This is a genomic window from Streptococcus sp. A25 (assembly GCF_043674095.1).
Taxonomy (GTDB): domain Bacteria; phylum Bacillota; class Bacilli; order Lactobacillales; family Streptococcaceae; genus Streptococcus; species Streptococcus suis_V.
This window is the reverse complement of record NZ_JBIMJO010000008.1, coordinates 1-57,671: the sequence shown is the minus strand read 5'-3', so window position 1 is coordinate 57,671 and position 57,671 is coordinate 1. Positions and strand designations below refer to the sequence as shown.

The 57,671-nt window shown below is 43.9% G+C and carries 54 protein-coding genes and 1 pseudogene (1 of these 55 running past the window's edge); 8 read left to right on the top strand and 47 right to left on the bottom strand.

Annotated features, from left to right (window positions below; all coding sequences use genetic code 11):
- From glpK to ACHBID_RS04790, 11 genes are all read right to left on the bottom strand, one after another.
- Positions 1 to 1,105, bottom strand: partial view of a glycerol kinase GlpK gene (gene glpK, locus ACHBID_RS04840; protein ID WP_105160961.1) — the 5' portion only. Its footprint begins 407 nt before the window's first position; only the first 1,105 of its 1,512 coding nucleotides appear in the window; the start codon lies at positions 1,103 to 1,105; its stop codon lies off the left edge, out of view.
- 180 nt (positions 1,106 to 1,285) lie between these two features.
- Positions 1,286 to 2,755 carry a helix-turn-helix domain-containing protein gene (locus ACHBID_RS04835; protein ID WP_105160962.1) on the bottom strand — a complete coding sequence of 490 codons (1,470 nt, stop codon included), beginning with the start codon at positions 2,753 to 2,755 and terminating at the stop codon, positions 1,286 to 1,288.
- An 11-nt stretch (positions 2,756 to 2,766) separates the two neighbouring features.
- The gene (locus tag ACHBID_RS04830; RefSeq protein WP_394731930.1) at positions 2,767 to 4,095 is read right to left on the bottom strand and encodes an FAD-dependent oxidoreductase; all 1,329 of its coding nucleotides are present in this window, start codon (positions 4,093 to 4,095) and stop codon (positions 2,767 to 2,769) included.
- A gap of 428 nt (positions 4,096 to 4,523) precedes the next feature.
- Positions 4,524 to 5,459: a 4-hydroxy-tetrahydrodipicolinate synthase gene (dapA, locus tag ACHBID_RS04825; RefSeq protein WP_394731931.1), complete on the bottom strand. Its 936-nt coding sequence runs from the start codon at positions 5,457 to 5,459 to the stop codon at positions 4,524 to 4,526.
- 8 nt (positions 5,460 to 5,467) lie between these two features.
- A complete protein-coding gene (locus tag ACHBID_RS04820) occupies positions 5,468 to 5,836 on the bottom strand; it encodes an ACT domain-containing protein (RefSeq protein WP_172009149.1) in 369 nt (122 codons plus the stop codon).
- An 86-nt stretch (positions 5,837 to 5,922) separates the two neighbouring features.
- Positions 5,923 to 6,999: an aspartate-semialdehyde dehydrogenase gene (locus ACHBID_RS04815; RefSeq protein WP_105112003.1), complete on the bottom strand. Its 1,077-nt coding sequence runs from the start codon at positions 6,997 to 6,999 to the stop codon at positions 5,923 to 5,925.
- A gap of 217 nt (positions 7,000 to 7,216) precedes the next feature.
- A complete protein-coding gene (locus tag ACHBID_RS04810; RefSeq protein WP_394731940.1) occupies positions 7,217 to 7,549 on the bottom strand; it encodes a DUF1722 domain-containing protein in 333 nt (110 codons plus the stop codon).
- An 82-nt stretch (positions 7,550 to 7,631) separates the two neighbouring features.
- Positions 7,632 to 7,793 (bottom strand): hypothetical protein, encoded by a 162-nt coding sequence (locus tag ACHBID_RS04805; RefSeq protein ID WP_394731941.1) that lies wholly within the window; start codon positions 7,791 to 7,793, stop codon positions 7,632 to 7,634.
- Positions 7,794 to 8,198: 405 nt separating this feature from the next.
- On the bottom strand, positions 8,199 to 10,475 hold the full coding sequence (gene pcrA, locus ACHBID_RS04800) for a DNA helicase PcrA (protein WP_394731932.1): 2,277 nt from the start codon (positions 10,473 to 10,475) through the stop codon (positions 8,199 to 8,201).
- A 121-nt stretch (positions 10,476 to 10,596) separates the two neighbouring features.
- Positions 10,597 to 11,964, bottom strand: coding sequence for a H2O-forming NADH oxidase (gene nox, locus ACHBID_RS04795; RefSeq protein WP_394731933.1), 1,368 nt, complete (start codon positions 11,962 to 11,964; stop codon positions 10,597 to 10,599).
- 100 nt (positions 11,965 to 12,064) lie between these two features.
- Positions 12,065 to 12,457 carry a PaaI family thioesterase gene (locus ACHBID_RS04790; RefSeq protein ID WP_105112007.1) on the bottom strand — a complete coding sequence of 131 codons (393 nt, stop codon included), beginning with the start codon at positions 12,455 to 12,457 and terminating at the stop codon, positions 12,065 to 12,067.
- Between the two features lie 135 nt (positions 12,458 to 12,592).
- Between ACHBID_RS04790 and ACHBID_RS04785 the strand changes: the two genes are divergently transcribed.
- Positions 12,593 to 12,895, top strand: a complete 303-nt coding sequence (locus ACHBID_RS04785) for a hypothetical protein (RefSeq protein ID WP_257104449.1) — start codon at positions 12,593 to 12,595, stop codon at positions 12,893 to 12,895.
- A 20-nt stretch (positions 12,896 to 12,915) separates the two neighbouring features.
- Here ACHBID_RS04785 and ACHBID_RS04780 read toward each other — a convergent pair whose 3' ends face one another.
- From ACHBID_RS04780 to ACHBID_RS04690, 19 genes are all read right to left on the bottom strand, one after another.
- Positions 12,916 to 13,182, bottom strand: coding sequence for a DUF2087 domain-containing protein (locus tag ACHBID_RS04780; RefSeq protein ID WP_105122210.1), 267 nt, complete (start codon positions 13,180 to 13,182; stop codon positions 12,916 to 12,918).
- Positions 13,183 to 13,236: 54 nt separating this feature from the next.
- The gene (pheT, locus tag ACHBID_RS04775) at positions 13,237 to 15,636 is read right to left on the bottom strand and encodes a phenylalanine--tRNA ligase subunit beta (protein ID WP_394731934.1); all 2,400 of its coding nucleotides are present in this window, start codon (positions 15,634 to 15,636) and stop codon (positions 13,237 to 13,239) included.
- Between the two features lies 1 nt (position 15,637).
- Positions 15,638 to 16,159 carry a GNAT family N-acetyltransferase gene (locus ACHBID_RS04770; RefSeq protein WP_105206552.1) on the bottom strand — a complete coding sequence of 174 codons (522 nt, stop codon included), beginning with the start codon at positions 16,157 to 16,159 and terminating at the stop codon, positions 15,638 to 15,640.
- A gap of 436 nt (positions 16,160 to 16,595) precedes the next feature.
- A complete protein-coding gene (gene pheS, locus ACHBID_RS04765; RefSeq protein WP_105160971.1) occupies positions 16,596 to 17,639 on the bottom strand; it encodes a phenylalanine--tRNA ligase subunit alpha in 1,044 nt (347 codons plus the stop codon).
- Positions 17,640 to 17,932: 293 nt separating this feature from the next.
- Positions 17,933 to 19,657 carry a glycoside hydrolase family 3 protein gene (locus ACHBID_RS04760; RefSeq protein ID WP_105160972.1) on the bottom strand — a complete coding sequence of 575 codons (1,725 nt, stop codon included), beginning with the start codon at positions 19,655 to 19,657 and terminating at the stop codon, positions 17,933 to 17,935.
- Between the two features lie 10 nt (positions 19,658 to 19,667).
- Positions 19,668 to 21,458, bottom strand: a complete 1,791-nt coding sequence (locus tag ACHBID_RS04755) for a glycoside hydrolase family 3 protein (RefSeq protein ID WP_105160973.1) — start codon at positions 21,456 to 21,458, stop codon at positions 19,668 to 19,670.
- Between the two features lie 46 nt (positions 21,459 to 21,504).
- Positions 21,505 to 22,305, bottom strand: coding sequence for an HAD family hydrolase (locus ACHBID_RS04750; protein WP_105160974.1), 801 nt, complete (start codon positions 22,303 to 22,305; stop codon positions 21,505 to 21,507).
- The gene (locus ACHBID_RS04745) at positions 22,305 to 23,144 is read right to left on the bottom strand and encodes an SDR family oxidoreductase (RefSeq protein WP_105160975.1); all 840 of its coding nucleotides are present in this window, start codon (positions 23,142 to 23,144) and stop codon (positions 22,305 to 22,307) included. The genes ACHBID_RS04750 and ACHBID_RS04745 overlap by 1 nt, the downstream gene beginning before the upstream one ends.
- A 1-nt stretch (position 23,145) precedes the next feature.
- On the bottom strand, positions 23,146 to 24,246 hold the full coding sequence (locus ACHBID_RS04740) for a mannonate dehydratase (protein WP_105160976.1): 1,101 nt from the start codon (positions 24,244 to 24,246) through the stop codon (positions 23,146 to 23,148).
- A 13-nt stretch (positions 24,247 to 24,259) separates the two neighbouring features.
- Positions 24,260 to 25,660, bottom strand: a complete 1,401-nt coding sequence (uxaC, locus tag ACHBID_RS04735; protein WP_105160977.1) for a glucuronate isomerase — start codon at positions 25,658 to 25,660, stop codon at positions 24,260 to 24,262.
- Position 25,661: 1 nt separating this feature from the next.
- Positions 25,662 to 26,282, bottom strand: a complete 621-nt coding sequence (locus ACHBID_RS04730; RefSeq protein WP_394731935.1) for a bifunctional 4-hydroxy-2-oxoglutarate aldolase/2-dehydro-3-deoxy-phosphogluconate aldolase — start codon at positions 26,280 to 26,282, stop codon at positions 25,662 to 25,664.
- Positions 26,283 to 26,403: 121 nt separating this feature from the next.
- Positions 26,404 to 27,120 carry a FadR/GntR family transcriptional regulator gene (locus ACHBID_RS04725; RefSeq protein WP_394731936.1) on the bottom strand — a complete coding sequence of 239 codons (717 nt, stop codon included), beginning with the start codon at positions 27,118 to 27,120 and terminating at the stop codon, positions 26,404 to 26,406.
- Between the two features lie 44 nt (positions 27,121 to 27,164).
- Positions 27,165 to 28,964 carry a beta-glucuronidase gene (uidA, locus tag ACHBID_RS04720; protein WP_394731937.1) on the bottom strand — a complete coding sequence of 600 codons (1,800 nt, stop codon included), beginning with the start codon at positions 28,962 to 28,964 and terminating at the stop codon, positions 27,165 to 27,167.
- 15 nt (positions 28,965 to 28,979) lie between these two features.
- Positions 28,980 to 30,008, bottom strand: a complete 1,029-nt coding sequence (locus tag ACHBID_RS04715; protein WP_105160981.1) for a sugar kinase — start codon at positions 30,006 to 30,008, stop codon at positions 28,980 to 28,982.
- A 55-nt stretch (positions 30,009 to 30,063) separates the two neighbouring features.
- On the bottom strand, positions 30,064 to 31,617 hold the full coding sequence (locus tag ACHBID_RS04710; protein WP_394731938.1) for an MFS transporter: 1,554 nt from the start codon (positions 31,615 to 31,617) through the stop codon (positions 30,064 to 30,066).
- A 192-nt stretch (positions 31,618 to 31,809) separates the two neighbouring features.
- Entirely contained in the window at positions 31,810 to 32,640 is an 831-nt protein-coding gene (locus ACHBID_RS04705) for a DNA/RNA non-specific endonuclease (protein WP_105160983.1), read from the bottom strand.
- A gap of 28 nt (positions 32,641 to 32,668) precedes the next feature.
- Entirely contained in the window at positions 32,669 to 32,860 is a 192-nt protein-coding gene (locus tag ACHBID_RS04700) for a DNA-directed RNA polymerase subunit beta (RefSeq protein ID WP_105111683.1), read from the bottom strand.
- The gene (gene murA / locus ACHBID_RS04695; RefSeq protein ID WP_105160984.1) at positions 32,853 to 34,136 is read right to left on the bottom strand and encodes a UDP-N-acetylglucosamine 1-carboxyvinyltransferase; all 1,284 of its coding nucleotides are present in this window, start codon (positions 34,134 to 34,136) and stop codon (positions 32,853 to 32,855) included. The genes ACHBID_RS04700 and murA overlap by 8 nt, the downstream gene beginning before the upstream one ends.
- A gap of 14 nt (positions 34,137 to 34,150) precedes the next feature.
- A complete protein-coding gene (locus ACHBID_RS04690) occupies positions 34,151 to 34,381 on the bottom strand; it encodes a DUF1146 family protein (protein ID WP_105111681.1) in 231 nt (76 codons plus the stop codon).
- A 167-nt stretch (positions 34,382 to 34,548) separates the two neighbouring features.
- Here ACHBID_RS04690 and ACHBID_RS04685 point away from each other — a divergent pair, with 167 nt between their 5' ends.
- Positions 34,549 to 35,805, top strand: a complete 1,257-nt coding sequence (locus tag ACHBID_RS04685) for an ISL3 family transposase (protein WP_394734389.1) — start codon at positions 34,549 to 34,551, stop codon at positions 35,803 to 35,805.
- Positions 35,806 to 35,865: 60 nt separating this feature from the next.
- Here the strand turns inward: ACHBID_RS04685 and ACHBID_RS04680 are convergent, their stop codons facing one another.
- The 11 genes and pseudogenes from ACHBID_RS04680 to ACHBID_RS04630 all read right to left on the bottom strand — a co-directional run.
- On the bottom strand, positions 35,866 to 36,282 hold the full coding sequence (locus ACHBID_RS04680; RefSeq protein WP_105111680.1) for a F0F1 ATP synthase subunit epsilon: 417 nt from the start codon (positions 36,280 to 36,282) through the stop codon (positions 35,866 to 35,868).
- Positions 36,283 to 36,291: 9 nt separating this feature from the next.
- Positions 36,292 to 37,698, bottom strand: coding sequence for a F0F1 ATP synthase subunit beta (atpD, locus tag ACHBID_RS04675; protein WP_105111679.1), 1,407 nt, complete (start codon positions 37,696 to 37,698; stop codon positions 36,292 to 36,294).
- A 99-nt stretch (positions 37,699 to 37,797) separates the two neighbouring features.
- A complete protein-coding gene (locus ACHBID_RS04670) occupies positions 37,798 to 38,673 on the bottom strand; it encodes a F0F1 ATP synthase subunit gamma (RefSeq protein WP_105111678.1) in 876 nt (291 codons plus the stop codon).
- 11 nt (positions 38,674 to 38,684) lie between these two features.
- Positions 38,685 to 40,190 carry a F0F1 ATP synthase subunit alpha gene (atpA, locus tag ACHBID_RS04665; RefSeq protein ID WP_105111677.1) on the bottom strand — a complete coding sequence of 502 codons (1,506 nt, stop codon included), beginning with the start codon at positions 40,188 to 40,190 and terminating at the stop codon, positions 38,685 to 38,687.
- 21 nt (positions 40,191 to 40,211) lie between these two features.
- Positions 40,212 to 40,745 carry a F0F1 ATP synthase subunit delta gene (locus ACHBID_RS04660; protein ID WP_394732301.1) on the bottom strand — a complete coding sequence of 178 codons (534 nt, stop codon included), beginning with the start codon at positions 40,743 to 40,745 and terminating at the stop codon, positions 40,212 to 40,214.
- Positions 40,746 to 41,252 carry a F0F1 ATP synthase subunit B gene (atpF, locus tag ACHBID_RS04655; RefSeq protein WP_172021336.1) on the bottom strand — a complete coding sequence of 169 codons (507 nt, stop codon included), beginning with the start codon at positions 41,250 to 41,252 and terminating at the stop codon, positions 40,746 to 40,748.
- 18 nt (positions 41,253 to 41,270) lie between these two features.
- The gene (gene atpB / locus ACHBID_RS04650; protein WP_125265502.1) at positions 41,271 to 41,987 is read right to left on the bottom strand and encodes a F0F1 ATP synthase subunit A; all 717 of its coding nucleotides are present in this window, start codon (positions 41,985 to 41,987) and stop codon (positions 41,271 to 41,273) included.
- A 36-nt stretch (positions 41,988 to 42,023) separates the two neighbouring features.
- Positions 42,024 to 42,224 carry a F0F1 ATP synthase subunit C gene (locus ACHBID_RS04645; protein WP_105109681.1) on the bottom strand — a complete coding sequence of 67 codons (201 nt, stop codon included), beginning with the start codon at positions 42,222 to 42,224 and terminating at the stop codon, positions 42,024 to 42,026.
- A gap of 137 nt (positions 42,225 to 42,361) precedes the next feature.
- A complete protein-coding gene (locus tag ACHBID_RS04640) occupies positions 42,362 to 43,405 on the bottom strand; it encodes a diacylglycerol kinase family lipid kinase (protein ID WP_105111673.1) in 1,044 nt (347 codons plus the stop codon).
- Positions 43,406 to 43,412: 7 nt separating this feature from the next.
- A complete protein-coding gene (ligA, locus tag ACHBID_RS04635; protein ID WP_394732303.1) occupies positions 43,413 to 45,371 on the bottom strand; it encodes an NAD-dependent DNA ligase LigA in 1,959 nt (652 codons plus the stop codon).
- A gap of 73 nt (positions 45,372 to 45,444) precedes the next feature.
- Positions 45,445 to 45,681: pseudogene (locus tag ACHBID_RS04630) on the bottom strand (aldo/keto reductase); the annotation flags it as partial.
- Between the two features lie 29 nt (positions 45,682 to 45,710).
- Here ACHBID_RS04630 and ACHBID_RS04625 point away from each other — a divergent pair.
- From ACHBID_RS04625 to ACHBID_RS04605, 5 genes are all read left to right on the top strand, one after another.
- The gene (locus tag ACHBID_RS04625; protein ID WP_153048336.1) at positions 45,711 to 46,103 is read left to right on the top strand and encodes a hypothetical protein; all 393 of its coding nucleotides are present in this window, start codon (positions 45,711 to 45,713) and stop codon (positions 46,101 to 46,103) included.
- A gap of 193 nt (positions 46,104 to 46,296) precedes the next feature.
- Positions 46,297 to 46,431: an SPJ_0845 family protein gene (locus ACHBID_RS04620; protein ID WP_269088489.1), complete on the top strand. Its 135-nt coding sequence runs from the start codon at positions 46,297 to 46,299 to the stop codon at positions 46,429 to 46,431.
- Positions 46,432 to 46,488: 57 nt separating this feature from the next.
- Positions 46,489 to 47,973, top strand: coding sequence for a glucose-6-phosphate dehydrogenase (gene zwf / locus ACHBID_RS04615; RefSeq protein WP_105122202.1), 1,485 nt, complete (start codon positions 46,489 to 46,491; stop codon positions 47,971 to 47,973).
- A 42-nt stretch (positions 47,974 to 48,015) separates the two neighbouring features.
- Positions 48,016 to 48,693 carry a DNA alkylation repair protein gene (locus tag ACHBID_RS04610; protein ID WP_105160066.1) on the top strand — a complete coding sequence of 226 codons (678 nt, stop codon included), beginning with the start codon at positions 48,016 to 48,018 and terminating at the stop codon, positions 48,691 to 48,693.
- Between the two features lies 1 nt (position 48,694).
- Positions 48,695 to 49,252, top strand: coding sequence for a GNAT family N-acetyltransferase (locus tag ACHBID_RS04605; RefSeq protein ID WP_105160065.1), 558 nt, complete (start codon positions 48,695 to 48,697; stop codon positions 49,250 to 49,252).
- A 28-nt stretch (positions 49,253 to 49,280) separates the two neighbouring features.
- Here the strand turns inward: ACHBID_RS04605 and ftsY are convergent, their stop codons facing one another.
- The 5 genes from ftsY to rnc are packed head-to-tail and all read right to left on the bottom strand — an operon-like array spanning position 49,281 to position 56,516.
- Positions 49,281 to 50,684 (bottom strand): signal recognition particle-docking protein FtsY, encoded by a 1,404-nt coding sequence (gene ftsY / locus ACHBID_RS04600; protein WP_394732304.1) that lies wholly within the window; start codon positions 50,682 to 50,684, stop codon positions 49,281 to 49,283.
- A 1-nt stretch (position 50,685) separates the two neighbouring features.
- Complete coding sequence (locus ACHBID_RS04595) at positions 50,686 to 51,498, bottom strand: Cof-type HAD-IIB family hydrolase (RefSeq protein WP_394732305.1); 813 nt, start codon at positions 51,496 to 51,498, stop codon at positions 50,686 to 50,688.
- Entirely contained in the window at positions 51,488 to 52,297 is an 810-nt protein-coding gene (locus ACHBID_RS04590; RefSeq protein ID WP_394732306.1) for a Cof-type HAD-IIB family hydrolase, read from the bottom strand. The genes ACHBID_RS04595 and ACHBID_RS04590 overlap by 11 nt, the downstream gene beginning before the upstream one ends.
- Positions 52,294 to 55,827: a chromosome segregation protein SMC gene (gene smc / locus ACHBID_RS04585; protein WP_394732307.1), complete on the bottom strand. Its 3,534-nt coding sequence runs from the start codon at positions 55,825 to 55,827 to the stop codon at positions 52,294 to 52,296. The genes ACHBID_RS04590 and smc overlap by 4 nt, the downstream gene beginning before the upstream one ends.
- A 2-nt stretch (positions 55,828 to 55,829) precedes the next feature.
- Entirely contained in the window at positions 55,830 to 56,516 is a 687-nt protein-coding gene (rnc, locus tag ACHBID_RS04580; protein ID WP_394732308.1) for a ribonuclease III, read from the bottom strand.
- 270 nt (positions 56,517 to 56,786) lie between these two features.
- On the opposite strand from rnc, the gene ACHBID_RS04575 reads away from it, so the two are divergent.
- On the top strand, positions 56,787 to 57,584 hold the full coding sequence (locus tag ACHBID_RS04575) for an IS982 family transposase (protein WP_330831748.1): 798 nt from the start codon (positions 56,787 to 56,789) through the stop codon (positions 57,582 to 57,584).
- A gap of 22 nt (positions 57,585 to 57,606) precedes the next feature.
- Here the strand turns inward: ACHBID_RS04575 and ACHBID_RS04570 are convergent.
- On the bottom strand, positions 57,607 to 57,671 hold a 65-nt coding region (locus ACHBID_RS04570; protein ID WP_394732309.1), incomplete at its 5' end, for an IS3 family transposase.

Genomic DNA, 57,671 nt, shown 5'->3' with positions numbered 1-57,671 from the left:
TTAAGCCAAAGACAGATCCACGCGCATCTGAATTCCAATATGGAGCTCCTAGTCCCGTAAAGGCTGGTACAACATAGACCTCATCGTTGCTAGTAGACTTACGAGCAAGTTCTTCAGACTCAGGCGATGTTTCCACCATTCGCATACTATCACGCAGCCATTGAACTGCAGAACCAGCGATAAAGATTGAACCTTCTAGTGCATAGTAAACTTTTCCGTTAATGCCATAACCGATAGTGGTGAGAAGACTATTCTCAGATAGCTGCATTTCCTCACCAGTGTTCATAACGATGAAGGAACCTGTTCCATAGGTATTTTTCACCATACCTGGCTCAAATGCCAATTGTCCAAATAGGGCTGCTTGTTGGTCACCTGCCATACCAGAAATAGGAACTTCTGCACCGTAGAAGTGGAATGGCGCTGTTGTTCCGTAGATTTCTGAATTGGAACGAACTTCTGGCAACATAGCTTTTGGAATATTGAGGAGCTCAAGGATTTCATCATCCCACTTGAGTTCCTTGATATTGTAAAGCATGGTGCGGGCAGCGTTTGAGTAATCTGTTACATGGCACTTACCATTGGTCAATTTCCAAACCAACCAAGTATCGATAGTTCCAAAGAGAATTTCACCTTTTTCAGCACGTTCTTGTGCACCTGGAACTTGGTCCAAAATCCACCGAACTTTTGTTGCTGAGAAATAGGCATCTACTACAAGACCAGTCTTTTTATGAATCAAATCCGCATGTCCATCCACTTTTAACTGATCAGCAATATGTGATGTTTGACGAGATTGCCAGACAATGGCATTGTAGATTGGAAGTCCTGTTTCTTTGTCCCAAACAACTGTCGTTTCACGTTGGTTAGTGATACCAATCCCTTCAATCTGGTCTGGACGAACGCCACTTTCAATAAAGGATCCCGCAATGACAGACTGGACGGAATTCCAAATTTCATTGGCATTGTGTTCTACCCAACCTGGTTTAGGGAAAATTTGCGTGAATTCTTTTTGGTAACTACCCACTTTTTCGCCTTTTTTGTTAAAGATGATGGCGCGTGAGCTTGTTGTACCTTGGTCGATGGCCATAATGTATTTTTCTGCAGACATTTCCTGTCCTCCTTGTAGGTTTATCTTATTTTTGAAAGCGTTTCCGACTTCCTTGTGATTTTATTGTAATCCATTTTTCGAAAATAATCTTATCAATTTTTTTACTATTTCAAAAAAAACTGATAAAGTTATCGTCTTTTAGGAGCAAAAGAAAAACTTCCTAGATAACTAGAAAGCTTTTCACCGCCGTTCAATCCGAAACTGCTTTCGTTCGACCAAGCGTTTTGACTGCTCTAACTTGCGCTGATGAATTATCTGAATAAGGCCCTTTACATCCTTCAACTCCTGAGTAGTTGGTAGACCATAGATATGATAAGATGGGTCTTGCTGCCAAGGATAATCATGGCAAATAACCAGATCATAGGATTGGTCTGATTGGATAGGTTCGATTTGAATGGACCGATTACGTTCTAAGGACTGACGAAGGACTTGTAAAATGGGAGAACTAATGACAGACGGATAACTGGATGCCCACCCAATTTTTACCATGGTTGGCTCCACCTGCATAAAATAAGAAAATAATTGTGTCAAGGATAGCAAATGGCAGGTAGCCAGCCCTTTCCTTCTTCCAAAAATCTCCTCAGATACATGATGCAAGATACTAGAAGCAGCCTCTTGCATGAAGGGAGCATAGCTATCCAACTCATCAAAGCCACTATCGATGCAGGAAGTGAAAAAATAGAGCTGACTAAAAACCTGATTGAGATGATATAGTTCACCTTCTTCCACTGTCAAATCTGTCTGCAAGAGAATTTTTACACGTTGAAAGGCCCAACTAGTTGCTTCCATAATGGGTCCACCGAATCCCAAGACCTGTTCTAATTGATGGGCTGCCACTATCCCTTGACTAAACAAGAATGCAAAAACCGACATGGTATCACCCTCTTGAAAGGAGGCCGATGCTTGCTGGCGTAAGGTTAAAAAGAGCTGACGTAGGTGACGGTAAAATTTATGTTGCTCATAGGGGGCCATTAACTGATAGACCGCCTGAAAATCCAAATCCTTCAATCGCATTCTTTTCTGGACAATCATCAACCAGAGAGCCAACTGATGGGCCTGTCGAGGATTAAACTGGGATTGATAAAAGCGTTCAAAAATCGGCAGATGAGCAAGTTGCTCCCTAAAGACCCGATCTTGTTCTAATTCCTTGAAAGGCCTGGTCAGCCAGAATAATTGATAATAAAAATAGCGAATTTGCAACTCACTACCCCGCAAACGACCGTTCCGTATGCTCACCTGAAACTCTTTCAGGACTTTGTTTAATGTCGAAAGGTGTCTGTTCAAAGTAGCTTCACTCAGCAATAAATCTTGAGCTAGCATGGGGATGGAGCATTCATTTTTATCAAAAAAATAAAGTAAAATCTGGTACTTGATACTAGTTCTAAAGAGATAGGCAAACAGGTCTTGTCTGGATAAATTAGCTCCGCGTTGTAAGACAATTTCTTCTTCTCTAATTTGAAAAACTAGACCAAACTGGCCCTCTTCAACCTCTTCAGAGAAACTTTCTATATAGCGTAACAAGGTAGATTTAGACAGATGGAGCTCCTGGGCAACTTCCTTTATTCCAATAGGTGTAACGGACTTGCGCAAGAGAAGAAAGAGCTGGTAAATAGCGCGCTCACGTTTTTCTAATAAATCTAGAATATGCACACAATCACCACCTATTCTTGGTCAGTTTTTTGCCACAAATACTGATTGGCTGCTTCCATAATGAATGGTTGCAGATCGGTTCTACCAGGCAAACAAAGCCAGGATTCTTGTAACAAGTCCTCAACTGTCATATTTTTTGAAATAGCTAGTGCCAATACATTCATCTGTGCCATGTGGTCAGAGGAAGATACCAATTGACCACCAAGAATACGTCCATCCCCTCGACTGACCACCATTTTGAAGTCTATTTCATGTTTATCCCATTGACTGAATGGATGACGGATGCGAACAGTGTCTGTGTCTAACCACAGGTTTGCTTCCCTTTCTGTCAGTCCTACGCTAGTCAGATTATAGCCAAACACATGGGTGGAGACAATGCGTTGAACAGGCTTTAAGCTCTTCTGCTTAACCAGTAGATTTTCAGCAACCAGACGCCCTGTCAACATAGCGTGGTTGATCATGGGCAGGTAGGCCTGCCCAAACATGGTAACAGGCATCCGAATTAAATCCCCTACCGCAAAAATTCCAGCTTGGCTGGTTTCAAGATACTCATCCACCAGAATACTACCATCTGTATGCAGGTCCACTAGTCCTTCCACCAAATCTGTATGGGGTCTAAAGTTGGTACCCAAAAGCACCAAGTCCGAATGATATGTTCCCTGCAAACTGCGTAACTGGACTTGACCTATCTCATCCAAGTTAACTTCATTAACTGTTTCCGAAAAATGATAGTCGAGTCCAATTCGGTCAAACTCTCCCCAGATAAAATCGACCATTTCTTGATCGAAATATTTGGCTAAGGGCCATTCTTGTGATTCAATCAACCTGATCTTAATGGATGAACGACTGAGAGCCTCCAAACTTTCAAGACCAATTTGACCAGCTCCTATGACTGTTACCCTTCCGGCCCCTTCAATCTTTTCGAAACTCTTTTTAGCTTCTCCAATAGATTTACTTGTCAAAATCTTTTCCGATAGATCAACCGACTGGTGTCCCCAAACTTGTTGAGCACCCATAGCTAAAATGAGATAGTCGTAGGATAATTCCCGTATGCTTTCTTCTTTTTTTAGTCTTATTTTTTTAGATACAGCTTCTATAGAAATGCATTCCCATCCAAGTAAGAAATGAACGGCCGACTGCTCTAGCCCTTCAAAATAGCCAACCCTCGCTTCTTCCCAGCTTGAAATTTCCCCTTTTACTTTCCAATTGAGTGCATTGGGAAAGTAGCCTGTACTTTCTTCCTTGTCAATCACATAAATAATCGCTTGTGGATAGCGTTTCTGGCATTCCATTGCAGCTGTCAAACCAGCGAATGAAGCACCAATGATCAAAATATTCATCCCGCTTCCTCCCTTCTCCTCCATTATAGCATTGACAAGGCAAATTCTTATTGAAAAGGTTTACACATCCAAACAAAAAAGCACACCTATTTTATGATGTGCTTGAATAAATTTAAATAAAAGGTCGAAAATAGCAGTTAACGCCTTGGTCGACCTCTCTCTCGAATTTCTAGGCTCGGGTTTGCTTTGGACACTTTCGTATTTCTTGATGACCAGCTGAAACAGTTCCCCGAACTGTTTCACTCCACTGGACTATTCGTATACCCCGAACAAGCCTCGCTTTCGTATTTTCAGGCTCGCGTTAAAACAGTCTATCCGTAGACTGTCCTCGCTTTCCAGTTTCTAGGCTCGGGTTAAAAATGTCCCCCGGACATTGTTCGCTCTCTTATTTCAAAGCTCACGTTAAAATAGTCACTCCCCTGACTATTTTAATAATCCGGTCTAACAACTCCTGTCACTATGGCTTTGGTTGCTTCGTAGTCGCCGTCAACGACGACTTTGATAATGCGTTTGGCGTCTTCTTCTGGACAAGGTACCAATGGTAAGCGGAGTGGTCCAACTTCAAATCCCATGTAATTGAGAACTGCCTTGACTGGTGCAGGACTAGGATAAGAGAATAGAGCATTAACTTTGGGAATAAACTTGCGTTGAATGGCTGCGGCTGTTCGGATATCTTGCTGCTCAATGGCAGTAAACATCTCAAACATTTCATCACCATTGGTATGGGAAGCGACTGAGATAACACCGTCTGCTCCCAAGTTCATAGCATGGAAGGCATCGCCATCTTCACCAGTATAAACCAAAAAATCCTCTGGCTTATTCTCAATCAAGTAAGCCATGTTGGCAAGGCTTGTACACTCTTTAACACCAATGATATTTGGATGCTCTGCCAAACGCAACATGGTTTCAGGCGTCATTTCAACGACAACACGACCTGGAATATTGTAGATAATGATTGGCAAATCAGAAGCATCCGCAATGGCCTTGAAGTGCTGGTACATACCTTCTTGAGAAGGCTTGTTGTAATAAGGTACGATGGCAAGACCTGCCGCAAAGCCACCAAAGGCCGCAACTTCCTTGGCAAACTCGATGGAGTCACGGGTATCATTGGTACCGATACCTGCAATCAATGGCACGCGTCCATCGACAATCTTTTGTACTGCCGCAAATAATTCTAACTCCTCAGCGTGTGTTAGAGTTGGACTTTCGGCAGTTGTTCCTGCCAACAAAATCCCTTCCGTATGATGAGCCAACAAATGTTCGACCAATTCTGGCAATACATCATAGTTAATGGCACCATCTTCTTTAAAGGGCGTAATCATAGCCGTAATGATTTTTACATCTCGTAAATCTTGAATAGACATAGAACCTCCTAATCAATAAATTCGTATCCAGCTTTCTGAAGAACTTCAATAGCTGCTGGGAAATTATTAGCTTTAGTAAGTATGTAATCAGTATTGAAAGTAGATACTGCAAAGATACTGATTTTTGCTTCTGCTAATATTTGACTAATCTGTGAAAGGATACCTACTAATGAGAAATCAAGTACCCCTACAACACGAAAAGCTATCCAATCTTTGTCCTCTTCTATAACATTATCAGGAACTTCTTGACTCAGACAAACCAGTGAGTTTTCTTCATCCGTTTTACCGATAAAAATATAAGAACTAGTCAAGTTAATCTTTGTATAATCTTCGAGTTTACAAACTGAAAAATTACCTTTAATAATTTTAAGTTTCAATTGTTTATATCTACTTTCTAAAATAGCAAGAATCCGGCTGTTTCATTTGACAAACTTGTAAGTTGGATAAGACGTAATAGATGATTTTATTTCAATTCAAATTTCAATTCTGCTGTTGGACGAACGAGACCGCGCTCATGAAGAGTTTCAGCGATTTGAACAGAGTTCCATGCAGCACCTTTGAGCAAGTTGTCAGAAACAACCCACATGTGAATACCGTTTTCTTTGTCCAAATCTTTACGGATACGACCAACAAAGGTATCACGGCTACCAACAGCATTAATCGCTTGCGGATAAATTTGATTAGCCACATCGTCTTCTAAAACAGCACCTGGAAAGGCTGCGATGGCTGCTTTCACTTCATCAATCGGTGCAATTTCTTTGGTTTCAATGTAAACAGATTCAGAGTGGGCAGACAAGACTGGGATACGGACACAGGTTGCAGAAACGGCAATGCTGTCATCTTCCATGATTTTCTTGGTTTCTTTGGTCATCTTCATCTCTTCATAAGTGTAATCATTTTCAGTGAAGAGGTCAATTTGTGGAATCGCATTGAAACCGATTGGATAGTGCTTCTTATCGCCACCTGAAGGAAGAATATTTGCTTCTACCGCTTTTGGTTCTACTCCATCATTCAAAAACGCACGCAATTGAGCCTGAGTTTCCAAGATAGCTCCCATACCAGCACCAGAAACTGCCTGATAAGTCGATACGATGATCCGCTCTAAGCCCCATTTCTGACGAATAGGCTCCAAAGCAACCATCATCTGAATAGTTGAACAGTTAGGGCAAGCAATGATACCATTGTGGGCATCAAGCGCGTGAGCATTTACCTCAGGAACAACCAAGGGAACATCTGGATTTTGACGGAAATACGAAGTATTGTCCACGACAACAGCTCCTGCTTTTACCGCATAAGGAGCGAACTTGGCAGATGTAGAGCCTCCAGCTGAGAAGAGGGCAATATCCACTCCTTCAAAGGCTGTTTCTGTTGTTTCTTCAATGACAATGTCCTGTCCCTTAAACTGCAAGGTCTTGCCTGCTGAACGGGCAGAAGCAAGGAAACGCACTTTCTCGATTGGAAGTGTTGACTCTTCCAACATTTTTATCATTTGGGCACCAACTGCACCAGTTGCACCAACAACAGCTACTACATAAGCCATAGAAATCTCCTTTAGGTTAATTCTTCAAAATTTTCAAAAAATTTGTTATTTCATAATTATACCATAAATTTCCTGAATGAAAAGCTGGAATGTGCTAAATTTACAATCAATCTGCCGAAAATTCCACACTAGACTGAGTAAATTGTCATACGATTTCGACTTGTGCTTATCACCATTCAAAAAAGACAGAAATGACCCAAAACAAGTCATAACTGCCTTATTGTATTTTGTCCACTTGCATTATCCGACTCTGGAGCAGGTAGGGCGGCCGGTACTTGTCAGTCTTACACTTCAAAAACTTGTGCATTTCCTGGGCTTGGCTCTCCAGAAACAGGTCCAATTCCTTGAAGCGTTCCCTTTCTTCATCACTTGCACACTTTTTAAAATAACCCCAAATATGCTGATAGGCAGTGCGCAAGGTCTTTATACTAGGATTGTGAGCTAAAGCCTCCGCTAGCAAACGTTCAAATTCAAGTTCTTTGTCAACTGACCAAACATTTCCCTTAAAAAGCTGACGCAAGGCATTATAATGATGCTGAGAATGAGCCATGACCAGATATTTCTCTCTTACCCATCTCTTCTGAAAGTACTTGAGATTTGTCACCCTTGTCACCTCCTCCTATTTGTCAAACCTAGACCATCGCCAGCCACAGAACCAAACAGACCACCATATATAAACAATGCAATCCTATCAGCAAATACACTAAACTTTTGGACAAAATCGTAATATGTCGATGGACGGAGGCCTGCTTTGGCTTAAGTGGATTGTAGTAAACATCGACGCTAGAACCAATGGAAAAAGGTCCAGCAAAGAACTGGACGTTAGACTGAACAGACTATTCTTATTTCGATAAATAATTAAAGAATCTTGTAAATGTTTTCTATCTAGCAAATTATCATGCTGTCCCGTTCCGTTACCAAGCATGATAAGGGTGTTAAAACCGTGACGTATCGACAGGATTGGAAATGTGGACCAACAGCCCAATAATAGCTTTGTCTCACCCAGTAGCCCACGACAGGCAGGCCAAGGCCATTGTAGGACATGAATGAGTAGTCTTCAACACAGCCTGTCACCTTTGCAGTACAGAGTTCACTTTTCCGCTTGCTAAGGTAGTAAAACACATAGATGAGAATGGGGGATAGACTTAATAAAACTATGGTAACAGCTAGTACAATCCAAACAAATAGTTGGCTCCACACTAGTCCTCCTTGCTAATCGGAGCTAGGCTGGCCAAAACTTTTTTCAGACCCATTTCTGGAAAATTGATTTTGAGTTCTTGGTTGCTGCCCGATCCTGAAACTTCAAGTACAGTACCGCGACCCCATTTTCGATGGACAGCAATGTCGCCAACGGACCATGTTGTGGCTGAACTAGATGGATTGGAGCTAGCAAAAGGCATGGTCCCCCCAAATTGAGTGGACTGTTGCACAGAAGATTTCCGACTTTGGAGAGCCTGCTGCAAACTCATCCCTTGTCCAAACTGGGTCGCTTTGCCATTGACATAAGAAGCCTTAAAGCTGGTATTAGCTGGACGGGCCAGACCTTGATAATCCAAGAGATCACTTGAAATCTCACGAATAAAACGACTAGGCTGGTTGTAATTGCTCCGACCGAACAAGAGGCGGGAATTGGCATTGGTCAAATAAAGAATATGCTCGGCACGGGTGATGCCAACGTAAGCCAGACGGCGTTCTTCTTCTAACTCAGCTTCTTCTTCCGCTGCACGACTGAGAGGAAAGACATTTTCCTCCATACCAATGAGAAAGACCACTGGAAATTCCAAGCCCTTGGCCGCATGAAGGGTCATGAGCGTGACTTCCGACGTTTCCTTGTCTCCGTCGTCTGTATCAGCAATCAGGGCCAAATCCAGCAAGAATCGGCTGAGCCTATCCAGCCCTGTCTCTTCTTCCTCTACCTCTTTATCATCGAAATTTTTGGTCACCGAAAGAAATTCCTGAATGTTTTCAATGCGGGCATTGGCCTCAATCGTTCCTTGTACAGCCAAGGCATTGAGGTAGCCAGTCTTATCTAAGACCACCTCGGCCAATTCGGTCACTGTCATCTCATCCAGTCGATTGCGGAGATTGTATAGCAGGGTTGCAAGGTCAAAAACGGCTTGAGCAGCCTTACCCTTGACACCAGACAGCATAATATCCTGTGATGCTTCAAGCAAGGACATGGCATGCGTCGTCGCAAAGTCCCTAATCTTATCGACTGTTCCCGGCCCTACTCCGCGTTTGGGTTCATTGACAATGCGCTCGTAAGAAATATTGTCCGCAGGGTTGGCAATAATATTCAGATAGGAAATCACATCACGGATTTCCTTACGGCTATAGAACTTGGTCCCGCCCACCATCGTGTAAGGAATATTGGCCTTGAGCAGGGCCTCCTCAATGGTACGAGACTGGGCATTGGTCCGGTAAAGAACAGCGAAGTCCTTATAAGGCTTGCCTTCACGATGGTGTTGGTCAATTTGACTGGCAACATAAATCGCCTCATCGCCCTCATCGCGCGCACGATAGTAGGTAATCAAATCTCCCTGAGCATTTTGCGTCCACAGCTTCTTCGGACGGCGGTTGCGATTGTTCTCAATAACCTCATTGGCTGCCTGAAGGACTGTCTTGGTCGAGCGGTAATTTTCCTCCAGCAAAACCACCTTGCTTTCTGGATAATCCTTCTCAAAATCCAAGATATTTTGCATATCCGCCCCACGCCAGCCATAGATGGACTGGTCCGCATCACCGACCACACAGATATTCTTAAAGCGTGACGCTAAGAGTTTGACCAGCTGATACTGGGCGTGGTTGGTATCTTGGTACTCATCGACATGGATATATTGAAATTTCTGCTGGTAGTAGGTCAGGACGTCAGGATTTTGGTCAAATAGGCGGAGCGTCAACATGATTAGGTCATCAAAATCGACTGCCTCTGACTGACGGAGTTCTTTCTGATAAGCCTTGTAGCATTTGGCAACAATCTGCGTATAGAGATCGCCTGCCTGCGCCTCATAAGCCACATCATCAATCAAATCATTCTTGGCATTGGAAATGGTTGCCAAAATGGTCCGCTCACTCCACTTTTTCGGGTCCAGATTTAGAGCTTTCAAAATCCGTTTCATCAGCGTGCGTTGCTCACCCGGATCTACGATGGTAAAGTTACGGTTATAGCCAATGTGATCCGCATCCCGACGCAAAATCCGTACACACATGGAGTGGAAAGTGGCAATCAAGCAGTCTTGCGTAGCAGGATTGAGCGCATAGGCCCGCTCCTTCATCTCCCGCGCAGCCTTATTGGTAAAGGTAATGGCCAAAATATTCCAAGGATTAACCATTTTTTCATCAATCAGATAAGCAATGCGGTGGGTTAGAACACGAGTCTTGCCTGAGCCCGCACCTGCCATAATTAAGAGCGGACCTTCCGTTGTCTGAACAGCCTCCGCCTGTCTATCGTTCATTCCGTTTAATAAAGGGTTCATATTCTCATACTTTCTCAAAATGTAATTACTCTCCATTATACCAAAATATACTTCATTTACGAAATGTCAGACCAGTAAAAAAGCCCAGAGAAAACTCTGGACCTTATTTTATCAATTAAGCTTATTCCGCACCAAGTGCTGCCATTGTAATGTAGTTGTATGGCTTGTTGAAGTGTGGCAAGAAGAAGAGATCCATCAATGCCAACTCTTCGATTGTCACTTGTTTCATGATAGCAAGTGAGAACATGTGGATACCCATTGACATATCTTCGCGTGATACCATTTGGCAACCAAGAACTACACGTGTATCTTTGTCAAAGACAATCTTGATTGCTACTTCGTGGTTGTTATGTTTAATAAATTCAGGTTTTTGAAGGTCTGTGAATGACGCTACTGCTGCGTTGAAACCAGCATCTTTCGCGCGCTCTTCTGTCAAACCAGTTGAAACCATGTTAAGACCGAAGATTGAGATACCATTTGAACCTTGAACACCAACACCTTCCAACTCATGACCAGTTGCGTTGTGTGCTGCTACGATACCTGTACGAACAGCGTTTGAAGCAAGAGCGATGTAGCTTGTATCTTGACGAGCGTTGTCGTAGATAGTTGCACAGTCACCGATTGCATAAACGTCTTTCATGCTTGTTTCTTGTTTCTTGTCAACGATCCATGCACCGTTACGGAAGGTTTCCAATTGACCTTTAGCAAGACCTGTGTTAGGACGGAAGCCTACACACATGATAACCATGTCAACGTCAAATGATTCTTTATCTGTCACAAGACGCTCAACTTTACCGTCACCTTCAACAGCTTGAACAGCTTGACCAAGAGCCAATTTCACACCGTTTTCTTCAAGGTTTTTGTTCATCATTTCAGTAAAGTCGCGGTCATAGTATGCACCCATAACTGTTGGAGCAATATCAACAAGAACAACTTCTTTACCTTTACGTTTGAAGCTTTCTGCAAGCTCAACACCGATGTAACCACCACCAACAACAGCTACGCGGTTGATGTCTGGCTTTTCAAGCTTGTTGATTACGTCTTCAGCGTTTTGGTACAATTTAACAAATTGAAGGTTTTCAAGAGTTGCTTCAAAGTCAGTTGAACCTTCTTTGATTTCCACACCTTTGATTGGTGGGATGATTGGTTGTGAACCAGTCGCAAGAATCAATTTTTCGTATGATTCTACGTGCTCCTTACCGTCAACAATTGCAGTCACTTCTTTTTTCTCGAAGTCAATGTCTACAACTGGTGATTGCATGTGAACGGTTGCGCCCATGCTTTCCAATTGCTCTTTATCTGAGTAGAAAAGACCTTCTGGACCATCGATTTGTTCACCGATCCAAAGTGCCATACCACAACCCAAGAAAGAAATGTTTGAGTTTTGGTCAAATGTTACGATTTCATTTTCAGCACCGTAGTTTGACAACATTGTTTTGATACATGCAGTACCAGCGTGGTTTGTACCCACAACGACGATTTTAGCCATAATGGAAAATCTCACTTTCGAAAATATATTTTTTACACTATCCATTATACACATGACTGTTACCGATTTCAAAAATAATGCTCATAAAATCACAAAAATTTTAAGATTCTTCTTCAAAGGTTCCCGTCACAAACATGGTGAAGCTAGCTCTGACTAATTTTTGACCTTTTTCATTGGTAACAACTGCTTCTACCAACTTGGTTGAACGACCATCGTGAACAATTTCTGCCGTGATAGTCAACTTGTCTCCCAGATGGCCCGCCCTTGTAAAATGAACATTGGACTGGAGGGTCACACACTTGTATCCCTGAGAGAAAACAGCCAGTCCAGCAACATTATCACAAAAGGTAAACAGATAACCTCCGTGGGTCATGCCATAAATATTCAAGGAAGACTCAACTACTCTTGTCTCAATGACCACTCGACCATTTGAGACCTCAACCAACTCATAATTTTCAAACACCAAAACCGGTGGAATATGATATTTATCCATGTTTACTCCTCGTGTTTTTTTCTCCATTTTACGGGAAAAAATCCTTTCTTGCAAATACTTACTATATCAACAATCAACTTTCTACCCATTTTGTGAGGATTGTGCTAAAATATGGAAAACTCAAGGAGAACAACTATGTACGAATTTGTCTTAGAATACGGGTCCTTCCCTGTAAAATTGATTGATGGTTTTGTCGACAACCGCGTCGAAATCCCTGAATGGCTGGAAGGGGATGAGGAGATGATTGCTAGACTTCATGCCATCAACGAGCTCTTCCACCAACTCTTTCACACTGTAGAATGTAAATTTGACTACATCGGCAAACAATTTCCAGACAAGATTGAGCAACTGAGGGAACTCTATCACCCCTTGGCAGAAGATTTGCTGGCTAAATACGGTGATAGGATAGAATTGAAGATTGAACCCTTTATTTTGTAAGACAAAAGAGATGACCGCAATCATCTCTTTTCTTCTATTCTGTATTCCAAACCATACTGATCACGCGATAGGTAGCCATAATCTACCAAGTAACGTCTTAAAATAGCATAATCGTCATAGATCTCAGCTAGAAAGGCATTGACATCTTTTTCTGTAAATGTCGAGCCCTTCTTAGCCAATTCCTCCTGCAAGTAGGCAAACAAGACCTGCTTACTTTTTAATTTCTTCGGAATGACAAGCAACTTTCCATCTCGGAAAAATTTTTCTTGAATATCTTGAGTGTTCATACTTCCCTCCAAAAAATCCTAGCCCGCTGACTAGGATTTCACAAGATTTACATGTTAACGAATTTCAGCACCAAGCGCTTCGAGCGACTTACTAATTTTCTCCATGTACTTAGCCACTTCCTCATCCGTCAGGCTATCCGCAGGATTTTGGAAGGTCAGGTTGTAAGCCATAGATTTCTTACCAGCCTCAATATTGCTGCCCGCATAGACATCAAAGAGGGTAACCTTGGTCAAGCGTTTCACGCCCGCACCAGCAATGGCATCCAGGACATCCTGATGCTTGACATCGCTGCTCAAAAGCAGGGCAATATCACGGCTAACCGCTGGGAATTTGGAGATTTCGGTAAATGGCTGAGCAGGCTGGAGAGCTTGCTCAATCGCATCCAGATTGATTTCAGCCACGTAAGTTTCAGGAATACCGTAGTCCTTAGCCGTTTGAGGATGTACCTGACCGACAAAGCCGATCACAGCCTCATTCAAATGGATTTCAGCTGTCCGACCTGGGTGCAAGGCCGCAATCTCACTAGTCGCTACAAAATCAACAGCCAACTTGTAATGAGCAAAGATTGCTTCCAAAATCCCTTTGGCATGGAAGAAATCAACAGGCACAGCTGGTGTCTGGAAGTCTTTCTCAGCTACCAAACCAGTCAAGACAAGGGCAAACTTGTTGATTTCTTGTGGCAGGTCCTCTTTTGGATTGCCAGACTGTTCAAAGATTTTACCGATTTCGTAAAGAGCCAAGTTCTTGTTCTTACGAGCCACGTTGTAGGCAAGAGTTTCCAGCATACCAGACACCATGTTCTGACGAAGGGCAGAGCGGTCAACAGTCATTGGCCACATTAGTTCGGTGACTGTGGTTGGACGTGCTGCAAACTCCACAGCCTTTTCAGGTGTTGTCAAGGCGTAGGAAATGATTTCTGTCAGGCCTGCACCTTCTGCCAGGCTACGTACTTGGCGACGGATGTTCTGGGTCAGGGTCAACTCACCTGCTGTACCGTCCTCTTTTGGAAGAGTGGTCGGCAGATTATTATACCCATAAATACGAGCGATTTCTTCTACCAAGTCTGCTGGAATACGAATGTCCCAACGACGACGTGGTACTGCTACTGTGAACTTACTTGTATCGCCAGTTGTTTCCATACCTAAACGACGGAAAATATCTGCGATCTGAGCATAGTCAAGATTAGTCCCGAGCGAGCGGTTAACGTAGTCAATGGTCGCTGTGACTGGGACATCCGAAGTATCTACGCTACCCGCAGAAACGATACCAGACAAGACCTGACCGCCAGCCAGTTCCGCAATCATAGCAGCTGCTGTGTCCATAGCTTCCGTCAAAGTTGCCACGTTGATGCCTTTTTCAAAGCGAGAAGAGGACTCAGAGCGAAGGTTGAGGCGACCTGAGGTCTTGCGGATAGACTTGCCGTCAAAAAGGGCAGCTTCCAGCACAACGGTCTTAGAGTTGTTGTCAATCTCTGTGTTGGCACCGCCCATGACACCACCGAGGGCAACTGCCTTGTTCGCAACGGAAATGACGATATCATCGGCAATCAAGTCACGCTCTTCACCGTCAAGGGTCACCAAGTTTTCACCCTCTTTTGCCTGACGAGCCACGATTTTCTTGCCATCAAACTTGTCAAAGTCAAAGGCGTGCATTGGCTGACCGAAGTAGAGCAAGATATAGTTGGTGATGTCAACCACGTTGTTAAGCGGGCGAATACCTGCGTTCATGAGCAGATTTTGTAACCACTGTGGGCTTGGTGCGATGGTCACATTTTCAATGACACGGGCCGTGTAGGCAGTCACCTTGTCTGACTCAATAGCCACTTCAATCACATCGCTGGCCTTCTTGTCGCTTTCTTCCAAGACAACAGGCTTGAAGTTGACCTTGCTGTCATAGATAGCTGCCACTTCGTGAGCCACGCCACGCATAGAGAGAGCGTCGGCACGGTTTGGTGTGATGGACAGCTCGATAATCTCGTCGTCCAGGTCCAGGTATGAAAAGATTGGCTCACCCACGACTGCATCTTCTGGCAGGTGGTAGATACCGTCCGCATAGACCTTTGGCACCACAGAGTCGGACACACCGATTTCGCTCAATGAGCAGAGCATACCCAAAGACTCAACGCCGCGAATTTTGCCTTTCTTGATCTTGTAGTTGCCAGCGATACGCGCACCTGGCAGAGCGACGATCACCTTGATGCCTGGCTTAACATTTGGAGCACCGCAAACGATTTGCGTGATTTCCTCACCCACATTGACCTGACAGATATTGAGGTGGGTATCTGGAATTGGCTCAGCAGACACAACCTGCCCGACAACCAACTTAGAAAGGCCAGCACTCTTTTGCTCAACCCCTTCTACTTCAATTCCTGTTGTTGACATTTTTTCAGACAAGTCATGACTTGTCGCATCAAAGTCAACCAGTTCTTTTAACCATTTATAACTTACTAACATATTATCCTTTCTGGTGCAAAGGCCGTTTCAGTAGCCAATCCACATCAATCTTATCACCGACCGCAAATTCATGCTGGCCAAATTTTTCAAAACCGTATTTTGCATAGAATTGCTGAGCCTTGTAATTATGTTCCCAAACTCCCAGCCAGACCCAGTCACAACTAGACTGCTCTGCTTTTTCCAAAGCAAATTCAAACAAGACCTTCCCAAGACCGCGGCCTTGAAAAGCCTGCAAGAGATAGATACGCTGGATCTCAAAGGCATTTTCCAACTCCTGCTCCGTCTGGGCAGAACCTTGGTTGAACTTGAGATAACCAACTACCTGTTCATCAACCCTTAAAAAATAATGCTGGCAATTGGGATCAGACAACTCCCTTGTCAAAACCTCCACGGAATAAGCCTCCTCGAAGAATGCTTCCAACTCCTCTGGATCATTGTCATGAGCAAAGGTTTCAGCAAAGGTCTGCTTGGCCAGCTCCTGCAAAACGGAAACCTCTTCTAAACGTATAGGATCAATCTTCATCTCATTGCCTTTCATTACCTAAGTGGACTAAGTAAACCGCTAGAACAGCTACCATTTCTCGTACTGAATACCTAACAAACTACCTAAATCACGACAACTTTCAAGCAAAACAATATTTTTTGCTTGAAATCCTAATAAAGTAGCTAGGGAAGTCGCAGAATAGCGATTTCCTTCTACTCACTCCTACGGAGTTACGACGCTCTAAGGTATAAAAAGATACTTTTTCAACCTTAGAACTAGTGAGGGGAGTAGGTAGACCGCTATAGCAGCTACCGTTTCTCTCAAACAACAATTTACTAACTTTTTCGGATTACGACGGATTTCAAGCAAAACGATATTTTTTGCTTGAAATCCTAGTAAGGTAGCTAGGGAAGTCGCAGAATAGCGATTCCCGTCTACTTAAGAGCTGACTTTGTCAGCCTTAAGTAGTGCTACGTTAAAACTGCTCCGAGAATCGTACATCGCCTTGGTAGAAACCACGGATGTCATTGATACCGTAACGAAGCATGGCAATCCGTTCCTGACCAAGACCAAAGGCAAATCCAGAGTACTTGGTTGAGTCAATCCCACTCATTTCCAATACTTGTGGGTGGACCATGCCGGCACCGAGGATTTCAATCCAGCCTGTTTTCTTACATACGTTACAGCCGTCACCACCACACTTGAAGCAAGAAACATCCACCTCAACAGAAGGCTCTGTGAACGGGAAGTAAGATGGGCGCAGACGAATCTGACGCTCTTCACCAAACATTTTCTTGATGATCAATTCAAGCGTACCCTTGAGGTCACCCATGGATACATTTTCACCGACAACTAATCCTTCAATCTGGTGGAACTGGTGGCTGTGGGTCGCATCGTCCGTATCACGACGGAAAACACGCCCTGGCGAAATCATCTTCAAGGCACCCTTTGAAAAATCATGCTGGTCCATGGTTCGAGCTTGAACAGGTGACGTATGGGTCCGCATAAGGATTTCTTCTGTGATGTAGAAGGTATCTTGCATATCACGCGCTGGATGATCTTTTGGCAAATTCATGCGCTCAAAGTTGTAGTAGTCTTTCTCCACTTCAAACCCGTCAACGATTTGGAAGCCCATGCCCAAGAAAATATCTTCAATTTCCTCTGATGTTTGCGTTAAAACATGGCGTTTTCCAACCTTGACCTGACGACCTGGCAGGGTCACATCAATAGTTTCTGATGCTAATTGCTGTTGAATTTTCGCTGCTGCAACCTTCTGAGCTGTTTCTTCAAAGGCTGCTGTCAGCACATCACGCACTTCATTGACCTGCTTACCAACGATTGGTTTCATATCGTTAGAAAGATCTTTCAAACCTTTCAACAGATCCGTCAAGGACCCTTTTTTACCCAAAACTGCAACACGCAGGTCTTGTAGTTCTTTTTCTCCTTGGTGCTGGATTTCTTTTAGCTTTTCTAGTGTGGATTGGCTTAGTTCAGCCAACTGTTGTTCAATGTTTGACATAATTCCTCCAATAAAAAAACGCATGACACCACTCGTATCGGAGCGTTGTCACGCGGTACCATCCGTTTTCATCTGCTAGGCAGACCTTAGTTCTAAGTCCTTGCGTGAGTGAATTCGACCAACTTTCACTGATTGAGCTTGCAGTCACGGCTCAACTCCCTGGGCAGTTTCCATAGGTGTACTAGTCTCACAGACTTCTATTCAATTAAGAATATTCTATCAAAAATAAGAAAGTTTGGCAATAAATATCCCTAGAAAAACTCCCTCTATCTAGGATAGAAAGGAGTTTAGTTTTATAGTTTTGCTTGCCATTTATTGGCCCAAACATTCTCATTTGGCACACCATAGAAGTCATCTTTTCCTTCCAATTTATCAAGGAGGGATTCAATAGTATTTTTATTGTGATGGTAGGCATTGATAGCAGTTTTGACCATGGTAACATCGTGAAGATGGGTCGTATAGTTTAGTGAAACGAAAACGGTTGGAACTTCATGTACATACCAAGGAACTTCATTGGACATGGCCGTTTTCCACTGGATGCGGTAATTATTCTGCGCTCCATATCCAATGACATTGGCAACAGTCAAGGCTAAATCAACTTCTTCTCGGTATTGCAACGTTTTTCCTTTGATCCGAGTCGTACCATCATTGACGGTCACTTCATAACCACGCGCTTCCAAGGCAGCTTTAAGATTATCAACCACTTCTGTACTTGCTGCCATAATCCCTTCTTTTTCACCTTCTAGGTAATACAAACGGATTCTGCGATGGGTTTCTGGACTGATTGGAAGATTTTTCTGTGTATCTTTCAACAGCGTAATTGCCTTGTCTGCTGCCTCACGTTGCCAAGCCAAGTGTTCTTCACAGCCGATAATAGCCAATTCATCAGCTGATTTTAGCAAGGTTCCTTCCGCTTGCTTGATATGCAGATTGAGTTTGGCTTTCAGACCTAAAATGCGACGGAGAGCATCATGAAGTCTTTCCTCAGTAATCACTCCCTTGCGGTAGCCATTGAGCATAAATTCAAAATCTTCTTCTAAGTTATTGAAGAATAAGAACATATCACAACCCGCAGCAATGGCTGCAGGTACGTAGTCTTCACGACGCATGGCTGCTGTCATCCCCAACATGTGGCTGGCATCTGTTATAACCAAGCCATTGAATTCCAATTTTTCTTTCAATAAATCTTGAATCAATTCAGGAGCCAGTGTTGCAGGCAAAATATCTTCGTCCATCAAACTTGGATTCAGTTCTTTCTGGTAATATGGCAAGGCTATATGACCTGCCATAATCATCTCAACACCAGCTTCAATATGATGACGATAGACACGACCAAAACTATTGTCCCATTCTTCTGGAGAGAGTTCATTGACACCGAGGACTAGATGCTGATCACGTTCTTCTGTACCATCTCCTGGGAAATGCTTGATACATTGAATAACATCTCTTTCAGCAGTTAATCCTTCTAAATAGGCACTGGTATAGGCAATCACATCATCCGCATTTGTGCCGTAGGCTCTGGTATTGACAATCGTATTGCGCCAGTTCTGTACAATGTCCACGCACGGATCAAAGTTGACATTTACACCTAATGCAGTCTCCTCTCTCGCAGATACGAGACCTGCTAGGTAGGGAATACGAGGATCCCGACTGGCTTCCGATTGAGCACCTGAGGAAATATAGGTTCCGCCTTTCACAGCGCCATCTCCACCTGAGTCACAGTTCGCTGCAACCAAGAGAGGTACTTTTGAATAGCTTTGCAACTCGTTAATCAGTCCTTGTACCTGTTCTGGACTACCATTCATATAACGGGCTCCGCCTATATGGTATCGATTCATCAATTCCTGATTACTCAGATTATTTCCACTAAAGGCATCTCCTCCGAAGAAGAATAGATTGACAAACAATTGACCGATTTTTTCTTCATCAGTCAGATGATCCAAGGTATCTTCCACCCAAGAAATCTGCTCTTCATTCAAATAATAGGGTTTCTTCCGCAAATCAACTAATCTAGGCATGTTTTCCTCCTTATTTTCCGCGCCAAATCTGTGTATCTACCAAGCCACAGTAGGCATCAACAGGTGATACTCCTGTAAAGGCTGACTCTCCTGCTAGTTTGGCAACCAAGGCTTCTAATGTGACAGGCAAGCCATCGTAGGCATTGATATAGGTTGCAACCTGTGGCATATCTGCAAGTGCGAACGGGTGCTGAACAGAGACAACAATGGTTGGAATTTCGTGAACATAGAAAGGCTGGTCTGGTGTTCCCTTGGCAGCTGGCCAAATAATCCGCTGAGTTGTCCCTCCTGAGTTGACATCAACTAAATTGATAATCAAATCATAGTTATCTGTGATTTCGGCAATTGGACGCTTGGAAGCATAGACATTTGCAATCGCTGCTGGTCTTTCTTCTTCTGGCAATTTGGCAATCCGTGCTTCTGTATTTTCCCAGATAGATACTTGGTGGCCTCGAGCTTCTAATAGTTCTTTCAGCGTATCAGCTGCTCTCTTCTTGCCAGCATTGATCATGGCACCAAAACCACCCTTATAGCCATCTACTTCGACCAACAAAATACGTTTGTAGCGTTCTGGATTGACTGGGAAAATTCCTTCTTGTTTGGCTTTTACCAGGGTAATCGCCTTGTCAGCTACTTCTTTTGCAAGCTGTTTCGCCTCATCTCTACCAATCAAAGCCAGCGCTTCTTCTTTTGGAACCATGATTTCCTGACGACGACCTTCAAACAAGTGAAGACCGAGTTTAGCTTTCAAACCCAAGGTACGACGAAGGGCATCATGTAGACGTTCCTCAGAAAGCAGACCATTTTCCAATCCTTCTTTCATCCATTGCAAATCTTCTTCTGGATCGTTGAAGAAAAGGAAAAGATCACATCCTGCCTCAATAGCTGTAGGCAATAGCTCACGACGGGACATAGAAGCTGTCATACCGATCATATGACTGGCATCCGTGACAATGGCTCCATTATAACCTAACTCTCCACGAAGCAACTCATCCAAGAGGGTTTTATTCAGCGAAGCTGGTAACATGTCATCCAATTCACGTTCTGGGTGCATTTCTTTCTCAACATTTGGCAAATGAATGTGCCCCGCCATGATACCTGGAAGACCTGCTTCAGCCATCTCACCGTAAATCCGTCCAAATGTTTCCATCCATTCAGACTTGGTCATGGGATTCGAAGCAAAAGAGAGATGATGGTCACGTTCATCAATACCATCGCCTGGGAAATGCTTAGCAAACGGCACAATGCCATGCTCCATAATGCCACGCATGTATTCTTTGGATAATTCAATGACTTGGTCTACATTAGCTCCCCAAGTTCGGTTTGCAATGATAGGATTGCGCCAATTACGACTGAGGTCCATAATCGGTGCAAAGGAGGCATTGCAACCTACTGCAGCTGCTTCAAGTCCTGCAACTTTCCCCATTTCATAAGCATAGCGGAGATCGGTTGTCGCAGCAATCTTGATTTCATCCCCAATTTTCGTTCCGTCCGTAACGGCGCCATTCCCACCAGATTCGGTATTGGCTGCAATCAAAAGGGGAATCTTAGACTTGGTCTGCAAAATATAGTTTTGCTCCCAAATATCTGCAGCAGGGCCAGGATTGTAACGAACAGCAGCAATCTTATAATCATTTAATACTCCAGTCAGATAGTCTTCCGTCCGCTGGCTCCCCATATTGACAAAGAGGTGACCGATTTTTTCATCCAAGGTCATCTGAGCAATGGTTTCTTCAATCCAAGAAATTGCCTCATCATCAAGGCTGTAAGGTTTCTTCCGTAAATCTACTAAATGTGTCATGTTTGCCTCCAAAAAAGCTAGAGGGCATAGCGCCTCTAGCCCTTCTCTAGTCGTCTAAATTATTCCAAAATGCCTGTATCAATTCTGTTTCTTTCTCATCTGTGAATAATTGATGAACAAATTCATCTGCAATCGTTTCTGTCAAATCCGCCCAAGATTGCATCTCTTGTCCTACTAAAATAGGATAGAAGTGAACATTATTGAGTTTCGCCGCCTTCAAATCACCTGGCGAGTCACCAATCATCATAATCTGCTCAGGACAATACCCTTCCTCTATTAACAGTTTGATGACATCTTCTTTCTTGCCACGGTCTTGACAGTACAATTCTGTAACAAAGTCCATCAAACCCTGGTCTGTCCACTCTTCTTCTACCGCTTCCTTATTAGCAGAAGAAACTACGTAGACTTTTCCTAACTGGCTCAATTTTTCCAAGCCCTTGTGAACGCCGATGAAGGCTAAAACTGGTCCACTATACTTCTTAATGGCTTGATTGACTTGATTGGACCATTCTAAAGCTAATTCCAAGTCTTTTGATGGCTGCTCCTCTATCAATCTTTCCAGAGAAGCATTTGACAAAGAATCTGTTGTAGCAACCCAATTTTTCAAGTTGTCTATACCAGTCACACCTGCAAAATCTAGGCCTTTAACTAAGCCTACAAAACGGTTAATGCCACGTTCTCGAGAGTAGAGATTAACTCGATTCCATTCAGCTAAAAACGGTTCTTTATCTTCAACACCAAAAACTTCCGCAGCCAAGGGGCCGAAAAAGAGTTTATGTTTGTAGGTCATGGTGTCCATGGCGCAGCCATCAGAGTCCACACAAAATACGTAATCCGTTTTCATCATCAGACTCCTGAATAGGCTGAGAAGCCACCATCAATCGGTAAAACAACACCGTTGACAAAACTTGCCAAATTCTCGTCTGCCAAGAAGAAGACTCCGCCGACTAGCTCTTCCGCTTCACCAAACCGCCCCATTGGTGTATTGGTCAAAATCTTGTTGGCACGTGCGGTCGGTTGACCCGACTCGTCAAACAGCAAACCACGGTTTTGGTTGGTAACCAAGAATCCAGGCGCAATCGCATTACAACGGATGCCAACTTTTGAAAAATGGACTGCTAACCATTGGGTAAAATTACTAATAGCAGCCTTGGCACCTGAATAGGCTGGAATTTTTGTCAAAGGAGTAAAGGCATTCATGCTGGAAATATTGATAATATTTGCTCCCGAGCGACCGATCATATCCTGTGCAAAGACCTGTGTTGGCAATAAGGTTCCTAGATAATTCAAATTGAATACAAAGTTGATACCTGCCTCATCCAAGTCGAAGAAAGTTTTGGTATCAGCTGGTAGTCCAATCTCATGGAATTCATTGTCCGTTGTCGCTTTGGGATTATTGCCTCCAGCACCATTGATTAAAATATCTACTGGTCCAAAATCTGCTAGGACTTGCTGGCGGACTTCTTCCAAATTTTCCTTAGAAAGAACGTTTGACTTATAGGCTTTTGCTACGCCTCCTGCTACTGCAATCTCATCAACGAAGACCTGAGCCGCAGCTTCATTTAAGTCCAAAAGCGCAACCTTTGCACCAGCCTTAGCAAATTCTTTTGCCAAATAGCCACAAAGAACGCCTCCTGCACCTGTAATAACAACAACCTTGTCCTTAAATTCAATAACACGTGACATATTAGCTCTCCTTATTTCCAACTGTTTTTACTTTAATTCCAAAATCTGGTGTCTTGCCTGCTGCTCGCATATTGGCTTCATAGAGACCGTTAAAGTAGGTTGCCCCAAGGGCTCGGTCATACAGACCATAACCAGGTGTCTTGGTCTGGTCTCCCCAGATACGACGACCGTGGTCTGGACGTAAGGCTCCAGCCCAGTCATAGTCCACCAATAATTTAACAACAGCATTCATATCAATGTCACCAGCCTGTGACAGATGTGCTGTTTCTTGGAAGCCCCAAGCACCTGCCGTCACATTGCGCGTATGCATAAAATTGATGCGATTGCGTTTGAGAGCATATTCCGTCATGGCAAGGACATCATTTTTCGGATCAGAAGCATAGGATCCTACACACATGGTAATTCCATTGTGTTCTGAATCATAGAGATTCAAAAATCGTTCAACGGCTTCTTGACCAGTGATGATACGAGGTAATCCGAAAATTCCATACGGAGGGTCATCAGGGTGAATGGCCATTTTGACGCCAGCCTCCTCAGCCGTTGGTATAATCGCTTTGATAAAATACTCCAAATTCGCCCATAAATCTTCTTCAGAGATATTCTGACGATAATTTTCGATAATAGCCTTCATTTCTTCCTTGGAATAGGACGAGTCCCAACCAGGTAAATTCAAATCATCCGCCACAGGATCAACACCAGCCAAATCAGATTTAAGGAAAGCTAAAGAGGTTGAGCCATCTGGAAGTGGGTGGTGCAAGTCTGAACGGGTCCAGTCAAACACAGGCATGAAATTATAGCATACAACTGGAATACCTGCAGCCCCGACATTACGGATGGAAGTTTTATAGTTTTCGATTAACTCATCACGATTTGGCTTCCCTTGTTTGATGTCTTCATGGACAGGTATGGATTCGATAACCGTAATTTCAAGTCCTGCCTCTTCGACCATTTTTTTCAGTTCTAGAATGTTTTCTAGTGGCCAAGCTTGACCAACTGGTACATCGTAGACTGCCGTTACGATTCCCTGCATACCAGGGATTGCTTTAATCTCTTCCAGTGTCACAGGATCTTTTTTCCCGTACCATCGAAATGACATTTTCATGATTTACTCTCCTTTATTGTTCAAAAAATTCTTTGGCATTGTAATAGGATATGGCTTCTACAAACTGGCCTAAACGATTGTAATCTTCAGGCACTTCTTCATCAACAATCCATTGGCCAACATAGGTCGCTAAAATGCGTCTGAAATAATCATGCCGTTGATAAGATAAAAAGCTACGCGAATCTGTCAACATACCAACAAAATTAGCAAGCATGCCCTGTTCTGCATAGGCATTCATCTGGTCAATCATGCCCAACTTGGTATCATTGAACCACCAACCAGCACCAAATTGTAGCTGACTACGAAGCCCTTCCTCATTGGACTGGAAATTCGCCAAAGTATTGGCCAAAGCAATGTTGTAACTTGGATTGAGATTGTACCAAATCATTTTTGGAAAGGCATTTTCCTTGACCAAGTTATCTAACAAACGATTCAAATTCACAGTCAGACATGTCTGGTCTCCAATCGAATCCACACCTACATCTGCTCCAAGTTTTTCAAACAGTCCTGTATGGTTATTCCGTAAGGCACCAAAGTGAACTTGCGTCACAAAGCCATGTTTCTTGTACAATCTGCACAATTCTCTAAAGATAGCAGTCTGCCATTTATTGATACTGGATTGACCAGCTTCTTTACCTGCAAGTCTTGCTAGTAAAATTTCATCCAACTCTTCGAGGGTAGCCTCTTCATAGGAAATAGTCGTAAAACTGATGTCACTTGCTCGGCAACCATGTTGAGCAAAATAGGAAACTCGCTGACCTAGTGCCTCTACAAAACTTGCAAAGTCTCTTACTGCTACCCCTGTTACTTCCTCCAAGCGTTTCATAAATGGATTGAAATTTCGATGCTCGATAAAGGCTTCATCAGGGCGGAAAGTCGGTGCCACTACAGTATCTATGGTAGAGTCCTCAGCCAAGCGCTTATGCCATTCTAGTGTATCTAATGGATGGTCAGTAGTCCCAATAAAGGTCACCCTAGCATCCGCAATCAGCTTACGTGGACTAACTTGATGTTCTTGCAAATAAGCATTGAGCTGATGATAGAGTCGCTCTGCATTTTCTGCGGTCAACAATTCCTCAACACCGAAAACCTGGCGCAATTCCAAATGACTCCAATGATAGAGAGGATTTCCGAAAGCCCGTTCCAAGGTTCTTGCCCAGGCCTTAAACTTATCTAGTTTACTTGCTGAACCTGTGATTTCTTCTTCTGAGATACCATTAGCCCGCATCAAGCGCCACTTATAATGGTCACCCCCCAACCACAGATCAATAATATCTTCATAGACCTTATCTTCAAAAATTTCCTTCGGATCAAGGTGGCAATGGAAATCATAGATAGGAAGCTCTGCTATTTTCCCGTAAAGTTCCTTTGCAGGCTCATTTTTTAGCATAAAGTTTTTGTCATTAAAACTCATTTCATCCCTCCAAAGCTGCAACAAAACTGCGAGCAATCGTCGTTACACTTTCATAGCCTTCAGCCTGTACTCGACTTGCCAAAGCCGAACCTACTCCAACAGCACATGCACCGGCTTTTTTCCAATCTGCAACATTATCAACTGATACGCCACCTGAAGGCATCAAATCCACTTCAGGCATAGGTCCGTGAATATCCTTGATAAATCCAGGTCCCAACACACCGCCAGGGAAAAGCTTGATAATGGGACATCCCGCCTGGCTGGCTGTGACAATCTCTGTTGCAGTTGCACAGCCTGGGAAGTATAGCACTCCAACCTTTTTCGCCAAGTCTTGAATTTCCCTATCAAAATGAGGACTAACCAGGAAACTAGCACCAGCATCAATGGCCGCTTGTGCCAACTTAAGATTCATTACAGTTCCTGCACCGATGACTACGGAAGAATCGTCTGAGAACTCCTCTTGTAATTCTTTGATAACTGTCGCTGCATTTGGAGTCGAAAATGTAATCTCAATATTTCGAATACCTCCCAAAATCGCATGGCGAGCGATTTCTTTCGCATCTTCTTCATCTTTTCCACGAATTACTGCGAAAAAGTAATTTTCTTTTAATTGCTTTAACATCTTGACCTCCAATTAGAAAGCGTTGTCATTTATAGCTATAGTATACAATTCATCAGATGATTTGTCAAGAAAAATGCAAAAAATACCCAGAAAATTATTCTGGGCAGTCTATTTTGTGTTTCTATTTATGATCATTGAGACCCTGCATGGTCATATCTTTACCAAACCACTCACTCAATACAACCTGTCTTACTGCTATAATATGTGCTAGCATGCTATCATATGCTGCAACAGGATGACGTTGTTTGATAGCCATTAAGATATTCCTATGGGCCTGTAAACTATCTGTTTTCATCTGACGATTTGAATAATTTTCATTGATTAGATGGATAGACTGGTTAATGACAGGCATGAGACTTGTCATTGCCAGATTCCCACTCATCTCAGCTAACATACAGTGGAATTGTACATCCAATTCCAGATGCTTCGAATCTCCAGCAGCTACCGCCTCTTCAATAGCAAGGACAATTTCTTCTAGTCGAGCAATATCTTCGTCCGAGGCAAACTGTGCAACACGCTCCGCAATTCTCGGTTCAAGCAAATACCGCACTTCAAACAAATCTGTCGTCAACTTCACACGGTCTCTGACCAAAGAAAAACCTAAAGGATCCTCTGATACTCCCTTTTTGGAGCTGATATAGGTTCCCGACCCTTGGCGCACCTCCAGAATATTTCGAGTAGCCAAACTTCGAACAGCTTCACGAACAGTCGAACGTCCAACTTCTAAATCTTGGGCCAATTCATATTCATTCGGAAGCTTGTCTCCAACTTCATATCCTCTTTCCAAAATCAATTCCAATAAGCGTTCTGATGTTTTTTCTACCAAGGGTCTTGCCATATGTAACTCCTTCAATCTGACTTTCTATCTACCCCTATTATAGCCTAATTCTTCTTATAATGGTAGTTCGGAATGGCAGTCCAACGTTTCTTAATTTCTCTTACAATTTGCTTGGGTTGTCGATTTCTTGAGAATAATCCTTTATGGTTTCCTTGTATGCGAATGATACCAACTGTAGTTTCAAAATCTGCAAAATTCCATACCTGCTCACCAACTAAATTAGGAATAGAATCAAAGACGCGATGGTTCATATCATAGTAATCCACCTGAAATTCCTCTGTATAAGGAATATCCCACATCGAATGCAAACCTGGAAGAGTATCTGCACCATATTCCGTAATCAAAATTGGCTTGTCTGGATAAAGTCCTTGCCAGGTCTCTAATTCCTGTCTCAAGCCCTTTTCTGCTGCCTTCAAGTCACCATGTTCAACATACCAACCATAGTAACGATTGAGACAGACAACATCAACCAAATCCATAACCTCATCCTTATCAGGCGTTGCTGTCATAATATTGACCAAGGTCACAGGACGCTTAGAAGGATCTCTGTCCCTCATGCGCTGAATCAAAGGTTCAAAGTAAGCACGCGCGCCTTTTTCATGCCCTGCTGGCTCATTGGCGACGACCCACATCACTACGGATGGATGATTTTTGTCACGAGCTATCAATTCATCAATCACCAGCTCATGAGCCTCCTTGGTTTGCATAACTTCCCAAGTATTTTTTACTTCTTCAGAATCACCTGTCAAATTCAAGGCTGCATTGAAAAGCTGGAACAGACCAACTGCTGGCACTTCATCAATGATAACGATACCCAAACGGTCAGCCAGTCTCATCATCTCCTCTGAATAAGGATAATGCGATGTTCTAAAGGAATTTGCTCCAATATCTTTAAGCAAATTCAAATCCATCAGATTGGCTGCTTCATTGAAACCACGACCATTGATGAAAGTATCTTCATGCTTACCAAATCCCTTGAAATAGAACGGTTTTCCGTTGATGAAAAATTGCCCATTTTCAACCGCAACACTACGAATACCGAATTGTTCTGAGTAGGTATCGAGCAAGTTTTCTCCGTCAACTAATTCAACTTTAGCAGTATAGAGATAGGCATCCAAGACCTCCCAAAGGCGTGGATGTTCAATGACCATTTGCCCATTTTCAAGAAGACCTAGTTCCTGTCCCTCTTGATCTATAATATGAATACAAATTGAATCATAGTGACCAACTGCTTTCACATCAACATGTACTACTGCCTGAGTCAAATCTTGATTTAGCTCCGTCCGAATAACAATATCCTCAATTCTATTTTTGGGACGTTTATAGAGATGAACCGTCCGCTGGATACCAGCATAGTTGAAAAAGTCAAAATTTTCCTTGACGGTCTTCACAATTTGACCATTCTCATCCACTTCTTCACTATAATTCCCTACTGGGAGGGTTGTATAATTTAGTTCATTATTAGCACAAACTGTCAAACGGAATTGATCAGCATCGTATAAGTCTGATGGAACCAAGCATTCAAAAGGGGTAAAACCGCCCTTGTGCTCCCCGATTAGCTGACCATCTGCATAGACTTTGGCCTGATGTGTCACCGAACCAAAGCGTACAACTAACTCTTCATCATCAGCTACTACTGGAAGAGCTACCATCAGTTCATACCAATTATCACCGACAAAACGACGCTTTGCCTTATCGACAACAACATCATTGAAAGAACTCGGTACAACCATCACTTCATCTGTATCTAACAGAGTATGAACATCATTGTTCCCTTGCTTAAATTTCCATATTCCATTTAAGGAATAGACTGAGCGTGTTTTTGTTTGGATTGGATACAACATACTTTTTCCTTCTTTCTATCGTTTTATTTCACGTGAACCTTTTTTCAATAGCAAATCAATATCTGATTGACTGATGACATTAATGTCCCCTTCAATGGTATGTTTGAATTGAAAACTAGCCATCCCCAAGTCGACTATTTCCTGTGGTGTTTTTTCTTGCAAATAGCCCAAAATAATTCCTGCTGTAAAGGCATCCCCTGTCCCAACTCGGTCCAAAACTTGAATGGATTCTTTTTCCGTTTCATAAAGAATACCATCTTGATACAAGTATGCTTTCAGCAAATATTCATTATTGTAGGTCATTTCCCTCTGGGTAAAAGCAAGACCCTGCAAAGAATAGTTCTCTGCTAATCCTTTAACAACCTTCAGCAAGGTATCCTTATCTTCATAAGGACGTTCTAGTCCCAATTCATCCTTCAAATCTTTTCCAGATTCATTTAAAAGTTGAATAGGCTCTAGGCCAAAGCAGATATCCGCCAATTGCACAAAGGGAGATAGTTTTTCCCTTGCTTCTTCAAAAGAAGACCACAAACTTTCGCGATAATTCAAGTCAAAGGAAACCTTGACACCCTGCGCCTTTGCTATCTCCATTAAGCGAAAAGCTAGGCGATAAATATCTGGATTCAAAGCGACCGTTATACCACTGAAATGAAACCAATCGACACCGTCAAACATGCCTTCCAAATCATACTCTTCTTCCCTGGATAAGCTAAAGGCAGAATAATCACGGTCGTAGGTCACCTGACTGGGCCTGAGCGAAAAACCTTTTTGGTAGTAATAAAGTCCAAGCCTTCCTTTTTTCCGAATCAGATGCTTCTGTCCAATCTGCCGTGCAAAGAGAAAGTGTTCTGCCATTTTCCCAACTTCATTTTCCGGAAGTGCCGTCACCAACTCAACTGAATGACCAAGCTGAGCCAAGCTGGCCAAGACATTCAACTCTGAGCCACCAAATTGACATTCTAAACTAGATGCCTGTGTCAAGGTTTGATAATGTGGAGGTGATAGGCGCAATAAAACTTCCCCAAAAGCCAAAATTTTCTTCATACTGCCTCCTAGACGAAAGACCCAGCTGGAATCCTCCAGCTAGGTCGTTATTGTATTATTTATCGTCGTATTGGTCAACCTTATATTGAGTAACATCTACATAATCCATATCAGATAATGGAACATTTTTCGCGATTGCACGCACACGTTCTTCATCTGTAGCCGCTTTCATAACATGGATTTTCTCTTGAATACGAGCCATTTCTTCCCGATCAAGTTTGTAGAATTTCATCAAGAACAAGGATACGCTCAATACCGCTGCTGGAATCACTGTCAACAGGACAATCAAGGCCATTCTCAAATCTGTAGAGAAGGCAGTTTCAACAGTTGGGTATTCTTTGCCAAATCCAATCGCCGCTAATACAAAACCAACCACCATCGGAGCAAATGAAGAAGCAATTGAGTCCGTCAATGAGAAGATAGTGCCAATCATTCCTGACAAGTAACGACCAGATACTGATGTTTCATAGTCTGTAATATCCGCACCCATTGTCAATACCAAACCAGATGGAGCACTAGATGCGTAGCGAGCAATGATATAAACAACAAAGAAACCGATTGTATAGAGATTCCAATTTGACAGATCTAACATTCCTGGTTTAGCAGAAAGAAGCATAACTGCTAGAATGATGAGTCCTGTAATACCTAATTGCAATGCGGTTACATATGCAAAACGCAAACCTTTGCGACGAGCCAATTGCGCAGCACCTACTGTTACGAGAATACCTGGCAAAATCAACAGCATAGACATTTTTCCAGAAAGAGCATAGTCACCGAAGATAATACCATACAGCATAACCCCGATAACGGAATCTCCAAACAGTTGAGCAACAAATTTTACAAAGGCTGCAGAAATTGAAAGAACCTGCAAAGGTTTGTTTCCTTTGATGACTTTCCAGTAATCTTTCAACTTCGTTTCTTGTGTCTTCTCACCAAGACCAAAGTATTTCTTATTGTCTTTTTCCCAAATACCGATAATAGCAAGAATACCAAGAACAGCTGAAATAATGACTACACCAAGGAATAACTCTTGGAAGAATCCCGGGGTAAACCCACCATGTTTTGGAACCAAGGTTCCTGACACGACCACTTGGCTACCAGTCATCAACACAGTTGTGGCGATACCATCAACAATGTTAAAAATCGGACGTTGTTTTGGATCATTGGTAAGCGCTACTTGTCCTGCTTTTGTAATCGTCTGTTGCAATGAATAACCAATTTTATGGATAATTAAAACAACTAGGAATAAAGGTAGACGCAAACTTTCACTAACACCACTCAAGCCTAACATCATAAAGAGTGAGGAAGCTGTGATAATATTCCCTAAAACTAAGATTGGACGGTACTTACCAAACTTTGTATCAGTCTTGTCAATAAGAACACCAATTGATGGATCAATAAATCCATCGAAGATACGAATATATCCCATGAGCTGACTAACAAATAGCGCCGCTAAACCAAGTACCCCAGTCGATAAATAAGTCACAAAAGTGAAGGCAACTAAGTAGATATTGGTCGACGAATTATTCATCGCAAACAATATAATCTGCCATAATTTAGCCTTGTTATAAGTAACGTCTTCGACACGTTGCTCAACATGTTTTTCCATCGGAAAGTCCTCCTAAATTTTTCTACGATAAAATCGTAAGCGTTTTCTTTAACTATATTCTAATATTCATCTGATGATTTGTCAACAGTTTTTGTAAAAAATTTTAATTTTTATTAAAAAAAGACGATTTATCGCAAAAATCGTCTGATATATTCTGTTTTTTAACTCTTAATTCATCTGATAACTCCTACCCTAGTTAAGATGGATTTCCCCACTATGGTAGTTAATACTCAATCCACTCTGAACATTTGGCACAAAGACGTTGAATTCCAGGCTACCGTCTGACGATTTAGCCTCCAGGTGACTTCCTAGAGCAATCAGGTCATCATCATCCGCATAGATCAGTGTGACACGGTAGCGGACACGTTTGTTCTTGTCCAAGGCCCGGCGGACTTTTGTTTCATAGTAGTTTTGCCCAGTAGAATAATCCTCATAAGCCTGATTGGACCAGGCCGTTTGAGTGGCAATATTCTTGGGATTGCTGGTTGAGGCGTCAAATCCGTCTAAGCCACCAATCAAGGCATAGCCCAGCAAGTGCCCACGGTCCACCGCATGGTCGTATTCTCCTGGCAAATCATGAATCTGATGCCAGCCAGCCGGCGTCCAGGAGGTTCGCCCTTGGCCTGTCTGATCACGGTCCTTGTACTGACGCGTAGATTTAGCCATGAGGGCATTAGCGACAGTTGGAATCTCCTCGCCCTGTACCCGCTTGGTCTTATTATCCGCATAAGGTATACTGGAAACTGACGCATCCAAGTTGGTTTTATTATTATTGATAATGAAGGCACCGCCCCCATTCCATTGGATAGAGCCACCCAGTTGTTTCTTGGCCTCATCCGTCAATACACTGGACGCCAACTCCTTGTCGGGTGTTGATTGACTTGCACTGGACTGATTGACATAGTAGGACAAATCCTGACTTGTAGATGACGGCTGATTAAAAAAGTAACCTCCGCCGACCACCAAAATAGTCACCAGCAGGCTCAGCAAACTAGTCGCCTGTTTTTTCGTTTTATTATTCATCATTTCTCCAAAAAGAAAGTAGGCTACCCTACTTCCCTGTAAATTTATTAATCAATTCCTGCCATTTTTCAGGCGAAAGGACAGACCAAATATTGTCACCATCACCAATGACGCCATAGCCAATCATCAAGCCCACTGCAAACAGAAGGAACATGGCCAAGATGACCAGCAAGACAATCAATAATTGTTTTTTGATATACCCAAACTGTTCTTTATCCATTTTCTACTTCTCCACTCACGCGCTCAATATCTGCTCCCAATCTAGCTAATTTCTCATGGAAACGATAGTAGCCCCTGTCCAGATGACTGAGACGGCCAACAATAGTTTCACCTTCAGCAACAAGTCCAGCTAGAATCAGAGCAGCACTGGCCCGCAAATCAGTCGACATAACTTCAGCACCTTGAATTGGCTGACCACCAGTGATAATCGCTGTATCTCGCAAGATTTCTGAAACAACGTCCATCCGGCGCATTTCTTCCAGGTGCTGGAAACGATTTTCAAAAATAGTCTCAATCATGGTTGACTCACCTTTGGCAACGGCCATCAAAGCCGTAAATTGAGCCTGCATGTCCGTAGGAAATCCTGGATGTGGCATGGTTTTGACCGTCACAGGCTTGAGTTGTTCAACTTGCGAACGCACACGAATACCTGCATCCTCTTCTGTCACTTCCACACCCATTTCAAGCATTTTAGAAATAAGGGGTCGATTGTGCTCCCAGACGGCGTCTTTGACCAGGACATCACCACCAGTCATAGCAGCAGCCACCATAAAGGTACCTGCCTCAATACGGTCCTGAACAACAGGATGCTCTGCACCAGTCAATTCCTCCACACCGTGAATGGTCACCGTTTCCGTACCAGCTCCCTTGACCTTAGCCCCCATCTTATTGAGGAAGTTAGCCAAGTCAACGATTTCTGGCTCTCTCGCAGCATTTTCCAAGACAGTCGTTCCATTGGCTAGAGTAGCAGCCATCATCAGGTTTTGAGTAGCGCCGACACTTGGGAAATCAAGGTAAATCGTTGTCCCCTGCAAACGCTCAGCTGTCGCCTCGATATAACCAGCTCGTTGCTTGATTTTTGCGCCCATGGCCTGCAAACCCTTGAGATGCAAGTCAATCGGCCGGCTACCAATGGTGCAGCCACCAGGCATAGACACCTTGGCATAGCCATTTCGCGCTAAAATTGGGCCCAAAATAACAATCGAAGCCCGCATCTGACTGACGTATTTGTAAGGGGTTTCTGAGCTCAACTTACCGGTCGCATCAATATCGACCGTCTTAGTCTCCTCATCAAACTTAACACGAACACCGAGACCACGAACCACATTATTCATGGTATAAACATCAGACAAAATCGGTACCTGGGTAAAACGAGATTGACCATTTTTTGCTAAAACAGTAGCAGCCAAGAGTGGCAAGACTGCATTTTTAGCCCCTTCGATTTCAACCTGACCCTTGAGAGCAGCTTTCTGACCTCGAACAATAATTTTATCCATGAAATTCCTCTACTTTATGCAAAATTCGTACTGAAAGACCGACCTATGATTACTAACTCCAGGAAGAAGGTCGATACCAGGTAGCCCAGGGCAATTGCAAGAAATAAAATCAGCAAGTTAATTTTTGGCTGATTGTCTCCTGTCACCTTGAGCCAACGTGCCCAATCAACGGTTGTCACCAGAAGATGATGGGCCAAATAGATAAAAAGTATATGACTTAATAATTGTAAAATTGATGTCACCATGTTTCCATTATACCACGAAAAAAGGAAAGAGACCGAACTTAAGTGGCTCTATAATTTCTGTAGTGGGTAAATCCACTGTAGAGATTATGTAGCCTTTTTGAGTGTATACAAAAAATCCCATATGACCTATAATGAAAAGCAACCACACTCACATTAGAAAGACTCATATGGAACTACTTCATCATACCACAGAACTAATCGGAATCAAAGACAAAAACATCAAAATTCTCTTCGTTTTAAAACATCAGACCCATCTGGAAATTCGAGCAAGGCTGGATTATGACAGCCCTAGCTGTCCTCATTGCCAAGGGAAGTGTATCAAGTACGATTTTCAAAAGTCGTCAAAGATTCCGATTTTGGATTGTCAGGGCTTTCCGACCCTCCTCTTGCTTAAGAAACGACGGTTTCAATGCAAATCTTGCCAAAAAGTGACTGTATCTGAGACACCTCTAGTCAAGAAAAACTGTCAGATTTCCCAACCTATTTGGGAGAAAATCACACAACTCCATACAGAAAACATGACCAATATAGCCATCGCTAGGAGACTACATATCTCCGTGTCAGTTGTCCAGAGGAAACTGGCTCAATTTCAATTTGAGCATGATTTTATGACATTACCAAAAGTCTTGAGCTGGGATGAATTTAGTCGGAACAAGGGAAAACTCGCCTTTATTGCTCAGGATTTTGAGACGAGATCGATTGTGACCATTCTTGACAACAACCGCCAAACCACCATCAAGAACTATTTCTACAAGTATCCTAGGGCGGTCAGAGAAACTGTCGAGGTCGTAACAGTGGACATGTCGGGTAGCTATATTCCTATCATCAAACAGTTATTTCCAAATGCGAAAATTGTTCTTGATAGATTTCACATTATCCAACACCTGAGCCGTGCTATGATGACGACTAGAATTGATATTATGAAGACTTTCGATACGCGTTCCCTACCTTATCGATCCATGAAAAATCACTGGCGTATTCTCCAAAAAGATAGTCGTAAACTGTCTCTGAATCGCTTCTTTTCTCGCACTTTCGGGCAAACAGTAACACCGAAAGAGGTTGTCCAGAAGACATTGAATTTCTCTGTGGAACTGAAATTCTATTACGAACTCTACCAGGTCCTTCTCTTCCATTTCCAAGAGAAGAACTCGAAACATTTCTTCGAACTTCTAGAGGACAACCTGAATCTTGTCAATTCAACCTTTAGGACTGTTTTTAAGACATTTCTAAAATATAAAACTTACATCACGAACGCCATGGAGCTTCCATATTCCAACGCTAAACTGGAAGCGACCAATAAACTCATCAAAGACATTAAGAGGCAAGCATTCGGATTTAGGAACTTTACGAACTTTAAAAACAAGATATATATTGCTTTAAACATCAAAAATGAGAGAACGAATTTCGTCCTCTCTAGGTGTTAGCTTTTCATCTACCCACTACAGTTGACAAAGAGCCACTTAAGTCCAGTCTCCTAGTTATTATTAGTGTTTCCCTACACGGATACGGTTGATAGCCCGTTGGAGGGCAACGGTCGCCCGTTTCTCCAAGTCAGCATTTTGGGTCGTCTGCGCTTCTTGCAATTCACGCTCGGCCCGCAATTTAGCCCGTTCAGCCCGACTAATATCAATGTCCCGCTCCCGCTCAGCAGAATCCGAAACGACCGTAATCTGGTTTTTATTTACCTCGATAATACCACCGTTGACAGCAATCCAGTCAACGTGGTTTTCATCGTCAATACGACGAACCTTGATTTCATCAATTTCCAGTACAGCAATCAGTTCTTCGTGGCCAGGGTAGATACCCATTTCTCCTTCAGGAGTTTTAACCAGAATAAAAGCAGCATGGTGGTCATACTTGATACCATCAGGTGTCACGATTTGAACAGTCATTTGTTCCATAAGCCACCTCTAAAATCTCATTTTAGCAGCCTTGGCAACGACATCTTCAATGGAACCAACATTTCGGAAGGCATCTTCTGGCAAATGGTCATGTTTACCATCCAAGATTTCCTTGAAGCCCTTGACAGTCTCCTCAACCGGTACATAAGAACCTGGCATGCCAGTAAACTGCTCGGCAACGTTGAAGTTTTGTGATAGGAAGAATTGGATACGACGAGCGCGACCAACCAAGGTCTTCTCCTCATCTGACAATTCATCCATACCGAGAATGGCAATGATATCTTGCAATTCCTGGTAGCGTTGTAGGACACGTTTGACTTCCATTGCTACCTGATAGTGCTCTTCTCCTACAACTTCAGGAGCCAGGGCACGAGATGACGATGCCAATGGATCAACGGCTGGATAGATACCCAATTGGGTCAATTTACGCTCCAAGTTAGTTGTCGAATCCAAGTGGGCAAAGGCTGTTGCTGGAGCCGGATCCGTATAGTCATCAGCTGGTACGTAAATCGCCTGGATAGAAGTAACTGAACCTTTCTTCGTTGACGTAATCCGTTCCTGCAATTGACCCATTTCTGTCGCCAAAGTTGGTTGATAACCAACGGCAGACGGCATCCGACCGAGAAGGGCCGAAACTTCTGAACCTGCCTGCGTGAAACGGAAAATGTTGTCGATGAACAAGAGAACATCCTGACCTTCAACATCACGGAAGTATTCCGCAATGGTCAAACCAGTCAGAGCGACACGCATCCGCGCACCAGGTGGCTCATTCATCTGACCAAAGACCATGGCTGTTTTTTCAATAACGCCAGACTCTTTCATTTCCCAGTAAAGGTCATTTCCCTCACGGGTCCGTTCGCCAACTCCGGTAAATACAGAGATACCACCGTGTTCCTGGGCGATGTTGTGGATCAATTCTTGGATAAGAACTGTCTTACCAACCCCGGCACCACCGAAGAGACCGACCTTACCACCTTTCAAATAAGGAGCCAAGAGGTCAATAACCTTGATACCTGTCTCTAAGATTTCATTGGATGTAGACAATTCATCAAAGGTTGGTGCCTTCTTATGAATCGGTTCACGTTCTGCATCTTCTGCAAAAGGCTCATCCAAATCAATGGTATCACCAAGAACGTTGAAAACACGACCCAAGGTTTCCTTACCAACTGGCACAGAAATGGGACGACCGGTGTCCAAGACTTCCATACCACGAGTCAAACCATCTGTCGACTCCATAGCGATAGTCCGAACAACACCATCGCCCAACTCCAAAGCAACTTCAAGCACAACTTTCTGTTTGGAGTCATCATTTTTATATACAACCAGTGCGTTGTTAATCTCAGGTAGTTTGTCCTCAGCTGCAAACGCAACGTCTACAACGGGTCCGACAACCTGAGTAATTTTGCCTGAACTCATCTTATTTCCTCTATTTCTATTCTTTACCCAAATCAATCAAACTCAAACTAGGTTCCTATCTAGTCGTCTACTGAAATTTGATTTGTCCGAGTAAAACTACTAAAGGGCTGATGCGCCTGCTACAATCTCTGTAATTTCTTGCGTGATTGCAGCCTGACGAGCCCTGTTGTATTGAATGGTCAAATCATTGATGACATTTTTTGCATTATCTGTCGCAGTTTGCATGGCTGTCATACCAGCCGCATTCTCAGCCGTCTTAGCATCCAAAATAGCACCATAAATGGTTGATTCTGCATACTGGGTCAGGAGCTGTTCCAAAATCACTTCACGATTTGGCTCTAACTCAAAGGTAGCTGTGTAACCATCTGTTTCATGATAGTCCAAATCTTCTACTGGCAACATCTGCTGCACACGAACCTGACTGGTCAAGCTATTGACATGGTGGTTGTAACAAACATACAATTCATCAAACAGTTCATTTTTGTACATTTCAACAGACTTGGAAATGATTTTTTGAACTTCTTCAAAACTAGGATTATCAGCAATTCCCCGCAATTCAAAGACAGGATTGATACCACGCGCACGGAAAAAATCCGCACCCATACTGCCGATAGCAATAATGGCATACTCATCCGGTGAGTCATGGTCTTGATCAATCATACCCATAACAGCCTTCAGGATACTAGAATTATAAGATCCTTTGAGGCCACTATCGGATGTAATGACGATATAGCCTGATTTTTGAATCGGACGGCGGAGCAACATAGGGTGGCTAGTATCAGATGCAACCAATTCACCATGCAACAAGTCTGTTGTAATCTGACGAACCTTGCTAGCGTAAATCTGGAAGGATTGGGCTAGTTGCTCTGACTTAGCTAATTTTGAGGCCGAAACCATCTGCATGGCACCTGTGATTTGACTGGTTTTCTTAGTTGATGTAATTTTTGACTTGATTTCATTGAGAGAACCTGCCATATTTCACTCCTTTACTTAAAGACAGACTGGTCTTTGAAGGCTTGAATGGCCGCATTCAACTCATCTGTATCTGGAAGATCCTTTGTTGACCGAATAACTTCCAAGAGGTTATCGTAATGCAAATCAAAATAAGCATACAATTCTTCTTCAAAGGTCAAAATATCATCAATCGGCACTGAATCCAAATAACCATTAGTCAAGGCGTACAAAATCAAGACTTGTTTTTCAACAGGTAATGGTTTGTGCAATGGTTGTTTGAGAACCTCGACTGTACGACGACCACGGTTGAGTTTAGCCTGCGTAGCCGCATCCAAATCTGAACCAAATTGCGTAAAGGCCTCTAATTCACGGTAAGAAGCAAGGTCGATACGGAGAGTACCAGCCACCTTCTTCATCGCCTTAATTTGAGCCGAACCGCCGACACGCGATACAGAAGAACCTGCATCAATGGCCGGACGAATACCTGAGTTGAACAAGTCATCTTTGAGGAAAATTTGTCCGTCGGTAATAGAAATCACGTTGGTTGCGATATAGGCTGAAATGTCTCCCGCCTGTGTCTCGATAAATGGCAGAGCTGTAATCGAGCCTCCACCCAACTCATCAGATACCTTAGCCGAGCGCTCTAGTAAGCGACTGTGCAAGTAGAATACATCCCCTGGATAGGCCTCACGACCTGGAGGACGACGGAGCAAGAGAGACAATTCACGGTAGGCTACCGCTTGTTTTGACAAATCATCATAGACAATCAAAACGTGCTTGCCTTCGTACATAAATTCTTCCGCCATAGCAACACCTGCATAAGGGGCCAAGAACAAAAGCGGAGAAGGTTGCGATGCAGAGGCTGTTACAATAATTGTGTAGTCCAAAGCACCGTACTGACGAAGGGTTTCTACCTGTGTACGAACCGTTGATTCCTTCTGACCAATGGCCACGTAGATACAAATCATATCTTGGCCTTTTTGGTTGAGAATTGCGTCAATAGCTACAGACGTTTTACCCGTCTGGCGGTCACCGATAATCAACTCCCGCTGGCCACGACCGATTGGTACCAAGGCATCAATGGCTTTCAAACCTGTTTGCAAAGGCTCTGTAACAGATTTACGTTGCATAACACCGGGAGCTGGGTATTCAACTGGACGTGTCTTTGTCGTACGGATTTCTCCTAAGCCATCAACCGGTTGACCGAGCGGATTGATAACCCGACCAATCAAGCCTGAACCAACTGGTACTTCCATGATTTTACCAGTCCGACGGACCACTGAGCCTTCACGGATGTCTGTAAAATCTCCGAGAATGATGATACCAACATCATTGGTCTCCAAGTTTTGAGCCATACCAATAGTATCGTTTTCAAAAATCAGAAGCTCGCCACTCATGGCATTATCTAGACCCTGAGCACGAGCAATTCCGTCACCGATATAGGTCACTACACCTGTCTCAGTATAGTCAAAATCAGGCTGAAAGCCCTCTATTTGTTGTTTTAGTAAAGCGCTAATTTCTTGTGCATTAATCACCAAAAGAACACCACTTTCTATTTTCTAAAGTTTTTTCTTAACGTCATTCAACTGACTGCGTACACTGGCATCAATGACCTTGTGGTTGACCGTCACAATAAAGCCCCCAATCAAAGTCCTATTCAGCTCTTCAACAATACTACGAACACGAAGAGAAAAACGTGTTTCTATCAGTCGACGAAGACGCTCTTTTTGTTCTTCTGTCAGCGGATAAACTGAAACCACATGGGCCTCAAATTCATTTTTAAACTTACTAATTTGTAGCTGAGCACGTTCCAGTGTTTCCAAGAGCAAATCAGCATGCCCATCTCGAATCACATCTTCGATAAGGTCATTGATTTGCCCAAAACTGGACTGACGCACAGTCCGAACGAATTCAGCCTTCTCTTCTTTAGAAACAGTCGCTGACAACAAGAGACGATTGAGCTTACTATCATGAATAATGGAAATCAAGGCTGAAATTTGGTCATACATTTCCCAAATCTCTTCATGATCACTAACTTTTTCAGCAAATGATAGAGCATACTTTTGCACCAGGGCATTTTCTCTAGCGTTCATCTACTTGTCTCCTAGTTTATCCAAATAACGATCAATCAATTGACTATGGGCCTGCTGGTCCAAATCTTCCAAGATAATCTTTCCAGCCAAATCAACTGCCAACTCCGCTACCTGTACATGCAGGTTTTCTTGAGCTTCGCGTCTTTCTGCCTCGATTTCAAGCTGAGCCTTTTGTTTCAAACCTTGAATTTCAACATCAGCTTGTTCCAACATGCGCTTCTTCTCTAATTTTGCACGTTCAACAGCATCTTGAATGATTTTTTGACCTTCGATACGGCCTTGAACCAACTCATCTTCTCTCTGTTGTACAAGGTTAGAAGCCTGCGTTAATTTTTCTTCCGCACTATCAATATCATTGGCAATCTTAGCAGCACGTTCTTCAAAAATTCCAGTAATCTTGTCCCACGCAAATAGGCGAATTAAGACGAGCAGAACAGCAAAAGATGCTGTTACCAGAATAAAGTTCCCCAAAACTGTACTTGATTGCATTGCAATAAGTGTTACCATCTTTTCATATTCCCTTTCTTACTCTGCCACACTACTAATTTTCTTGTTCAAATACATAGACACCAGCATGACAAATACATAGGATTGCAAGCAGGAGATGAACACAGAAAAAGCAGTCCAAATGACGTTTAAGCCAAATGCGATAGGATAAACGAAGGCGCCTTTTTGAGATAATTGCAAGAGGAGAGAAACCAATACTTCCCCCGCATAGATATTCCCATATAAACGGAGTGCAAGAGAAGCCAGATTAGTCACTTCTTCCAAAATATTCATTGGAGTCATGGCCCATGGCGTTACAAATGCTTTCAAATACTCCTTAAATCCGCGACGACGAATACCTTCGACATGACAAAATACCGTTGCAACGGTAGCAAGACCAAAGTCGTAGGCCATATTGGCTGTTGGAGAGGTCCATAGATTCTGTCCTTGAGCGGTTTCAATCTTTGTCATCAAACCAAGGTTATTGGCAACCAAAAGAAATGTGAAGGCTGTAAAGAAGAAAAGTGCATAGCGTTTTGCATTTTCATCACCCAAATTTCCCTTAGTAAAATTGATAACTAGTTCATACACGTACTCCAAAACATTCTGTTTTCCTTTTGGCTTCAGTTCCATTCGACGACTGGCCCAAAAAACAAGTAAGAAAATAACGGAAATGGTTATAATAGAAACCAATACCATGGTCAGGTCAAAGGTTATGGGACCAAGGGTAAGGGTTGGACTTAAATGTTCTTCCAATGGAGGTTCCCCCCTTTTCTATTTCTCTATTTTCTACTATTTCAAGACAAACATCATAGCCAAGGTTACGAAGAACGTTCCCTCGATAAAGGCAACACCCAAGAATACACCAGCCATTAACTTGCTTTGCATTTCTGGTTGACGTGCAGTCGAACTAAGGTAAGAAGCTACCAACAGTCCCTCACCAATACTTACACCAAGACAGGCTAAACCTAAAGCCAATGCGCCTAAATTCATAACGAATTCTCCTTTTAAAATTTTAATACCATGTAAGGATACTCCTAAAACATCTATTTGTCAAGAAAATACCGTCATTGGAAGCGTTTAATTCGCTTTAATTAATCAAAAAGAAAAGACACTTTTGTCCTTTCTTCCTATTTAATCGACACTTCAAAATGATTTGTTTCCTCAATAAATCGCTGTGCCATTTTTTCACGATTGATTTGTTCAGTATCCAGGGTAATAGCATGGTCTGAAACCAAGTCCGTATCCGCAAAGAATTCGATATGATTGGCCAGATTGTATAAATGAACCGGAGCATCTCCACCAAACTCTCCATCTAGGTTGAGCAAGAGGCGACTGGAATTGTCCAAGTGCTTGATAGATAAGCTCCTGGTCTTGATATACTCGACCAAATTGCTATCTACATGCTTGCCACCGTCCAAGACCTGACGAATCAGATGTAGAATTTCAAAGAGATTGCCTGTTTTCACCATGAGTAAGGTAAAATTGCCGTCATCCAGCTTGGCATCCGGTACAATTTGCTCAAATCCTCCGATAGAATTGGTCAGGGCCACAAAAATCATGGAGACAGACCCTTCAAAAATCCCCTTGTCATGTTGGACACGAACCGGTGTAAACTGGACCTGCGGCAATAGTTCTGCCCCCTTGACCACATAGGCTAGGTAGCCAAACATGGTCTTGAGCTGGCTAGGCACACTGTAAGTCAATTCAGTCAAGGTGCCCAGGGCAGCAATATTGATAAAGTAATGCTCCTGGGAATAGCCGTTCTTCACGTTCTTAGCCAGACCAATATCCATTAAAATGGTCTGATTTTTTCCAATCAACTTGGCTGCCTCAACTGGATTTCCCCGTGGAACCTTTAAGGCACGGGCATAGTCATTGGTCGTTCCCGTTGGAATAATCGCCATACGAGGTCGTTTTTCAAGCGGAGCAATGCCATTGACTACTTCGTTAATAGTGCCGTCACCACCAGCAGCAATGACCAAGTCAAATCCAGCCAGGGCTGCCCGTCTAGCCTCGTTTTTAGCTGAATCTTTTTCTGGAGTAGTCTGAAAGGCAGAGGTTTCATAACCAAATCCTTCCAAAACATTCAGCACTTCTGCTACATTTTTCTTCATGATTTCTTGTCCCGAGGTCGGGTTATAAATCAATCTTGCACGTTTTTGTTCTTCCATGATTCCCTTAGAGGCTCTCTAACCAGGCCTCGTCTCTTATTTCAATTCCTAATTCTTGGGCCTTGGCCAACTTACTTCCAGCATCTGCGCCAGCGACGACTAGATTGGTTCTCTTGGAAACAGAGCCAGCTACATTAGCACCCAAAGCCTCCAGTTTGGCCTTTGCCTCACTGCGTTTCATCCGTTCCAACTTACCTGTCAAGACAACCGTCATGCCAGATAAAGCTGCATCCGTCGCTACTTGTTGACCTAAATAGGCTAGATTGACACCGGCTTCTTTCAGTTCGCTCAGCAATTTCTGTGCACCTTCGCTAGAGAAATAAGTTACCAGCGATTGGGCGATGACCTGTCCCAAACCTTCTAGGCCAGAAATAGTTTCCAAGTCAGCCTGTGCCAGATTTTCCAAATCACCCAAGGCATTCAGCAAAATCTTACTAGCCTTGCTACCAACGTGGCGAATGCCCAGGCCGAATAGCAAGCGCTCCGCTGAATTGTCTTTCGATGCCTGAATAGCCTGATAGAGTTTTTCAGCTGATTTTTCCTTGAAACCTTCCAAGGTCAGCAAATCTTCAACTGTCAGCTTGTAGATGTCTGCCACATCATGGACCAGACCAGACTGGTAGAGTTTTTCTACAATCGAAGTCCCCAAGCCGGCAATATTCATGGCATCTCGGCTGGCAAAATGCTCTAGCTTGCTCATGAGCTGGCTTGGGCAAAGGGGATTGATACAGCGTAGGGCCACCTCGTCCTCATAATGCTGCAAGTCACCTGAACAGCTTGGACAAGCAGTTGGTATTGGCATTGGTTCTTGGTGATTTCGGTAGTTGTCCACGACTTTGAGGACAGCTGGAATGATGTCACCGGCCTTATAGACGATAACCGTATCGCCGATTCTGATATCTTTTTCAGCAATATAGTCGACATTGTGGAGTGTGGCGCGGCTAACAGTGGTTCCTGCCAATTGAACTGGGCTGAGGTTGGCTGTCGGTGTTACCACACCAGTCCGGCCGACTGTCCAGTCGACAGACAGGATTTCCGCCTCTTTTTCCTCAGCTGGGAACTTATAAGCCACCGCCCATCGGGGCGCTTTGACAGTGAAGCCCAATTCTTCCTGGACAGCTAGGTCATTAACTTTGATAACGATACCATCTATCTCATAGGGCAAACTGTCTCGCTGCTCTGCCATTTTTTCAATAAAAGCCCAAACAGCGTCCATATCAGCCGCCAACTGATAGTCGTGGTTGGTCACAAAGCCAAGTCTGTCCAGCTTGTCAAGGACCTCCGACTGGCTGGTCGCCTCTGTCGGACTGGCCTCCTGGTAGAGGAAAGTCGCGAGTCCACGCTGGGCAACGACACCTGTATCCAGCTGGCGGAGAGTTCCTGCAGCAGCATTACGAGGATTGGCAAACTCAGCCTCACCAGCCTCCTGCCTCTGGGCATTGACCTGTTCAAAGGAAGTCTTAGGCATGTAGCACTCGCCCCGAACAGTCATGTCGATAGGCTCTGGCAGGGTCAGCGGAATATCCGCCACACGCTTGAGGTTTTCCGTGATATTTTCACCGACACTGCCGTCTCCACGGGTAGCACCGACCACCAGCTGGCCAGCCTCGTAGGTCAGGGAAATGGATAGACCATCAATTTTCAACTCACAAATATAGCTGGCACCTGGAAATTCCTTGCGGACACGCTGGTCAAAGGCGTCCAACTCCTCACGAGAAAAAGCATCCTGCAAGCTAAAAAGGGGATAAACGTGGCTGTATTTTTCAAAACCGTCCAGGATTTTTCCGCCGACACGGTGGGTCGGACTGTCTGGCAAGACCAGTTCTGGGCGGGAACTTTCTAATTCCACCAATTCACGATAAAGCTTGTCATATTCAGCATCGGACACGCTTGGTTTATCAAGTTGATAATATTCTTTGGCATACTGGTTGAGTAGACCCACTAATTCTGTCATTCTTGTCTTCATAAGACCTATTATACCATGAACTAGGATTTACATTGTAGAAAAAAGGCCGATTTAAACCGACCTCAAGTACTATTTATATCCCTCTGCTTTCGACAAAGTCTTTGAACAATTTTACCGCCTCAACAGTTCTGTGATCCATAAATAAACTTGTATCAGTGTCCATTTCCTGAATGGATGCTATGTCGTCTTCTGTCAAGGCAAAATCGAAAATGGCGAAGTTTTCTGCCATGCGTTCTTTTTTGACAGACTTGCAGTTTGAAGCAATTCCTCTTTGAAATAGCCATCGAAGAATGACCTGAGCAACTGATTTTTGATATTTTTGACCAGTCCCTCTCTAACTTGCCTACTCTGCCGTTTTCCAGAGAGGAGCTAGCCATAGCTGTACCAAAAGGCCATGAACTAGCCAAGCGGTCAGCTGTAACTTTCGTAGAGATAAACGGCTACAATTTCCTGCTCAAGACCAATCTGGGCTTTTGGAGACAACTTTGCTATGACAAGATGCCCCAGTCTAAATTTTTCGTCCAGGAAAATGACTTTGCCTTTCAGGAGCTGGTCGCCAATTCTTCCCTACCCCACTTCACGACCAACCTGGTGAAGACCGATAAGGAACGGGTGGTCATTCCTCTTACTGACGACGAGGCAGGCGTCACCTACCACATTTATTGCCGAAATCCAGACCTTTACCAGTCATTAAAGCAAGCTCTGAATCAGGATGACTATCCATTATTTTGATATTTTTTGGTAAAAAAAGTATAATGAGGACAAAGTCATTCAGTTTGCTTATAGTATTTGCTTCAATAGTCCTGTGTGCTGAGCAAGGTTTGAAATAAGACTTGCGACAGCAAGTATTATTCGCAGAATACGGCAAGATGACTTAACGACGCAAAAGAAGATAAAATGAGTGACAAAAAGATGGAGGTGCCGTATGGCCATAACATACAAACGACAAGATGATTTGGATAAGATGCTGGAAGAATTTGCATCCTTTGATCAGCTGGAAAAAGTCGAATTTCCAGAGCCAGAAATTGATTCCGAAGAAGAAAATAATAAGAAAAAGTGAATTTTCTGACAATTTATGCTATAATGTACTTTATACTGAACAGATTGGAAATTGTCTATGTCATCACACGTATTATTTACTATTTTTGGTGCAAGTGGCGACCTCGCCAAACGCAAACTCTATCCATCACTTTTCCGCCTCTACAAGGCTGGACACTTGGCTGAAAATTTCGCCGTTATCGGAACTGCTCGCCGTCCTTGGACCAAGGAATATTTTGAATCGATTGTCATCGAATCCTTGGAAGATTTACCAGATACACCACGTCAAGCTCACGAATTTGCCAGCCATTTCTACTATCAAAGCCATGATGTCAACGATACGGAGCATTATGTTGCCCTGCGCAAATTGCAGGAAGATTTGGGTCAGCAATACGACACTCAGGATAACAAGATCTTTTTTCTATCTATGGCGCCAGAATTTTTCGGAACCATTGCTAAGCATCTTAAATCTGAGCAAATTGTCAACGGTAAAGGTTTTGAGCGCTTGATTATCGAAAAACCATTCGGTAGCAGTCTTGAAACAGCAACCAAGCTCAATGAAGAACTGGCTGATGCCTTCGACGAAGACCAAATCTACCGTATCGACCATTATCTTGGTAAGGAAATGGTGCAAAACATCTTCGCTGTCCGCTTTGCCAATATCATTTTTGAGCATATTTGGAACCGCGACTATATTGACAATGTCCAAATCACTTTCGCTGAAGCCATTGGTGTGGAGGACCGTGGGGGCTACTACGACCATTCAGGTGCCTTAAAAGACATGGTTCAAAACCATGTTCTTCAAGTTCTTTCCTTGCTAGCAATGGACAAGCCCGCTAGTTTTAAGGAACAAGACGTTCGTGCTGAGAAAATCAAGGTTTTCCAAAACTTGCGTCAGCAAACGGACGAAGAACTCAAACGCAACTTCATTCGCGGACAATATGCTGCGGGTAGCATCGACGGTAAGGACTACATTTCTTATCTCGACGAGCCAAATATTGCTGAAAACTCGCAAACTGAAACCTTTGCAGGCGGTGTGTTCTTTGTTGATACAGACCGTTTCCGCGACGTGCCATTCTTCTTCCGCACAGGGAAGCGCCTGACTGAAAAAGGCACCCGTGTGACCATTACCTTCAAACATACGGAAGATATTTTCGGCGAGCCATCTGAGGCCAACGAATTGACCATCTACATCCAGCCGACCGAAGGATTTGCCTTGACCATCAATGGTAAGGAAGTTGGCTCAAGCTTTGCGCTTACACCTGCCAAACTCAATTTCCGCCACAATGCGACAGCACTTGGCAATTCGCCAGAGGCCTACGAAAAACTCTTCTTTGATGTCTTGAATGGCGATTCGACCAACTTCAGCCACTGGAAAGAAGTCAAGGCCAGCTGGACTTTGATTGACCGTGTGGTCGAACTTTGGAAAACCAACCAAGTCCCCCTTCACACCTATCCTGCCGGTTCTATGGGACCTGATGCCGCTTTCGACTTGCTCGACAGCTACAGCAGAAAATGGGTCTGGACACCAGATGTTTGGTATCGTGAGCGTGGCTTGTTGTAAGATAAGAAAAACTGGAGCAATCCAGTTTTTTTAGGAGATGTTATGAACACAATTATTCAAGAAATTTTAGAAAAGTTAGAAGACGCTAGTCACGCTGGTACCCTCAAGCGCTATGCTAAAACTCAGGAAATCCAGCCCTACTACGGCGTTCCCATGGGTGCCATTTCTGGTATTGCCAAGGCTTATAAAAATCGATTGGACTTGTTTGCTCCACTCTGGAAAACAGGTGTCCTAGAAGCTCAATACCTAGCTATTCAACTGGCTAAGACTAAGCCTGACCAGCTTCCCCAAGCTGACCTAGAGAATTGCCTCAATGAACAAATTTCGGTCAATGTGCTTGATAAGCTGGCTTCCATCATTCTCAGCAAACGAAAAGACAGCAAGGATTGGGAAGAATACTTGCTTGCCAAAGACCATGCTATTTTTCAACGCCTAGGTTGGTTCCTCCGCGCCAAATACTTTGCCGGCAAATTAGCTTCAAATCAAGAAATCGAAGCAACCCTAAACTATATAAACAATCATCTACAAACCGCTCACACGCTTATCCAATGGACCATGAATCAATGTTTGGTAGAAATTGCAGTTGCCTATCCTGACTACCTTGAACAAGGCCTTGCAATCGGTAAGAAGTTGGCTGTTTATGCGGATATGAAGGTGCCAAAAGGCTGTACTTCTGCCTATGCACCTGATTGGATTGAGGCATTGTTGAGGAGGAAATGAGATGAAACATAAAGGAACTCAGATTTTAGAAACAGAACGTCTGATTTTACGCCCTTTTCAAGCAAGCGATGTTGAATCAGTATTCCAAAACTGGACTTCAGATGATAAGGTGACTACCTATCTGACCTGGCCAACTCATCAGACACTCCAAGATACTGAAGACTATGTCCAGTTTTGTCTTCAATCCTACTCGCAAAAAAATAGCTACAGGTGGGTGATCGAGCTCAAAGAAAGTAAGCAACCTATTGGAGATATTTCCGTTGTCTGTCTAGATGAACGGGTACAGTCTGCTGAATTAGGTTGGGTGTTAGGTAGCAGGTGGTGGGGCCAAAGTTATATGGCCGAAGCTCTTGAAGCTATTAATCACTATTTATTGGAGGAAGTGGGTTGTTTACGGATTACAGCTGTTCACGATAGTGAGAACCGTCCGTCTGGTCGCGTCATGGAAAAAGTCGGCATGACCTACGAAGGAACTCTCCGCCAAGCCGCTCGAAACAATCGTGGTATTGTAGATATTGCCATTTACTCCCTACTGCATACAGATAAGAAAAGTCGCTAGTTTTTCAACTAACGACTTTTTTTCAATATTACACCAATCCCTCTAAAAGTCCACGCATGAACTCTTCGGATTTAAATTCTCCAATGTCATCGATTTTTTCACCAAAACCTATCAGTTTAACAGGAATATCCAACTCCTGACGAATAGCAAGAACGACGCCACCTTTTGCAGTACCGTCTAGCTTGGTCAAAACAAGACCTGTCAATGGAGTAATTTTCGCAAATTCCTTGGCTTGACTGAGGGCATTCTGCCCTGTTGAGGCATCTAGTGCCAAGAGGGTCTCATGCGGTGCATCAGGTAGGGTCCGTTTGATGATGCGACCGATTTTTTCCAGCTCTGCCATGAGGTTTTCTTTATTTTGCAAGCGACCTGCTGTGTCAATCATGAGAATATCCACACCTTCTGCCACGGCACGTTTGACCCCGTCAAAAACCACGCTGGCTGGGTCTGACTTTTCAGGACCAGTGACTACAGGCACATCAACACGGCGTCCCCACTCGACCAGCTGGGCTACCGCACCAGCACGGAAGGTGTCCGCCGCAACCAGCATAACCTTCTTGCCAGCCTGCTTGTACTTGTAGGCCAACTTACCGATAGAGGTCGTCTTTCCAACCCCGTTGACACCGACAAAGAGCATGACAGTCAAATCATCTTGGAAGTTGATTTGCTCGCTGAACTGGCCATCTTTTTCGTAAATATCGACCAATTTTTCGATGATAACCCGACGGAGTTCCTCGGTCTTTTTGGCATTTTGGAGCTTGGCTTCATAGCGGAGCTCCTCTGTTAGCGTAGAAGCAACCTGCACCCCTACGTCTGACAAAATCAGCATTTCTTCCAACTCTTCGAAAAATTCCTCATCAACCGAACGGAAATTAGCAAAGAATTCATTGAGCCTTGCTCCAAAGCCTGTGCGGGTCTTTTTCAAGGTCCGCTGGTATTTGTCCTGCTCACTTTCTTGCTCTACTGGAACAACTTCCTCAACAGGCTCTTCTTTGGCCTTGGTTTGAATAGCTGGGTCAAGCCCCAGCTCCTGTGCTTCTTTGACACGGGCCGCAGCAGCCTCCTTGGCAGCATAATACTGGGCCATCATATCCAAAGTCCGTTGTTTTTGCGCCTCTTGCTCCGGTGTCAAGACCGGCTCAGCGCTTGGTTCAGCCTGCGGTTCATCTGTAACTTGGATGTCCGAAACTTCCTCATCTGGCACAAGGCTCCCCGCCCCTTGTTCTTCTTGAACAGGCTCTACCAGACTCTCCTCAGTGTTTTCTTGCCCATCCGAAATTTCTTCTGTAACTTCTTCTGCAACAGTCATCGGCTGAGCAATATCCTGCTCAATGTCTTGCTCTTCAACAAGATTATCCAACTGCGTCTCTTCTGACGTCGCTAGATCCTGCTCTTCGGTCTTTTGTCCAAATAATCGATCAAATAATCCCATACTAGTCCTCGTTTAATACATAATGTTCGATTGCCCAGGCAATCCCATCCTCATCGTTGGTTTTTGGCAGAACAAGCTTGGCTGCCGACTTGATTTCATCAGTTCCGTTGGCCATGGCAACTCCCAAACCAGCCCACTCAATCATAGAAAGGTCATTGCCCTCATCGCCACAGGCCATCACTTCCGACTGGTCAATGCCCAGATGCCCAATCAATTTTGCTAACCCATTAGCCTTGTGTACGCCTTTGGGGCTCCATTCTAAGAGAATATCCCGCGATTTGAAAATCTCGAATCGCTCATACAATTCCGCAGGGATTTTCGGAATCTGTTCATCCAAGAAATCCGCCGCCACTGCTGAAACCGCCTTGTTGTAGGTCAAATCAGTTGGCAAGTCCGCATCGGTCGTTTCAATCTTATTCAGCAAGGGATTGGCAGTCAGATAGAGAGATTCATTGGCTGCCGGAAGAGAATAGACATCCCCACCATAGAGAACATCCAAAGGCAGGTCCAACTGATTTGTCACCTGACGAATGGCACGAACATCGTCGATGCTAAAGCCTGTTTTATCCAAAATGCGGCCTGTATTTTCCTGTACCAAACCACCGTTGAAGGTAATGGAGTACTGACCTTCGCCCAGCAAATCCAACTCCTCCAAAAACGTTCCTATGGCTTGCAGGGGGCGCCCTGTTGTCAGAACGACGTACACACCCTTGTCACGCGCTGCTCGCAGGGCTTTTTTATTTACCTCTGAAATCCTCTTATCAGACGTCAACAAGGTTCCGTCTAAATCGAGTGCAACTAACTTAATTGCCATATACTACCTCCTCCAAATAGGTCAAAACTGCATCGTCATTGCAGTGACCGATAATCTTATCTGCGACTGCCTTGACTTCAGGGCGAGCATTCTCCGTCGCAATGGCCAGGCCAGCAAATTCCAGCATTTCCAGGTCATTTTGATTGTCCCCGAAAGCTGTTACATCCTCTGCCGTCAATCTAAGATGCTGACAAAGATGACCGAGACCGACCGCCTTATGCACACCTGATAGGATAATGTCAATAGAGGTAAATCCTGTCGTTACCGCTGAAAGATTGCCAAAATGCTGGTTGATCCAATCCTGGGCCTGCTGGCGTTTTTCCTCCGCAACATAGACGTTGAGCTTGATGACCTCCTCCGTCACCTGTTCAAAAGAAGCTATCAGACGAATATCTTGATAATAGCCCGACAAATCACGCAAAAGATCGTCCTCAACAGCTTCCAGCATATAAGAACCCGACAAACTAGACAGGGTGACATGGTGAGCTTCCACAATGCCACTAGCCACCAGCTCCTCAATCAGCCTCAAATAAACCGATTTCGGAATGGGATTGTCCATAAAAATCAGCTCATCCTGATAGGACACAACCGCCCCATTTTCCGCCACAAAGGCAATACGATGTTCAAATCCTGTAAAAACTTGCTTCAAGCTGGGGTAGGACCGACCGCTGGCAGCCACAAAAAGATAATCCCTATCCTCAAAAGCATCCAATAGCCGGCCAAACCGCTCCTTATCAAAGCTATGGTCCTCTCGCAAAAAAGTCCCATCCATATCACTAGCAAATACTTTCTTTATCATAGTTTCTCCACATCTTTCAGTTTGACGGACACAATCTTGGACACGCCCGACTCCTGCATGGTCACACCATACATGGCATCTGCCGCCGCCATGGTCCCCTTACGGTGGGTCACGACGATAAACTGGCTCTCCTTATCAAAACGATTGAGATAATCCCCGAAACGCTTGACATTGGCCTCATCCAAAGCCGCCTCCACCTCGTCCAGAATAACAAACGGGATGGTCTTGACACGGATAATGGAAAATAGCAGAGCCAGAGCCGAGAGGGCCTTTTCGCCACCAGACATAAGGTTGAGCGACTGGATTTTCTTCCCCGGAGGCTGGACAGAAATTTCCACCCCCGCAGTCAAAATATCATTGTCAGTCAGTATCAAATCCGCAGAACCTCCGCCAAACATCTTTCTGAAAGTCTGCTTGAAACTACCGCGAATTGCCTCAAAGGTAGCCTTAAAGCGTTCCTTGACCTCGTCATCCATCTCATGAATGGTCTCCAGCAGTAAATCACGCGCCGACAAAATATCTGCCCGTTGCTCATTAAGGAAAATCAAGCGATTGTTGACTTCATCGTACTGCTCAATAGCATCCAGATTGATAGGTCCTAGCGCTCGAATAGCTCGTTCCAAATCCTTGAGCGCCTGCTCAGCCAGTGGCAAATCCTCAACAAGTCTTGCCTGAGACTGGGCCGCCTCAAAGGTCAGTTTGAATTGCTCGGTCAGATTGGTCAATAAATGACGCAGTCTGTCACCGACTTGCTCCACATCGGCCTCCAACTTGGCCTGCTTGCGAATGAGGTCGTCATTCTTGGCACGCGCCTGTTGCAAATGCCCTTCCAAATCCTCAAATTGCCCCTCAATATCTTCTAATTCAAACTTGAGGCGGATGAGAATCTGATTGGTATCAGTCTGCTTGGTCGTCGCGGCCTGCAATTGTTCCACCAGAACATCCAGACTGGTATCTTCCAGGGCAACCAATTTTTGGTCAATGACATCCTGCAACATCAGGATTTCCTTTTCAATCGCCACTTGTTCGTCCTGCAAACGGCGGAGATCCGTCTGTTCAAAGCGCAGTTGACTGGTCCATTCCGTCTGTTCCAAGGTCAACTGACCCTTCTGATTGCGCAGGCGCTCCAAACTTTCTTGGATGCTGTCGCGATCGTCCCGCACCTGTTGGATTTGCTCTTCTAATTGTGCTTTTTTCTGGTTTAAACTATCAACCAGTGTAATTTCCTTGTCCGCCTGCTCTTGCAATTCTGAGAGGATTTCTGGACTGACTTGGCTGATTTGCAAGTCATAGCGCGCTCTTACCTGACCCAAGTGTTGCTCGGCTTGTTCCAGATGGATCTGAGCAGATTGTTGGGCCAGACGCGCCTCCTCACCTTGAGATTTAATTTCTTCAAGCGTTGATCTTGTCTGGTCCAAATCTTCTTTTCGGCTGGCAACAAGGCTTTCCTGCTCCTTCTGCTTACGAGACAGCTCTGCTATTTCGCCCACAAGGGCATCCAATTCCGGCTTGATAAAGGTCGTATTGTTGTTGCGGTTGCTACCCCCGGCAAAGGCACCACCGGGACGGATTTCAGAACCATCCATAGTGACTATCCGCACCTGAAACTTTGTCGCTCGCGCCGCTTGATTGGCTTGATCAATGGTCTCAAAAATGGCAATGGTGCCCAGTAGATTTTGGAAAATATTTTCCAAATGTGCTTGGTAGGTCACCAAATCACTGGCCATGCCCAAAAAACCGGGTGTCGCCTGCAAAATTGCCAGCTGCTGATTCGCCAAACTACGAGGTTTAATGGTCGTCAAGGGCAGGAAGGTCGCCCGACCCTGACGCTTGTCTTTCAGATAAGCGATTGCCCGCTTGGCAGTCGACTCATCCGCTACAATGACGTTCTGGCCGGCACCACCCAAGGCGATTTCCAGTGCCATCTGATAGCGTGTATCAAAGGTCAATTGCTCGCTGACCGCACCAATAATGCCACCGATAGTCGGTGCTGCCTGCAAGACCGCCTTGACACCTGCATAAAAGTTTGAATGATTTTTTAAAATGGCCTCTAAACTTGACTGGCGCGCCTGCTTAGACTTAATCGCATCCAAGAGGTCGAACATAGCCGACTGTTGCTCCTTGTAAGCTTGCTCCGCTTGGCTCACCTGCATTTCTGCCTGACGGTAATCGGTCAAGAGGTCTCGCAAATGCTGTTCGGTCTCGGCTAATCTGGTCTGACCGGCTGCCTGCTCTTTCTCTGCTGTCTCTTTTTCAGCCTGCAAGCGGGTCAATTCCTCCGACTTGCTTTCTGATAGGCTGATTTGATTGGCAATGTCCTGCTGCAATTTAGTCAAGTGGTTGGACGCCTCCGCCTCCGCCTGCATAAGGGCTACATATTGCTCCCGCAGATGGTCCAAGACTTGGTCTGGATCTTCTGAAAAATAAGAAATTTCCTTGTCCACGACCGCAATCTCTGCCTTTAAGGCAGACAATTTTTCTTCCAACTCTATCATGGCCGCGGTCTTTTTCGCCACTTCTTCTCTTACCGTAGCCAATTTGTCCTGCATGCTTTGCAGGCGGACTTCTGCCTCTTGGCGACTGGTTTCATTCTGGCTGGACTCCAACTTATGGACTTCGATTTTTCGTTCCAAGTCACTGATTAACTTGGTCAAGTCCAAGAGGACAGCCTGTTCCCGCTCCATTTGCTGGGTCAAAGCATGACGATGTGATTTCAGGTGCTGATTTTCCTCTTCCAGCTGGTCACGCTGTTGGTAATAGGTGGTCAAATCCGCCTTGACCTGATCCAATTCTGCTTCCTTAGCTGTTAATCTTTCCTTGCTCCCTTTGAGCTGGGCCACCAAGACATCCAAATAGAGCTCCTTGCGCTCTGCATCCAATTCCAAAAATTTCTTGGCCGTCTGCGCTTGTTTTTCCAAAGGCTTGACCTGATTGTCCAACTCATAGATAATATCGTCCAAACGATCCAAATTTCCCTGAGCCTGGGCTAACTTGCTCTCGGTTTCTTTCTTTCTGGTCTTGTACTTGAGGACGCCAGCTGCCTCCTCAAAAATAGCTCTGCGTTCTTCCGGCTTGGAATTAAAAATCGCCTCAACCCGACCTTGGGAAATAATCGAAAATGAATCCCGTCCCAGACCAGTATCCATGAAAAGGTCATGCACATCCCGCAGGCGAACTTTTTTCCCGTCAATCAGATACTCGCTGTCGCCCGACCGATAAATCTGGCGCTCCACCTTGATTTCTTTTTCCTTCCCAGCAATAAAGCCAGAAGAATTATCCAGCGTCACCGTCACCGATGCGTAATTGAGCGGCTTCCGATTTTCTGTCCCTGCAAATATGACATCCGGCATCTTGCCACCGCGTAGGCTCTTGGCAGATGACTCACCCAGTGCCCAACGCAGACTTTCTGTAATATTGGACTTGCCTGAGCCATTGGGACCGACAACGGCCGTCACTCCACGGTCAAAAACCACCTTGGTCTTATCCGCAAAGGACTTAAAGCCCTGCATTTCAATTGATTTCAGATACATACTTATCCTCTAGCCTCCACAGCATTTTTTGCGGCGGCTTGTTCAGCTAATTTCTTGGATCGACCAGTACCTCGACCGATGACACGACCGTCTGCTGATACTTCGACTTCAAAGGTCTTGTCATGAGCAGGTCCAGACTCCGCAACGACTTGGTAGGAAATCACAATCTCTCCGTTGACCTGCAAGAGTTCTTGCAAGGTTGTCTTGTAGTCCGTCACCCGCTCGAAATTCCCCACTTCTAGGCGCGGTATCATCACCTTGTGCAGAAATTCCTCTACAGTCTTTTCGCCCTTATCCAATAGCAGAGCTCCTAAGAAAGCCTCGAAAGCATCCCCAAGAATGGTGTCGCGATTGCGTCCACCAGACTTTTCTTCCCCCTTGCCCAATCGTAGGAATTTATCAAAGCCACAGGCCCGTGAAAATCCTGCCAAAGACTCTTCCCGAACAAAGGTCGAACGCATCTTGGACATCTCGCCCTCCGGACGATCTGGATATTTCTTGTACAAATATTTTGAAATCATTAACTGAAGAACAGCGTCTCCTAAAAATTCCAAGCGCTCATTATGTGAAATTTTTAGAAGGCGATGCTCGTTGGCATAAGATGTGTGGGTAAATGCTGTTTCCAATAGGCTCAAATCTGAAAAATCAATCTCGTAATCTGCCAGTAATGTTGCGTGTAACTCTCGCATGATGTGCTCCTTTCCGGCCTCCTGACCAAAGAAAACCTATTCTATATTATACCATAGATTCCACATATAGCGGGAAAGCAACCTTGGAACAAAGGTATAAAAAGACCTTGTACTCTCTCAGTACAAAGTCCTACTAAATACCCGTTGTGCTAGTTAATTCTAGCCAAATAAAAAAACTTTGCGTATCATAAACTCAAAACAACCACGAAATGAGGGAATGATATGCAAAGCCAACATTATTATCTCGCAAATCCCAATTAAACACATGTTATTTTTTCAAAAATCTTTACCCAAGTTCTCGCTTTATATGAGCGATTTGTTCCCCAGGAGGTTCGAAATCGGCGAAACATCCACCTACAAAAACAGTCTGATGTCGTTATTATCGCTAATTATCTTTGGGCAATTCAAGAGGGCTGCCGGACGGCAAGTGCTATTTACCGTGCGATTCGTCATAATCTCTTCCCTGACAAGTTCCCAGAATACTCTCGATTTTTCCGTATCTGTCAAAATCTTGCTCAAAGTATTCAACGTATGCGCTATTTTATGGTCTTAGATCTTTGTCAAACCTGCTCGTTCGGCTTGATTGACAGCTTTCCTTGTGCCCTATGTCACCCCATTCACAACATGAGAGCTACATTGTTGTCAGAGGTGGCAGACATTGGCCATAATGCAACTAAGAAAATCCATTATTATGGCTTGAAATTTTCAGTTCTTGTCAGCAATAGTGGGTTTCCTATTGATTATGTTGTCACACCCGCATCTATTTATGATGGCGATGTTGCTTTGGAGCTACTTGAAAATAGCCCATTTCCAATCGTTTATGGAGATAAAGGATATGTGGATAGACAGACAAAGGCAGCGTTAGCAGACTGTGATATCCAGTTAATTTCTCAACTCAGAAAAAACATGATGGATTATTCATGGCTAGAAAATTACAAAATAAGTCGATTGAGGAAACCAGTGGAGACCGTATTTTCTAGCTTAGAGCAGTTTGGAATGGAGGCTTTACGTTGCCGAAACATTCAGGCGCTCAAAGTTAAGACAGAAGCTATATTACTTGTGTACTGACCCAAAAAAGTTGGACAAATAATTATTGAAAGGATTTAGTTCTGTATTGGACAGGACTAAGTCCTTTTAATTTTGCTTTGATTCGTT

What these genes read in the sequence shown, in the direction of transcription:
- ACHBID_RS04830 (WP_394731930.1), bottom strand. Translation starts at nt 4,095, where the DNA reads ATGAATATTTTGATCATTGGTGCTTCATTCGCTGGTTTGACAGCTGCA.
- dapA (WP_394731931.1), bottom strand. Translation starts at nt 5,459, where the DNA reads ATGTCTATTCAAGATTTACGAGATGTAAAAATCATTACGGCTATGATT.
- ACHBID_RS04815 (WP_105112003.1), bottom strand. Translation starts at nt 6,999, where the DNA reads ATGGCTTATGTAGTAGCTGTTGTTGGTGCAACTGGTGCAGTTGGTGCC.
- ACHBID_RS04810 (WP_394731940.1), bottom strand. Translation starts at nt 7,549, where the DNA reads ATGGCTCATTCTCAGCATCATTATAATGCCTTGCGTCAGCTTTTTAAG.
- pcrA (WP_394731932.1), bottom strand. Translation starts at nt 10,475, where the DNA reads ATGAACCCTTTATTAAACGGAATGAACGATAGACAGGCGGAGGCTGTT.
- nox (WP_394731933.1), bottom strand. Translation starts at nt 11,964, where the DNA reads ATGGCTAAAATCGTCGTTGTGGGTACAAACCACGCTGGTACTGCATGT.
- ACHBID_RS04790 (WP_105112007.1), bottom strand. Translation starts at nt 12,457, where the DNA reads ATGGATAAATATCATATTCCACCGGTTTTGGTGTTTGAAAATTATGAG.
- ACHBID_RS04785 (WP_257104449.1), top strand. Translation starts at nt 12,593, where the DNA reads ATGTACGAATTTGTCTTAGAATACGGGTCCTTCCCTGTAAAATTGATT.
- ACHBID_RS04780 (WP_105122210.1), bottom strand. Translation starts at nt 13,182, where the DNA reads ATGAACACTCAAGATATTCAAGAAAAATTTTTCCGAGATGGAAAGTTG.
- pheT (WP_394731934.1), bottom strand. Translation starts at nt 15,636, where the DNA reads ATGTTAGTAAGTTATAAATGGTTAAAAGAACTGGTTGACTTTGATGCG.
- ACHBID_RS04770 (WP_105206552.1), bottom strand. Translation starts at nt 16,159, where the DNA reads ATGAAGATTGATCCTATACGTTTAGAAGAGGTTTCCGTTTTGCAGGAG.
- pheS (WP_105160971.1), bottom strand. Translation starts at nt 17,639, where the DNA reads ATGTCAAACATTGAACAACAGTTGGCTGAACTAAGCCAATCCACACTA.
- ACHBID_RS04760 (WP_105160972.1), bottom strand. Translation starts at nt 19,657, where the DNA reads ATGCCTAGATTAGTTGATTTGCGGAAGAAACCCTATTATTTGAATGAA.
- ACHBID_RS04755 (WP_105160973.1), bottom strand. Translation starts at nt 21,458, where the DNA reads ATGACACATTTAGTAGATTTACGGAAGAAACCTTACAGCCTTGATGAT.
- ACHBID_RS04750 (WP_105160974.1), bottom strand. Translation starts at nt 22,305, where the DNA reads ATGATGAAAACGGATTACGTATTTTGTGTGGACTCTGATGGCTGCGCC.
- ACHBID_RS04745 (WP_105160975.1), bottom strand. Translation starts at nt 23,144, where the DNA reads ATGTCACGTGTTATTGAATTTAAGGACAAGGTTGTTGTTATTACAGGT.
- ACHBID_RS04740 (WP_105160976.1), bottom strand. Translation starts at nt 24,246, where the DNA reads ATGAAAATGTCATTTCGATGGTACGGGAAAAAAGATCCTGTGACACTG.
- uxaC (WP_105160977.1), bottom strand. Translation starts at nt 25,660, where the DNA reads ATGAGTTTTAATGACAAAAACTTTATGCTAAAAAATGAGCCTGCAAAG.
- ACHBID_RS04730 (WP_394731935.1), bottom strand. Translation starts at nt 26,282, where the DNA reads ATGTTAAAGCAATTAAAAGAAAATTACTTTTTCGCAGTAATTCGTGGA.
- ACHBID_RS04725 (WP_394731936.1), bottom strand. Translation starts at nt 27,120, where the DNA reads ATGGCAAGACCCTTGGTAGAAAAAACATCAGAACGCTTATTGGAATTG.
- uidA (WP_394731937.1), bottom strand. Translation starts at nt 28,964, where the DNA reads ATGTTGTATCCAATCCAAACAAAAACACGCTCAGTCTATTCCTTAAAT.
- ACHBID_RS04715 (WP_105160981.1), bottom strand. Translation starts at nt 30,008, where the DNA reads ATGAAGAAAATTTTGGCTTTTGGGGAAGTTTTATTGCGCCTATCACCT.
- ACHBID_RS04710 (WP_394731938.1), bottom strand. Translation starts at nt 31,617, where the DNA reads ATGGAAAAACATGTTGAGCAACGTGTCGAAGACGTTACTTATAACAAG.
- ACHBID_RS04705 (WP_105160983.1), bottom strand. Translation starts at nt 32,640, where the DNA reads ATGAATAATAAAACGAAAAAACAGGCGACTAGTTTGCTGAGCCTGCTG.
- ACHBID_RS04700 (WP_105111683.1), bottom strand. Translation starts at nt 32,860, where the DNA reads ATGGATAAAGAACAGTTTGGGTATATCAAAAAACAATTATTGATTGTC.
- murA (WP_105160984.1), bottom strand. Translation starts at nt 34,136, where the DNA reads ATGGATAAAATTATTGTTCGAGGTCAGAAAGCTGCTCTCAAGGGTCAG.
- ACHBID_RS04690 (WP_105111681.1), bottom strand. Translation starts at nt 34,381, where the DNA reads ATGGTGACATCAATTTTACAATTATTAAGTCATATACTTTTTATCTAT.
- ACHBID_RS04685 (WP_394734389.1), top strand. Translation starts at nt 34,549, where the DNA reads ATGGAACTACTTCATCATACCACAGAACTAATCGGAATCAAAGACAAA.
- ACHBID_RS04680 (WP_105111680.1), bottom strand. Translation starts at nt 36,282, where the DNA reads ATGGAACAAATGACTGTTCAAATCGTGACACCTGATGGTATCAAGTAT.
- atpD (WP_105111679.1), bottom strand. Translation starts at nt 37,698, where the DNA reads ATGAGTTCAGGCAAAATTACTCAGGTTGTCGGACCCGTTGTAGACGTT.
- ACHBID_RS04670 (WP_105111678.1), bottom strand. Translation starts at nt 38,673, where the DNA reads ATGGCAGGTTCTCTCAATGAAATCAAGTCAAAAATTACATCAACTAAG.
- ACHBID_RS04660 (WP_394732301.1), bottom strand. Translation starts at nt 40,745, where the DNA reads ATGAACGCTAGAGAAAATGCCCTGGTGCAAAAGTATGCTCTATCATTT.
- atpF (WP_172021336.1), bottom strand. Translation starts at nt 41,252, where the DNA reads ATGGTAACACTTATTGCAATGCAATCAAGTACAGTTTTGGGGAACTTT.
- ACHBID_RS04645 (WP_105109681.1), bottom strand. Translation starts at nt 42,224, where the DNA reads ATGAATTTAGGCGCATTGGCTTTAGGTTTAGCCTGTCTTGGTGTAAGT.
- ACHBID_RS04640 (WP_105111673.1), bottom strand. Translation starts at nt 43,405, where the DNA reads ATGGAAGAACAAAAACGTGCAAGATTGATTTATAACCCGACCTCGGGA.
- ligA (WP_394732303.1), bottom strand. Translation starts at nt 45,371, where the DNA reads ATGAAGACAAGAATGACAGAATTAGTGGGTCTACTCAACCAGTATGCC.
- ACHBID_RS04620 (WP_269088489.1), top strand. Translation starts at nt 46,297, where the DNA reads ATGGCCATAACATACAAACGACAAGATGATTTGGATAAGATGCTGGAA.
- zwf (WP_105122202.1), top strand. Translation starts at nt 46,489, where the DNA reads ATGTCATCACACGTATTATTTACTATTTTTGGTGCAAGTGGCGACCTC.
- ACHBID_RS04610 (WP_105160066.1), top strand. Translation starts at nt 48,016, where the DNA reads ATGAACACAATTATTCAAGAAATTTTAGAAAAGTTAGAAGACGCTAGT.
- ACHBID_RS04605 (WP_105160065.1), top strand. Translation starts at nt 48,695, where the DNA reads ATGAAACATAAAGGAACTCAGATTTTAGAAACAGAACGTCTGATTTTA.
- ftsY (WP_394732304.1), bottom strand. Translation starts at nt 50,684, where the DNA reads ATGGGATTATTTGATCGATTATTTGGACAAAAGACCGAAGAGCAGGAT.
- ACHBID_RS04595 (WP_394732305.1), bottom strand. Translation starts at nt 51,498, where the DNA reads ATGGCAATTAAGTTAGTTGCACTCGATTTAGACGGAACCTTGTTGACG.
- ACHBID_RS04590 (WP_394732306.1), bottom strand. Translation starts at nt 52,297, where the DNA reads ATGATAAAGAAAGTATTTGCTAGTGATATGGATGGGACTTTTTTGCGA.
- smc (WP_394732307.1), bottom strand. Translation starts at nt 55,827, where the DNA reads ATGTATCTGAAATCAATTGAAATGCAGGGCTTTAAGTCCTTTGCGGAT.
- rnc (WP_394732308.1), bottom strand. Translation starts at nt 56,516, where the DNA reads ATGCGAGAGTTACACGCAACATTACTGGCAGATTACGAGATTGATTTT.